This window comes from Anaerosolibacter sp., from assembly GCF_029240175.1.
Lineage (GTDB): Bacteria > Bacillota > Clostridia > Peptostreptococcales > Thermotaleaceae > Anaerosolibacter.
In genome coordinates this window covers 1-57,671 of sequence record NZ_JARBTM010000004.1, presented here as the reverse complement: position 1 = coordinate 57,671, position 57,671 = coordinate 1, and the positions used below count along the sequence as shown (strand labels likewise).

The window sequence follows — 57,671 nt, the reverse complement described above, 5'->3', positions numbered from 1 at the left end:
AAATCTTCTGTGTCCGACTATGCCACAGTGCTTCATTCCATGTAAGAGCCTTCTTTGCTGAGAATGAAGAATGTTTCCTAGAAGGTCACATCCATGCCTTTGAATTCTTCAGCGGTGTACCTAGAAAGATCGTCTTTGATAATGCAAAGGTAGCTGTTAGGGAGGGATTAGGCGCTTATGTTACTAAAGAAAATCCAAGGTACAAAGCACTAAAAGCTCATTATGCCTTTGAAACAGCCTACTGTAATCCTTCAAGTGGTCATGAGAAAGGACTTGTAGAAGGATTGGTCGGCTTTATCCGTAGAAATGCCTTTGTTCCGATGCCTAGAGTTAATTCTCTAGATGAGCTGAACACTCTCCTTACCCATCGCTGCCGCGAGTATTTAAAACACAGGATTCGAGGAGAAAAGGAGTCAGTTGGTGAAAAGTTCTTACTAGACAAGCAGTCTTTACGTCCTCTTCCACCCTACATCTTTGATGTTAGTCAAAGCATTTACACTAGAGTAAATACGATGTGTCAGGTGATCTACCAAACCAATAGATACTCAGTTCCTTGCCACTATGTAGGAAAAGAAGTTACCATTAAAGCAAAGGGTGCTGTAGTTGAGATCTATTACAAAGGAAGCCTCATAGCATGTCATGATAGATGTTATGACTCTCATCAGAAAATCTATGAGCTTGCCCACTACATGCCCTTAATTGAAAAACGTCCTAGATCGGTATTTAATGCTGAGCCAGTAAAAAACCATATTCCTTCGGAAGTGTTAGATGCCTTTATGAAACTTCCCGAAGGGCATAAAAAGGCAGTAGAATTCCTGAAAGAAAGTTTTAGTTCTGTAAATGAATCTACGCATCAGACTGGTGACATAGCATCAGCACCAATACCCCTTAAGGGACCTGCAGTTAAGAAAGTGGATTTATCCATCTATGATCAGCTAATTAGGGAGGTGTCTAGGGCATGAATCCATCTCCGATAAATGCACAGATCCTTCTTTATGCTAAATCCCTACGATTACCTACCCTAAGAGGCTATGAGCAAATACTTAGAGTATCCCAGGATAAGCAGGATACTTATGAAGAATTTCTGCTTAAAATCTTAGATACTGAATACAACAGCCGACAGGCAAACCAACAGCGAAGACGTATTAAATCAGCCAAGTTCCCCTTTGAAAAAACCTTAGATGAATTCGATTCTAGCAGGCTTGAGCATATACCTCCTAATGTGATATGGGAGCTTTCTGCTTGTGATTACATTGATAAAAAGCAAAATATCATTATGATCGGTAATCCCGGTACTGGCAAGACCCACTTGGCGATAGCCCTGGGGATGAAAGCTTGCCATAAAGGTTATGATGTTCTTTTTTCCACAGCTGCCAATCTAGCTATACAACTAGGCGAAGCTGAAACCCAGCATAAGCTTAGCAGGCTTCTTAAGCAACTTAATCGAATTGACCTTCTGATTCTTGATGAATTATCCTATCTTTCCTTTAACAAAGCACAATCAGAGCTTTTGTTTCAGGTGATTTCTGAACGATCAGAACGTGGAAGTATTATCTTAACGACAAACCTAGAGTTTTCAAAATGGGAAGAATTTTTCCCAGATACAATGCTTACGTCAGCACTAATCGATAGGATCACGTACCGTTCAGCCATCTTAAACATGAATGGTGCTTCCTATCGATTGCATAAGAAAACAAAGTAACTGGCTCAGAAATTGGTGAGCATATGGCTCACTTTTTCATGATCAAAATGGCTCAGAATTTCATGAGCGACTGGCTCAAAAATTCATTGACATTCACACTACTACTCCATTGTCACACACTTGAGATATTCTTATACCATGAATCTACTATTTAATTTTTATTTTAGCTAATCAGAATAGGAAATGTTGTCGTATTCTGTCAGAAGAATAAAAAAAGTACATTAAGCCATAATTTTTTAATCTGATATGAAAAACTCCTATCGGATAGTGGTGTCTATACAAATAGGAGTTTTTATCTCACTCACTGCTATAATATTTTATAGTTTCTTTTTCTTTATGAAATAATATTTTCATACAATTTAATTGCATTATCTAAAATATCATTAAATGTAAGTATCTTTATTTTTCCTCTCAGATTTACATTAAGTCTATTTAATTTTCTTATTTGTTGGTTAGTAAGGTTATCACTTCTGCCAATTATAAGCATGCCCTCTGGCGTAATAATATCAGGCATTATCCTATTAGCATATGCAATATTGCTTTCAATCCATTCCTGAAAATCGATTACTTGCCCTAATGCATGTGTGAATTCAGAAGAAAAATCATTGTTCTTATTAAAAATTCTAGTAGATGGCTTTTCAATTTCAACAATTATATATGTGTTATCATATTTTCTTATAACAAAATCAGTAATATATTCTAATCCAAGTTTTTGTTTTGTTAATACTTCCTTAGCTAAAGGTTCTAGCATAACAGGAAACTTACCAAGATAAGTTTGATAGCTCTCTTCTCTTTCATTTTTGTCAAGTAAAGATTTAAAATCTTGGATTACTCTACTATTAATCTGTAATGTTGCTTCTCTAAAACTATTGAATATATCTTTTGAAAATCTCTCATCTACACTATAAATATTATTCATATATATAAAATGAGAAAAATAATTAAAAATATTGTAGTCAGACTTTACTTGTAAAACAATGTCTGTAAATTTTCTTCTTGATAATTCAGCCATCTCATCAGTTATCTCTGGATATTTTAAATCATAAAGCATATTCATTTTGCGTATCTTTTCTTGCACAGGTTGGGGCAAAAAAGGCGTTTCCATAAATGGTATGTATGTATATTCTTTACGTGAAGCATAATATATTGTGTTTAAAACTGCATTGTTATAAATAGGACCTTCTAAATTTCCAAACAATTTTGCGAGAACCTCAATCCCATCACATTTATAGATCAGTAATAGTCTCGAAGCGTAAACAGGGATAATGTGTTTGTCATCTGAATATCGGTCTTCGCGATTAACTAACAATTTAATTAAATCATCAATGCTTTTTGCATTATTATGATCTGCCAGTTCATTCATTCTTTTAATCAAATTTTTCAGGTAATCCATACTACTCTCCTCTTTTATAATATAAATAAAAAAGCTAATGACTTAACATCCTGAATTATAACAGAAATTTATATTGAAATATGTTAAAAGAGTGCAAGAAGCACTCTAAGTAGATTATTTTAGTAGCATTTTTATAATTTTATAAAATCTTCCTCTGAAAATACAGGTTTATGCAACATAGAACTGTTATCCTTTTTCTCAGCTCTAAGAATTCTTTTCATTGGTGCAGTTAAGTATGCACTTGTCTTAATCTCTTCGTCACTTTTAAATGTATATGTATTGAGAACTTTATTAATAATTTCTCTTTCGTCTGATTTAAAAGTGTTATCAACATCTTTACTTTTTAGATAAACTAACTTGCCCTTTTTGGAAACCATACCTTGATGATATAATTGCTCTAATTGTTTATCTAGCCCCACCGGAATAGGCCCATTATATGATCTAATATAATAAGAGTTTGTAACCAACTTTCCTCTTTCTCTTAGTGAATTATAATCAATTAAATATAAGAGCTTAGTTAATTTAAATTCGGTTAACTGATTAGTTTGCCCTAATATTTCTAATACTAGTTTTTGTAGCTTAGTTTGGATACTATCGACCTTTGAAACTCTTTTTTTAAGCTGCACCTCTTTCAATTTCTCCCATGTTTTTGCTTTAATTTTTACATTATTATGTATCCAGTAAAAGTCTGCCAACTGATTATAGAAATTTCTATGCATCATTGCTCTAGGACTTGTATGATACAGAGGAATTAAATTATACCCATTCCAATTTAGCATTTTTCTTACATCACGCTTTAGGCTTATATCAATATCATACAAGGTTCTTAGCGATTCCAATGCTTTCTGTCCTAAAGTAATTATATACTCTGGCTGCATTATACTGATTAAGATTTCAAGGTATATTGAGCAATTCCTTAACAGTTCTTTAGATGGTGTAGCATTATTACCTTTCTCATCTCTTGGATTACAAAGAACAGCATTTGTGATAAAGAAATCTTCTCTTGTCCATCCTATAGTATCGATTAATTTTTGAAAATTAACCCCAGACTGATCGCCAAACAAGGGGATCATAGTTCGGTCTGCACCAAGACGGCCAGGTGCTTCTGCAACAAACAATACATTAGAATAAATATTACCGTTGTTTTCACTTAAGACTTTTGCCCTACATTCCATTTCTGGACAAAGTCTGCAATTTTCAATAGAATCAACTAGCTTTTCAAAAAGCTTTTCTCTATTATCTGTATCAATTTTATATTTCGAATCTAATTTGCTCAACATCTCCATAACCTTTCCCACCTTTTCCTTCTAAACAATCAGGATCTGGAACATCTGTTTTTTCATTTAATCTGATTATTTTTTGTGCAAGGCAACCGCCTTTGCAGAGTGAACAGTTTTTACATTGAGAACACACGGGCCCTAGACCTAAATGAATCATTTTTCTTACATCATTAAGATATTCTGACTCATTCCATATCTCAGATAAAGACCCTTCATATATCGATCCCAACCGTCCCTCGTATGTAACATTCTTAAAAGCATCACATGGATACACTAACCCGTCTGAGCCTATTATTATTTTATCAATACCAGCTAGACAGTCAACATGACTATCTACGGATAATATGTTAAAGGGTGAACCTAGCCTTATCATTACTTCTTTATTCTCCCTTAGCCTTAATATTTCTTTTTTAAGTTCTTTAAGCTCATCTCTATTTAAATTATAGACATCTTTAACTATTTCACCTCGTCCATGGGGAACAAACCTTAATATACTTATCTTCTTAACTCTTAATTCCTCGATTAAAGACACTACTCCTGCTAATTGTCTCCAATTTGGTCTCATTGCAACGAAATGTACACCAATGTTGATATCATTCTCTTTAAGTTTCTTTATCCCAGCAATTGTTTTATCAAAGCTTCCATGTATTCGAGTAATTTTTTCGTGTTCTTTTGCATTCGCACCAAAGAGACTAACAACAACATTCCTAATTCCCGAATTAATAAATTCATAAAATAGGCTTTCATCCAGATAAAAATTAAAACATGTCGTATATACAGAAGTATCTATACCCAAGTTTGAACAAAGTTTTAAACTTCGAATAAGAGGTTCCCATTCTAGAGGTTCTCCTCCAGAAAAGACAACACTATTTACGCCCATTTTACTAGCTTCATTTAATAAACTAGCTACGGATTCTTCAGTTAGTTTTCTTATTTTGCTAATATTCGCTTCGCTTGAACAATGCATGCAATTCAACGGGCATTTCTGTGTAACCTCAATTTTGATTTCATGTAAATTATTAGCGTTTTTAATCATTATTGCCTCCACATAATACTCTTAGTCCACTTCTGTATTGAGAATCAATATAAGCATGAGATGATATACATGCCAACTTCCCTACAGTAAAATTAGTTTCATTGCAAATAAATTCTAGTAGGTGGCCTAACCCAACATAGTTTCCATATGCTTTAACTGCAAAATCATGACTTCTATATACAGCTAACATATCCATAACTCTTTCGTTACTTAACTGCAGTAAAATATATTGTAAACAAGGGCCACCTCTCACATACCCGGAATGTTTATGTGGATCTGTAATTTGAATTGTATATGCAGCCTTATGTATTCTCGTTCGTGAATTTATTCTATTAATTATGTTCTCTATCTGATTTATACTTATTGAATCTCCACTATTCCAGTTTATCATCTGACCAAAATAGCAACCCCATCTTCCCTTAAGAATATCATGTAATCTTCTTTCATATGTTTCATATAGTCTTGGTCTATCTTGTCGAGTTCTTATATATGCATTTCTTGGAAAAATAGTAGCCGCAGGCACGCTAAATCGTTTTATCTCCATACTTTCACAAAATGCGCAATATGCATCTTGAATAGAAGATGTCGCATTGAGCGGATCCTCAATTTCGACTAATAAATTATTACACTCGCTTGCTCTCTCGGCTAAAATATATCTTGTCGCTTCTAACCATGCTGATGAAATATCCCTACTTTGAATTAAGTATGTCATCACCCACTCCCCCTTTATAAGATCAAATGTTTTCCAAACTAGAAGACAAACTTGATTATATTCAGATTTTATAATTTTTTTCTTGAATTTTTTGTAAAATCTTGTCGGTTAAAGTAAATTTTTTACAAAAGAGTAACATAAGTCCAAACTTTAATTTTTACATAGCATTTTCATATAAAGAACTTCTATCTTACTTACCCACAAAATTTTTTACAGTCTCATAACTAAACTGTTTATATTTCTTTGAGGATCTTACCTCATTGCTCCCAATTTTACTTCTTCAATAAATCTATTTTTATCCACTTTCCACATTTTATCAAGTTCTTTGGTATATCCAAAAATAGCATGAGGACATCTTCGTTGTAATTCTCCAAGGATGTTCCACATACGCTGTTTTTTCTCTATACCCGCTAATTCTGCTTCTTTACTGTCATCCATATTACTAAAATGACTTATACTAATTCTAGTGGTTGGACGAATAGGATTCTTAGAATTAATAATTATTGCAAAGGTCTTTCCCATTTCTCCCGCTGGAATAGCTGCACCTGGTATTATAGCACCTTGTTCATGCAATGTAACATCATTGTATACCCAAACCACATCAGCTAGATTTATGATATCTAGGCTGAATGTATTAATCTTCAGAATCCATGAATCAGTTATTATTACATTGCCATATTGTACAGAGTTTTCCTTTAATAATTCATTGTTTATCTTTTGCTCTACCTCATAAAATCTACCATATACGGAAATAGCTTTATTTACAGAGTGCATTTTAAAATTCTTCAGGCTAGTTACAAATCTAACAGGATGCATTATGAACGCAAATAATAAAATGCCTCCTATCATAAAACCCAATCCTCTTTTGAATGTAATAAGGATTGTGAATAGTATTAGTAATGCTAAGAAAATAATAATATTCCGTCTTGTTCTTTTAACCTGTAGATCTATAAATTCTTTCTTCATAAAAGCCCTCTCTCAAGAAATTTTCTTATAGGAATTCTATTTCACGTCTTAACAATTTTTTATGATCTCATCATAAAACTTAGTAGACTTTATTATCGAATTACAAAACTAACATACAGAGCAATATACACTATGATTGACATTCTTATTTCATGCATAAATGAACTCCAAAGACTTTTTGAGATTGGCAGATTTCCCCTATTATGCCTTTTCATATATTGATTGGCTATTATAACACTCAGCACAGGTATAAATGGCCATAGCAGGTATGCAATAACCATTAGCCTAGCTCCAAACAAAAAGCTTATTATCAAATACATAAGCCAAAGACTAAATAGAAGCACAGTTGTATTTTTAAGGGGAATATCCTCCTCCCTTATATGATAGAAAATAACCATGTCATAGCCAATAAGCAAAACTGAATATAAAAATAATTCAATTAAAAACCTGTAGTCGTCAGCGTAAAAATTGGTTATTAATGAGTATATAACTATGTAAAGTACCCAGATTCCCAAAAGTATAGTAGAGTTAAGATGTTTTTTCTTAAACATCTCATCTCGGAAGCTAAATCTGCGCGGCTGCTCATTGACTATCATTGTTTCACATACTGATGCATCAGTATAGTCTATCCCCCTACTATCTAGTTCTTCCTTTACTAGTTTGATAGCATCATCTTCATATTCTTCATAATCAACTTTTATAATTTTTATAAGATATTCATCTTTTAGCTGGGAAAACCTCGTTTTAAGATGTTTTTTCCTCTCGTTCATGTTTTATCGTCTCCCACGATTTTTCTGATTTTACTATTTTCTGTTCCATTTACCTACTCGAAATCTCTTCTATAATAAAATCTACCCGGCCCACCATCAAAATTAATTCTTGTTGCCTTTCCTGTAGTCGGCGAAAAATAAACACCTATTCTATCTTCATTACCTTCGATTGTAACTATCCAATTAACTTTTAATCCCATATCTCTTGAAGGTTCTCCTAAAATGTTCGTTACGTCTGTTCTAGTACTATGTTGAGTAATTTGACTTAAGACTTCATCTAGAAAGACTTTTTCTTCCGCCGGCATTTCCTCACTCATACCCTGGGTAAAAACAATAAACATAACTGCCAGGATGCCAACCCCTGCTATCCATTTGATAATGTTAAATTTCTTTTTTGTTATCATGTCATCCTCCTGGAATTAGTTAACTAATATTTTCGTTATTCCATATAATCATTGATTACATTTTATCTTATTATCGAGAATAGCATTGTCATTTTTTGTAAATAGAATAAAAAATAGTGCCTTACGCACTAAATTTTAATGACGATATACCCTTAAATATTACCTATTATCACCTACTCCGGGACCTGAATATATTCAGATACTCGCGATTTAAGAATCGCAATTAACTCATCGTCCATGAATTGATAATCATCAGAAATATCCAGACATATGACCTTCTTACTAGAAGTCATATCACCGAATTTAGCTTGTAACCTTCTTAAATGCTTTTTCTCCATAACAAAGATCAAGTCTGCCCAACCTATATGACCGTTGCTCACCTTAATACGAGCATTATCCTCTGTTCCTGCGGATCTTACATCATAGTCATTAAATCCATGAAATATTTTTTCAGCAGTTAGGCTGCGCCATTTGTTTCTGCTACATACAAATAATATTTTAATATTCTTCACCATCCACAAATCAAATTTTAGGTGTACTATATCCTATAGATCAAGTTATTACTCAATTACCTTCTCCAAGATTATTCTCTTGTCAAATTTACCTCTTTTTTCATTTTTCTTTTCTCGTACTTGCTGGATTGTATCTTCATCAAGTCGGAAGTAACTACTTATAGCTGCTAGAACTTCTAAAATATCAGCCATTTCCTCTTCTGATGGATTCTCTTTAAATTCATTTAATTCTTCAATTACCTTTTCATATAACTGGCTGATATACTCCTCATCTGTTGCTGTATGTATAGCATGTACTTTATTCTCTTTCTCAATAATCTCAGGAATTCTATCCCTTACTAATTTGTTATAGACAATCTCTTTTTTCATACTATCTCTACATCCCCGATCAACTATCTCAAGTCAGATATTATATCCATAATCTTTAAGTCTACTTTTACATAAATCTTTTTCTTGCTGTGTAAATAGCTCAGAATACTCTTCCCTCAGAACTAGAGCTTCTACAGATAGGTCTAACCTTCTCAATTCCCAAAGCTTTGCAAATCCATCAGTACCGCCACTTTTACTAATAAGGCTTTTAGCAGCTGCTACTCCACCTTTTTCCCCAACCACTTGTAAGAATCTTGTGGCTCTATAACCACATTCCTTGTCCGCTCTATGATAAATTTCAATCATATCTTTGGTAAATTGCTTCTCTATGCTCATTACTATCCCCCTCCTTTGTACTCATCCTTATTTTGCTAGATTTTAATGCTATTAAAAAAGCTATCTCTTTGTCTTTTATGTTTTATAGAAAGACTGATATTTTCACGGTAATATTCTTCTATGCCAGGATTCTTATAGTAATGTTCCTTAAAATACTCCATAGCACTATTTCTCTTTAACGTTTTACAACTTATAGCAGTGTTCATTACAACAAATATTATCGATCTAATATCACTTTTGTCAAAATATGACGAATAAAACTCTAATCTCCCTGATGCACCAAATGGTAATATCTCTCTCCACATATCCGCTAAATCAATTGGCTTTAGAATCCCATCACAGTATAATTTATGAACTCTCCGAAACCAAATCATTGACTCATGTAAGGCTTGTGTTGAGATATATTCTACATAAGGATCTGATTCTGTTTCAGTCCTGATTTGTATATATCTTTGTCCATTTTCGATTAATGCCTCTATTTTTCCATCGTGAACCCACTTTGATTTATCATGCAACACAGTTCTTACAGTTACCTGCTCTAGCTTACCTTCTTTGATACCCCTATTTGACTTCGCTATCTCCTTTGAGAATAATTCATTTATCTGCTGTTCTACGTCATTTATGATATTATGTCTTTCAATTGTAAGTTGCATATTGTGTATAGCTAAATAACCAAAGACAGCACCAGCTACACCTATACCCCATCCAATGATGTCGCTTGTTAATATCTGTTTTATAATTTCAATGCCGAGATTCAATATGTTCCCCCCTTAACTTAACTCTTATTTTTGAACAATTATGTATTAGAATAAAGACCTCATCTTTTTTAAAAATGAATTACTTTGAGACTTTAATTCAATTGATACGAGCTTTTTTAATTCAAATCTAATTATCTGTCTTTGTTTGTTTTCCATGTCATGTCCATTTTCAATCCTAGTCTTAATTAACTCAATTTTGCTGATGAATTGGACATTTCTAATGCTTCTTCTGCCATTTTCCCATCTCCTTCAACATACAGATTTATTAAACACAAAGCTATTATTGCTAGCATTCATAAAAAGTATCTATGTTTAACATCACTACAAATAATTTTATTACTAAAATTCTTTTGCGTTTGTCTAATCTTGTCGTTAAGTGTAAATATTTTACAAAATCAACGCTATAAGTGCTGCTTTGCTATTCCTTTTTATTTAAGTTGTCATAAAAAGACTCCTATCTAGCAGTAATGTTCGCTATGCCAAATAAGAGCTCATTTTTACTCACCCATAGAATTTTTACGTCTTATCAAAATAATTGTCCTGGACTAAAATCCCTTTATTATTAAACTTTATTTCATATTTAATTTCTATATATCCTTGAGGATTTCTAAATACTGTAGAGCTGTTTGCTTACCAATTTCATATCCAATTTCATCAAATATCGAATATCCTTTCGTAATATAATCTTTTGCTAGGTCCATTTTCCTTTGCTCATAGTAAACAATTCCTATATTAACCATTGCATTCCCTTCACTTTGTCTATTTTTATTGTTCTGATGAATCAAAAGTGATTCATTAAAAAAAGTTAAAGCTTCGTCATACTCATTCTTGCACATATGTAGTATTCCAATGTTATTAAGAACATTTCCCTTAATATCGATAAAGTTATACTTCGATGCTATATCCAATGCAGCCTTCGAATAATTTTCAGCCTGATCATAATCGTGATTATCGCGATACATGAGAGACAAATGATTTAGAATACTTGCCTCTAGCCTAGTAGCTTCATCAATTTCAGTATAATTTTCTTTGAGATATTTATACGCTCTTGAGGAGAAATCAATAGCCTGATCTATTTGATTAAAATCTTTATATATCATCCCAATGTTGGTTTTAGTCGTAATAATCCCCTTCTTATTACCAATTTCCTCAAAGATCTCAAGTGCTGAGTTATATGCATTAAGAGCATACTCTAAATTCCCCGCATCTCTATAAATATGTGCTAAATTATTATATGAACCAGCAACATCCTTTTTATTAGCAAATTCTTCGTTTAGTTCTATTGATTTTGATATATTTTCAATGGCCTGGTGAGTATTTCCTAGCTTATAGAATGTTATGCCAAGATTTCCGTATATAGCAGCTTGAGTAATCTTAATAGTATCTTTAAGATTTTCTGGCAAATTATTTCTATTTGAAGTATTGAGCGCAGTTATATAGAATTCCTTTGCATTCATAAAGTCGCCAATACAATAATATATGTTTGCAGAGATATTGAAAAAGTCAATTTTAGTTATTGGATCCATTACAAGAGTTTGACCTTTTTCTATCTCTTGTATAGCCTCAATATATCTGTTTTCAGAATATAAATACAATATTTTATTAAGACTTTCTAACACTTCAATATCATCGGAATGCTGAATCCCATCAATATTCCAGATAACACCCTTGTCATTCTGAAAATTGTTATTTACTTTGCTTTCAATTTGACTTCTTAGTTCTTCTATTCGTGATTCTAGCATACTTATATCGCTTTTTGTAGCTATCGCGTTACTGCTTTTATTATCAGAATACGCTAATACAACCACTAAACTAGTTACAATCAGAAACGTCATGGGTATAAAATATCTTTTCTTTTTTAATTCTTTTAACTTCTCTATTTTCATTAAATCTACATTAAAAATTGTAATAAACGTAGCTATCCAGATGAGAACATATTTAGCCATTATTTAACCCTCTTTCATTAGTTTAAATTTCAACTCGTATACTACAAAATTGACTATAGATCTTATTTTAGGAAATAACTTTCTCACACTATGATTTTAATATTAATGTAATTGTTTTTTTGTCTAACTTTGTCGCAGAGGGTAATAATTTATAAAAAAGTCCACAAGCACTCCTTTTAATATATTTTTTCAATACTCTAACTACGATAAGCTCCTAAATGAAAAAATCAATTTTTGCTCATCCTATTATTTTTTGTTTTGTTTCTAATCCTCTTCTTTTCATTACAATATGGGTAATTTTTGCATCCAAAGAAAGGATCATATGGTCCTGTATTAATATATTTCATTTTTGCCCCGCAAGTCGGACAATTGGGTTCAACAAATCCACTCTCTTGACTATGCTGTAGATCAGAAAACCCATAATCTTTTTCTAATTCTTTAATAAATATTGATTTCTCGTACTTATTTATTAGTAGATAAACACTGTTCTTGGTTCTTGTTAATGCAACATAGAATAGCCTTCTCTCTTCTGCATAAGGGAAACTCTCCTCTTCTTGCCTTAACACATTGTAAACAGAGTCATCTTCGATATTACTTGGGAAACCGAGTTTGCCATTCTTGTTATTTAGAATAATTACATAATCTGCTTCTAATCCCTTAGAAGAATGGGCTGTCATAAATTCAATTGTCAAATCGCTTCTATCATAAAACTTAATACCGTTACGTCCTGTTTCTTTCATTTTACCGCCTGAGAATTCATTGATATCAAATGTATATCTACCCAGCAATAAAACATTAGCTTTATTAGGCATATTCCTTAAAATATCCTGTAGATGATCCTTCAGCTCATATTCATTACTTCCATAAATAAAATGAACTGATTTTTTCACATCTAATACACTTTGTAGTGCCAGTCTTTCTATCTCTTTTTTATTTGCTCCAGCACTACCATGACTATCCATTTCTTTTCCTAACTCTTTCTGGTAACTAATACTTTGCACATCTTTCTTGAACTGAACCTTATTCTTCTGAATGAATTCGCTACTTATTTTGACTATCCTTTGATTGTACCTAAAAGTCTTTTCTATCTTGCTTATTTCAGTATATCCTAGATGCTTTTCAAATTGGGTAAACAAGGAGACTTCGCTGCCAGTAAATTTGAATATACTTTGCCAGTCATCACCAACACAGAATAGTTTCGCACCTGTTTGATTCTTCAATCCTTTAATAAGCCTAAGTCTATTAAGTGAAATATCCTGATATTCGTCTATAATTATATACTTATAAGGAGATATGTATTTACTACTATCTACATACCTGGTAGCAATATTAATCATATCACTGAAATCAATTTCATTTCTTTCTTTCAATTCGTCCTCATATTTTTTAATAATAGGCGTTATTAATTCTAAAAATAAATTCACCCTATTCCTTTGAAAAGCGAATTTAAATTTCTGTACTCTTTCTTGAATACTTGATAGTGTAACATCATTGCCTCTCATATAGCTTATAAATCCTGAAATTAATTTAATAAAGACGGTTAATTCATTCTTATTCTCTTTTTGAATCATAGAAAATACTTCAGTACTTGATTTCGGATTGAGTTCGACCCCATGTCTAGTTAATTTGCTCTTAAGATTATCAAGTAAATCTCCCTCAAACTTTTCATAAGAATAAGTTTCTATTAATGTTGTTTCATTTTCAATATGTATGTTTCTTTTCCATGCAATTCCTTCGTTATACACAGTCTTTGCACTCTTACCATTTTTGCCAGTAAAAAACGGCGGCACATTCCCATCTCTATCAATTCCAAAATGCTCGATATAGATGTCATAATCGCTTAGGTAGAAATCCGGATTATAGTTTTCTTGTATATTAGGATACTTTTTTTCATATTCATATTTAATACCATTCTTGAAAAGAAAATTTCCAATTTCTATTTCTTCTAGACTTCTCAGCCTTTTCCCGTCCAATGTTTGTAACTTTTTATCTGCAAGATAATTAACATACTCTCCTAATGTCCTAAATTCGAATTGACTTTTGTATTCCGCAAGATATTCTATAAAAAACTTATTAAACTTATTTTTGTATTCTTCCTTACTTAACAGCTCATTGATGGTTTCATGAACAAAACGGGAAAAGTCAATCCTTGTTATCGTTGGTTGTTGACCCTCAACCTCTTTGATAATCTCTAGACCTAATTTATGAAATGTCATAGCGTTAATATCATTGCAATTAATGGATTTCTCAATCCGACTCTTCATTTCGTTGGCAGACTTATTGGTAAATGAAATTACAAGTATATCTTTAGGTGAATATCCTAATACATTGATAAGATACTTTACTTTCCCAACAATTGTAGTAGTCTTTCCTGACCCTGCACCAGCAACTACTAGATTATTTATTTCATCTTTAATAATGCATTCTTGTTGTCGTGCATCTAGCTGTCTATTCTCAACATTATTAAATATATAGGAAAACTTTGATTTTTGATATTCAATAAACTCTTTATTGGTAAGCTTTCTCTTTTCGCCTATGTCAATATTTTGTAGGAATCGAATGTTATCTTTCACCGTCTTATTAAGACTACCTTTTACACAGAAAGTATCAAATAGATAGTCTAGAAACCCTAGATCACTTTTAATACTTCTAAATGTATCTAAGGTTTCTTTTATTCTTTCTTTGTGTTCTAGTTCAAAATTATAGTCAAGATACTTGGTTTGACCTCTAAAATATTCTTCTAGCATTCCTGCATGTTGAATGGCCTCATTTATTTTCTCATAAGTAAGCTTATTACTAGATGATAATTTGTTGCCATTTAGACCATCAATTGTGTTTAATATGCGGGTTATCATAGATTCCTCCTAAATCAACATATCTATCTTGCGTAGATAAGAGTATTTCCTTTATCTCTTCAATGCTTAACACCTTATCTTTGTTTCTATGGATCATTCTATGACAGTTTGAGCAAACAGGTATTAAATCAGTTTCCGGATCTATTTTGATTTCTTCTTCTAAAGTACTTAACGGTGTTTTATGATGAATCTCAATATACCCTCTTCCGTGTTCTCCATATATTTTTTCAAAGTCAAAGCCACACGCTTTACAAACAGTCCCATGTATTGCAATAGCTTTTTCCCGATTTTTAGTATCACGTTCATATTTCTTTACGAAATAAGTCTTAACTCCGCCTTCCACTCTTGAAGTAAGCGTGTCATCTTTCTCAGTTTGTATATCTTCATAAATTGCGGTCGGATTTATGAACTGAACAGTAAATGTAATATCGTGCGGATTAACTTTTTCTAACCTCATTTTAGGTCTCTCATCCTCTGCATTTATCTCTTCAGCGTTAGTAAATCTGTAATACCAATCCGGTAGCTCATTCTTTATTAAGTTAGAAAACTCCGATTTCCACATCAATCTTGTTCTAGGATTTTCTTGGTTGTCTATCTCAATAACTGCGGGGTATGTGATATCTTTATGTTTTAAGATAACAGGTTTCCTTTCACCTTTTGTTATTTCCCCAATACTAAAATATTCTCTTATATCTATGGGTATCCCAGTTCCATTATGTAAAAAAGATGATCTGTCCATTTCTTTAATAAATACAAGTTCCGATAATATAGTCCAAGAACTTGACTCAATAGGAAATCTACTTACTGTTCTGTTCTTAGGAACAACTTCAAATCCTAATTTTATAAGAAAGTCGTTTGTTGCGTCTCCTCCAGTAAACTTTTTAGCGATTAATTCATTTCCATTCACATACTTATTTGCTATTGAGATTACATACTTTGGCGGGTATTTTTTACCCATGTACAAAAGATCATATTTTGTTGAGTTTCTCAGCTCGGGAGTTCCAGATACATCTATTTCTTTGATAGCTTTAATTATATGTTCACGACTTATGTTTTTAGGAATCATCATCCCACTCCTTATTAATCAAAGTACTGTTTGGGCAAATAACTGCTTTATTTCTATTTTATTGCTTTTAAAGTGGTTTTTTTGTCTTAATTTGTCATGATTAATATTTTTTATTGTAGTCTAGATTACTTTATACGTACAGAACATACGTTCTATGTTATTTTAAGAAATATCTAGTATTTAACCACTTCAACAAGCTATTTATCTCCTATCGTGTCTAGTGAAGAATTATGAACTTTTAATTTCTAACCTAAAATCAATATACTAAAGCTAACTATTTTTCAATATTTGGGGTGATTATATGCAGCATAATAAACTGATACAAATAACGGATAAAGACCTTATGGTATTTCTTGTAGCCAGTGGCCATGAAATAAAAAAAGTTCAGAAGGATCCTGAACGCAATCGCAGCCTAGTATTCTTTGAGGTTACAAGCCAGCTTAATGATTCTATCTTGGCCTTTACAAATAAATCCAAGATAATTAATATTGGAGACTATCAAGCTGCAGAAAGACGTGTTAAAACACTGCTCTCCATGCAGAAAATCTCCTAGCTCCTTCTCTCAGCTCTCATCTTTCAACTTAAATTCAAAAGTTGAAGGAGTTGATATTCATGTTAAAACCGCCAATCGCTCGCATGGGTGGGAAAAGTCAATTAAGAAAAAAGATTATTGAAATGATACCGGATCACACTTGTTATACGGAACCATTCTTTGGTGCTGGTTGGGTATTCTTTGGTAAGGAACCTAGTAAGGTTGAAGTGATTAATGATATTGATAGTGAGCTGGTTAATCTGTTTAAGATGATCAAATACCATCATGAAGAAATCCAAAGACTCATAAAGTTTGAGATAGCCAGTCGAGATATGTTTAATGAATATAAGGAAGCTGCAGTTGAATCCTTAACTGAAGTTCAGAGGGCAGTTCGATTTATTCATCTTATATCAAGGAGCTTCGCTAGTAAAGGTAAGCACTTTGGTTATGGAACAAACACCAGACCAACCCCTCAGATATTCGATACCTCCAACCTGGAACTGCTTAAGGAAAGGCTTAGAAATACATATATTGAAAATCTAAGCTTTGAAGAGATTTTCAAGAAGTATGATAGGCCTTATACCTTTCATTTCTGTGATCCTCCATACTTTGAAACAGATGGCTATGATGCAGTCTTTGGGGAAAATGAACACTTAAAGCTTAGAGAAATTTTAGGAACCATTCAAGGCAAATTCCTCCTCACTATCAATGACCATCCTAAGGTCCGAGAATGGTACCATGGTTTTAATATCCTTGAAACTGAAGTTAATTATTCTGTATCTAAGGACCATACCGGCAGGGGTAAATATAGAGAGTTGATAATAACCAATTATTCTTTGTAAAATGCAATAGAGCCCCAACGGTAAAATGGGAGCTCTATTGTTTATTCCATATTATTTTATCTTGAACTAATTAATGTCTGGCTAAGTAAATCTCTAAATTCTTTAGTGTTCTTTATGCTATCAAATGCTTCATCGATCATTATTAGATTCTTATATCTTTCATCAACGTCAATTACCTTTCTTAAGTTATTAATAGCTTCAGGAAGGTTATTTAAAAATGCATAGCAACGACTTTTCCCATAGACGCTACTGATAAATTGCGGCTCTATCTCTATGCTTTTGTCATAGTATCTAATCGCCTCATCGTATTTACCTAATTCAGCCAAAACGCATGCTAAATAATAATATGCATCTGGATCTTCAGGATCAAGCTGTATATATTTTTGAAAAGGCTCCTGAGCTTCTTCATATTTTTCTAGTCCAATTAAAGATTTGCCTTTTCCGTAGTAAGAAAATTTAATACTATCATCCAAGCTGATAGCCTTATTATAACTTTGAATAGCATCCTCATATCTTCCTAAACCAAACAATGCATTACCTTTATTAACATAAGGAACCGCATCATTAGGTTCTAGCTCTATTGATTTATTGCAGGCTTCTAACGCTTCTTCGTATCTTTGTAGATCAACTAAAGCCCAGCCTATGTTATTATACGCTGCATCATTATATGGATTAAAAGCAATTGCTTTATTATAGTATTCCAATGCTATTTGATAATTTCCATCTAACTGAGCATTGTATCCCATTTCGTTGTACATAAAAGAACTAATTTGGTTAGAATCGAACTTATTATCTTCAAAAGTGTTTTCCTCTAAATCCATCGTATTCATTCTTTGGATGAAATTAGGTATATCATTATTGTATACGCTCGAGTTCCTTAAAACAATGTTCTCACTATCATCTGTATAGAATAAAAATGATTTTTCATCCTCTTGTGATATGGTTTTATTATCGAAGATACTGGAATTATCAAAAACTATATTTGAGCTCCTTGTCAAATTTATAAATCTCCAATTACCTTCATTCTCGTTAAATCTACTATTTCTAAATGTAATGTTTTTCGAATCATATATCGACATAATAGCTTCAGAGCAATCAGTAATAATTGAATCATTGAATGTTAGTCCATCTACATTAAATAATGTCAGTCCTTGAGTTCCACAACCAAAAAGTCTTGATTTAGAAATATTTATTTTATCTGAGTCTCTAAATAATAGTACACCACCCGAACATTCCCCTTTATCAGGTGTATGACCTGCATTTATATTAGTAATATTAATATTACTGCCGTTTTCAAACGTAAGTACATCAGCATATCTAGATTCCGTTACTATATTTGATAGAGTGTTCTCTATTCCTTCAATCGTTAGGTTACTTACATTTTGAATAATTAACTCTGTTCCATCAGATTCTTTATTCCAGCGTATATGCCTATTCTGTTCATACTCTTTTTTAGGTTTCGATAGGTTGTACTCGCCATTCTTTAGAACTATCTTTCTGTTTGATCCAATGGCCTTAATAAATTCATTCACATCATTTACTTCAATAACCTGATACTCAGTACTCTCTGTTGAAATTGACACAATTCTATTTTTCGCATCCCATTCAACTTTTGCACCTACGCTCTCAGCTATAAATCTTAAAGGAATGAGTGTCCTGCCACCAATTATAGTTGCTGGAGTATCTAGTGAAATATTTCTATTATTCTTTATAGCTGACTTATTGCCTATAGGCAATTTTATCGTCAAATCATCTTTTGTTCCTATAACAGTCTTTGTTGCCTCGTCCCATCCTACGTTTATTCCTAGTGCTTCAAAAACTGCCCTTACCGGTACGACCACCCTGTTATTTACTATAGCGGGCTGAACATCGAGTTCTATTAACTTATCATTAATTTTTATTTGTATACCCTCATTTCCTGCAACCACTAATAGTGAATTTAATGTAAACACTACTATCATGACTAGTGCCAAAGCTAATTTCTTCATGCCACATCCTCCTGTCAATATTTTATTTGGCTATAACTGCATTTTAGTTATTCGATAATTTCCGTATTTTTCCTTCACATTTCAACAATGCATCAATCTTTTGGGTCTTTTTACCTAGTTAATAAAATGGTTTTCAATGATTTATTGATTAAAATAATCGAAAACTTTTCTCCCATTGGAATAATATGCTATAATTAGAACATACGTTCTATTTGGAGGTACTACTATGATTACTACAGAAAAACTAGAAACAATTATAACGAAATGTCATATAATCAAAAGCTTTTATCCCTTACCTGAGTCCACCCTTGGGTATTATTATTATGATGGGAACTATTATTGTATCTTGATCAATGAGAGTATTAAAAGCAATGAGCGACTTTATAGAGTTGTTTTAGCAGAAGAAATAGGTCATTATAGGACTACTATAGGGGATATTACACCAAGAAAGTATATGTGCTATCGTGATCGCCTTGAAGTGGATAAGAAGGAACTACAGGCCCTTAAGTGGGCAACTGACTTTTTAATACCTACTGACATGCTCATAAGAGTAATTAATGATAAGGTAATATCATCCATTCAAGATATAACAGACTACTTTTTAGTTACCTATGATTTTCTTATGCGTAAACTTGAATTCATGGCTAACCAGAAAATCGTATGGGATATTGGTGAAAAACATGTCCTATGCTTACATAGCTTACCATCTATATATGTTCACAAAAAAACTTCTTTCTAAGATATTAAGGGGGAATTACCATGGCAACAGCTGGCATATATGTTAGAAAATCAAAGGCCACCGATAAAGGTGAATCAATTGAGAATCAAACAAAGCGCGGGATATCACTCTGTGAAATGCGGGGATGGGATTATATTGTTTATGAAGATTATGATTTCTCTGGAAAGACTTTGGACAGGCCAGATTTTGAAAGAATGATGAGAGATGCCAAGAATAGAAAGATTGATTATATTATCTGCTATAAGCTTGATAGGATTTCTAGAAGTGTTAATGACTTCTCCTCCCTTGTCGAAGAGTTAGATGGCCTCGGTGTAGGCTTTATTTGTATCAAAGACAACTTTGATACTACTTCACCAATGGGTAGAGCTATGATGTATATTACCGCAGTATTTGCCCAGCTAGAACGAGAAACTATAGCTGAACGTGTACGGGATAATATGATTGACAGGGCTAAGATGGGAAAATGGAATGGTGGTCCTGTTCCCTTTGCTTTTGATGTACATAAAGAAGTTACAGATAACTACGGCCGAAACAAAAAAGTGTCCAAGCTAATAATTAATAATGAAGAATCGGCTATTGTAAGAGAATTCTATGATTGGTTCCTAGAATCAGATGGTTCAATCCGAAATGTTACCTTCAGAGCTAATGATCCTCTTAATAATTATCAAACTAAAAACAATAGTTCTTGGTCCACAAGTCAGATGGCTCGTATTCTACAGAATCCTCTATATTGTATCGCTGACCTGGACGCGTATGAATATTTTAAGAACCATACTAAAGTTCAAATCGTTAATTCCAAGAATGATTTTGATGGTACCCATGGTTTAATGTTTTACAACCGGAGAAAGCCACATAATAAAACGACGCGGGAAAGAAATGAAGATGAGTGGATCCTGGTTATAGGTGATCATGAAGGATTTATTCCTGGAAAGGTATTTACGAAGGTGCAGCATAAACTTTTACAGAACCAATCAACTCCACCTAGACTAGGTAAGAGTGCTATTTCTCCTCTGACCGGTTTAGTAAGATGCGGCCGCTGTAATTCTTCTATGTCTATTTTTACTTCAAAGAAAACAACTGATGATAGTAAAGGAAAGTTTAGATATTATAGATGTCTTACCAAGGAACAGAGATCAAAAGTCCTATGTGATAATACAAACATAAGGGCTGATCTGTTGGAAGAGATGATCGTAAAACATATCTCTGGCCTATGCAGTAACAAAGAGTTTATAACAGAGCTTCTAGAGAGCTCTAACGACGATTTAGATAATAAGCGTGTCCCTCTTATTGCTCAGAGAAGCAAATATCAATCTGAATTAGAAAACATTGATAAGGAAATGAAGAATCTAGTTATTGCTCTAGGTAAAGGTACACTTCCTGAGATAATCATTCAAGGGAGATTTAAAGAATTAGAAGACCAGAAAAAGGCAATAAAAAAACAACTTCTTGAAGTTGCTGCTGAATTGGACGCCAATTATGAAGAGACATATAATATCGATACCTTTATGAAGTACATTGAACAGTTCGATGATACATATGAGTATCTACCATTTGAAGATAAGAAGAGATTACTTAGAAGTATTGTTAAGGAAGTCTTAGTTGATAAGGAGAACATTACGCTTTCCCTCTATTTTCTTCCCACTCAAAATCTTAATTCAGTTGAAGTTTGTTCCCGCATGCACAAGGGTTCATACTAGCCACCAGAATGAATTTAGAAGGATAGGTAAGCGTTCCATTGATTCTAGATATCGTTACAACTTCATCCTCGATTGGCTGTCGCAGTACCTCTAGTACATTCCGTTGAAATTCGGGAAGCTCATCTAGAAACAGAATTCCATAATGAGCAAGTGAAACTTCACCCGGCTTAGGCATTCGTCCGCCACCAATCAAGGCGATGCTTGAAATCGTATGGTGAGGTGATCTAAATGGTCTCGTAGTTACCAAGGAAGAGTAGTTTGTCAACAATCCAGCAACACTATGAATCTTTGTTACTTCGATTGCTTCTTCATAGGTCATATCTGGAAGAATACTTGGAAATCTTCTTGCTAACATTGTTTTCCCTGATCCTGGCGGACCAATCATAAGTATATTATGACCCCCAGCCGCTGCGATTTGAAAAGCGCGCTTTATGCCCTCTTGTCCAACAACTTCACTAAAATCCTCTGCGGAGTCATTTTTTTCGTTGTGTTCAATGATTAACTTTCTTTGTACCGGAGTAGCTGCTATTTCTCCTTTAAAAAATTGGACAATTTCATATAAATTAGAAAATGAATATATCTCAACATCCTTTATAATCGCTCCTTCTGCCGCATTTTCATCTGGTAGGACAATCTTATTAAATCCGTTATTTCTTAATGCGATGACCAGTGGCAGTATGCCTGTAACTCTATTAATCTTTCCATTGAGAGACAACTCACCTATGAAAGCAAACTCCTTAACGCTGTCATTTTTGATAACACCTGCAGCATCTAACAATCCTAAAGCCATAGGCAAATCTAAATGCGTCCCTTCTTTTTTTGTGTTTGCCGGTGCTAAGTTTATGGTAATCCTTTTCATCGGAAATTCAAACCCAGAATTTTTTATGGCAGCACGTATTCTTTCCTTAGATTCTTTTACAGCAGTATCTGGTAACCCCACAATATTTAGAGCAGGCAGTCCATTAGATATATCTACTTCTACATCTGTGGTACTTCCGTCGAGTCCGTTTAAAACACAGCTAAATATTCTTGACAGCATATTTTCCACCTCTGCGCAATTGGAAATCTTTTCATATTCTATAGTTCCATTCCTTTTTCCATTATCCTTCTTTTTTTCTTAATTTTCGATAAATTCTCTTTTCTTTCTTCTAGGCTAAACAAACACTTTTATTAAACAATCTCATGTTTGCACGCGTCAGATGGACCATGGGTTCTTGATATGTAGTATCATGTAGTTTTATGACTATTTCCTTGGAAATAGTCATAAAAAAGCCTTCGGATCTAAGCAAATTCCGAAGGCCTTCCCTATTAAAATAATTATCTACTATTCATTTCTGATTCGTCTTATGTAGATGCAAGCTAGTATCTGGACTCTATTACCTTTTCTTCTAAAATAGTAAGTACATTCTTTTCTTCCTCGTTTAATTTACTTAAGACTTCCTTACGATAAATCATGCCCAAAGCATTCCGACTCTTTTGTTGTTTGTTCTCTCCAATCGCCCGAGGCCATTCTATCTTGTTCCCCCGATAGATCAAATCCAAATCGATAATCCTTGTTCCATCATCTAAATGCTCTAGCCCTATAAGAATTTTCTTAATCTCAATAGGGTCCAGAAGTGTAAATAATCTTACCTGATATACCAACACAGACATTAGGAACCTGGGATGATCCTTACCCCACGACTCACCTAAAATCAATCCCACATCCAAGGCATCCAATATCAGTAATAGTCGTTCATAATGAAGCATATATTGACTGTACCTGTCAAAAATACGAATCTGTAAGTCATACCAATTCTTATCTTGAAAGCCTTCATTAAAAAAGTGTAGCACTTGACTTCTCATTTTCCGTTGCAGTTTATAAACATCCATATCGATTAGAACATGTTTTGTATGTAGGTCTTCTAGACTCAAATTTCTATTCACTGGATGATTTGTGAAACTAATAATAGACTGATTTGCCATTCCTCTATTGAAACATTCATTTAATGGGAGTATACTGCCTTGATAAGTTTCGCTAACACTGTTAATAATCCGATTATGATCTCCCACTGTTCTCATAATCAACAGGCCAGGAGAGATATGAGAATCTTCAATTAAATAGGATATTTTTGTGTTGATGAGGCAAGAAAACAGTTTATCTGAAGGAAGTGGCACAACAATGGTCTCTTTAATATCGGATATTTGGATGCTTTTCTTGCCTGGATCACATAAAAGTACAATCGTGTGATCTTCCTCTGCTGTCTCAAATGCAGCATTAAGCTCTGATACAATTCCACCGAATTGCCCTGATATTGCTTCCACTAGTTTGTCTATATAAAAACTATTAAACACAATTATTTTAGGTCCATTCCTTAATATGGATATCATGTTTTTCCCCCTCTATATACCTATCTTACTTTTTCTAAACCTATAGTCATCAGTGCCTGCAGGATATAGAAGCTTAATGACTTCTAAGTTATCTACCTTGATTATATTTATGCTATCAATACCATCAAGATACCTTGGATCATCGTTGTTTCCTCGACAATGACCATACATAAAAAACGCACTTTCATCATGAAGTTTTTCATAATAATGGGAGATACTAATTTTTATCCCATAAATATCTAGCAGCGTACTCTGTTCATAAATCTCCAGCTTAGCCAGTGGATGCAACGCCTCTCTACAATCGTGATTGCCTAAGGTAACAATGATTCTATCTTGAACATAAGGACTAATGGATTTCAAAAAGTGATTTGCTCGTGCTTTATATTTCTGAACATGGTAAGGAAGCATCTCAAGTTTTACCTCATCCGCAATATCACCTGTATGAATTAGAACATGAGGTTTCACAGTTTTTATCAGTCGGATAAGATCCCTGTAAATCATTGAAGGCGTATCACTGATATGCATAATCTTTATTGACATATCCTTTAGCTCATCAGGTACATATATACCACCAGTTAGATGTCGTAATATCTTCCAAACTTCTTCCATTATATCTCCTCAATCAGTCTTCTAAAAGTCGTATAGATCATTAGATTTATTTATAACCATATTCACATGTTCACTGCAGTCTAATTCATTGACCTAACTACCACTGCCTAGGGCAATATGACAATGTGATTTGCCACAGGTCTTTCTTTTCCATCGGAAGGTCTGTTTAGTACCTTACCATCATAATACATGGCACTTGAGCCACCACCATCTAGATTGTAGGCTTCCTTAACGCCTAGGGTCAGAAGTTTGTCCTGTAAGAGTTCCAGTGTTACACCAACGCTCCAATTTCCCTGTCTGCCATCAATAACAATCATAATCAAGTCATCATTGGCATACTTACCAATAATTGTTCTAGGTTGATTTGTTTTCTTCCACTTTTCTGGTATTTCTACTTTTTTACCTCGCTGCAATAAAACGGGTATAAAGCTCGTTCCCTGATAAGGCTGCAGCTCCATAAGATCGGACTCTGTTTTAGGTACAGTCCCGATAACCTGTCCGCTTTTATTAATCCCAGCAAAGAATAAATCTCCAGGGTAGCCGTTGAAGGGTTCAACTAGCATTCCATCAATGACTGTATTACCAATCATTTGAGCATACGGCGTTCCACTCCTTTTTTCCGTATAAAACCCACCCCCATTGATGGCAAGAATAGCATTCTTACGTTTTGCAGCACTCGAAATAGTTTCCAACTCACCCAATCGGTCCTTCCCTAGGACCACTTTAAAAGCCTTTGGATCAAACAATTTAACCTTTGCAATATATCCTCTATAACCAAGCTCAGCCAATGGAAAAATTTTAATTTCCACTCGATCTGACCTATAATTTTCCGTGGCAGGTCCAAGCATATCCAATATTTTTTTTTCATATATATCGTCAGAAAGTTCTTTATGGGATGAACTAGACTCAGAAAGGTGAGCTATTTGCTCATCTTGCACATTGAAGACCTCTGTCTGCCGATCAATTATCATTCCCAAATCATCAACTTTTCGCTCTAACTTTTCTATCTCACTATCCAATGTATCCATCTGTTCTCCAACAAACTCCATTGGAAGTTCTAGTTTCTTACTATCCTCCTGAAAATCATAGCCTACAAGAAAAAGTGCTATAAATGGTGCAAGCAAGTAGAGCAAAAAAACGTTAATTTTGCCCATTTGGTGCCTCCTTAAGTATTCTTAAGCTTTTCTCTAGATCCTGCAGCTGTAGATCAAGGTTTTCTAATTTTTCATCAATTCTTTCCTGCACCACTGTAGAATTTGAAATTGTAGAATCTGTATTCGCTATATTTTCCCTTAAGCTGGCAATCTCTTGACTTACTTGCTCAATACGCTCCCCAAGTTCCTTTATATTTATTGCATTTTCCTGCTGAATATTTCTGATCGAGGTATCTATATAACCTTTTGCATATGTATACCCATAATATACAATGGTACTCCACAAAGTGATACACATCGTGAATATGATCAGCGTCTTCCATATACTTTTACCATTCTTTTTTCGGCGGGTGGTAATCGCCCTCTCATCTACGCCCTCTATCAAGATCTCCTTTTCCATACGCTTCCCCCTCCCTCAATTCATGTCAAAGTCACTAATATTATATGACTAAATAATGTTCTGTATATGATTGATTTTAGGTTTAGTACCAAAGGAACCAATAACAACCTCAATGGCATCAAATCGACAACCTTGGTTATAAAGGCCCTTCCACTGCATGTATCCCTGAGCAGTATATTGCAAATGCTTTATTTTCTTATAATCAATGGATTCTATAGGCCTTCCATATGCTAAGCTTGACCTAGTCTTCACTTCCACAAATATAATTGTATTATTATGCTTACTGACAATATCTATCTCACCATGTCGTGAACGATAATTTCTTTCTAGTATCACATATCCTTGACTTAATAAATGCTTAACAGCGATATTCTCACCGCGTATACCTATTTCCTTATTATGTGCTCCCATACTATCTTTCCTCTTTCATATCTAAATCAACAATGAAAGCCAACACTTCAGCAACCACTTGATATAGTTCCGGAGGTATCTCTTCCCCCAAAGACAAATGATGAAGCTGTCGAACTAGTTTTTCATCTTTATAGGTTGGAATATCCAGTTCTCTAGCGATATCCATAATTTTATCGGCTATTTCCCCTTGCCCCTTTGCCAGGAGGCGAGGTGCATGATCCTTTTCAGCCTCGTACTTTATGGCAGCAACGAGTGGTTTTTTCTCTTTCATATGATCACACCTTTAAATCAACAGAATGGTGCTTTAGATCAGCATCTTTATCTGTTGTATTTATTAAATATGTCTCCCTCTGGCTTACTGCATAATGAAAATACACATTTACAAATCCATATTTTATCAATACGCTTTCAAGACTTTTTTGATGGGATTGGATCACCGCTCTGGCATGTTCATGCTCAACCCTGAAATTACACGTTATGCTTTTTTCCTTGATTTCGATTAAGGCTTGAACAAATGCCATATTTTTTGTTTCCAATGATACAAGTAATTTGACATCCTTTGGATTAATCTTCTTGCTTTTTCCCCGTTCTTGAACAATAAATAATTCAAGATTTCTATGGATATTTCCAATTTCAATAGGTACCTGTAAAAAGGTTTGCAAGGGATTAAGCTTTCCTAAAAAATCTATATTATTTTTAATGTTTTCCAGCTGATTTACAATATCTTTTTGATGAGCTGATTCTAATGACATCATCTTTAACTTTATTAATTCAGCCTTTGTATATAGCTCCCTAAGTGCCTCTTGAAATTCTGGCTTGCGATGCATTAAAGCATCTTGCATTTTAGATATGGTTTCCTTGAGGCTCATTCCAAGCTTCGTTGTCTTTTCATCATTCATCAAAGTTTGGATAATTTCTTCAAATTGCCGCGACATAGGATATTGCCTAAAAACCAAGTTATTTAGCGCCGTTGCATTCTTCAAATTGACTTTGAGTCCATTTTTTAGCATGAATATTATTTTCTCAAAATCCATACCCTCGACATTTATTCGCCCGCTATTCCCGCTAAACTCATTATTTTTATTGTCAGCAGCTTGCGACAAAAATTCTAGATCTTTACCCTCTTGTAGCTTGCTGGAATATTCAGCACTTAGACTCATCGCTTTCGATGCTCCCAGGGTATCCATTGGAATTATTGTATCGCCATGACTCTGCTGTTCTGGGTTTTTTATCAATTCCTTTAACACTTGCCCTAAATTTTTATCTAGAAGCTGACCCTCAGCAACATCTTTCACGCCGCTTAATAAGTCATTGATTTTATCAAACTGAAGTTTTGTTTGCGTTATCTCTAAAAGCATTTTCTCTGTAACAGGCATCTCGGCCTTTAACAAAAGTTTTACCAGTTGAATTTTATCCTTATCTGGATAGATCCCTGTCTGCTCTAGGAACTTAATAATGCTTAGATCCTCTTGGCGAATTTCCAATCCTTCGCTTGCCAAGAGTTTCATTAAAATCTGTCCCTCTTCCCCAGACTTTACGATAAACTGATATGTGTTGCCTTTTTCCAAATTGTGTCCAGCAACATCTTTATACTTTGCTTCAATAAATTTTCCATTTCCCAATTCAAGCAAGATCATTTCATTCAAAATGCTTTTGATTTTGGCTTTGATGATTTGACCTTCCTGGAAGTTACCATCCTGTCCAGCATTTGCTCCCAATACCTTTTTTTCAATACTGGCTGACTGTAGTCCTTTAAATTGATCATTTAAAATGGTTATTTTCACCTAAATATTCACCTGCGATTCCTTTTAGAAATGTTTTTCTGTGAATGTTTGTAATTCCATATTTTTCAATACCTTCATAATGTTCTTTTGTTCCGTAGCCTTTATGATTGCGAAATCCATACTGGGGATACAGTTTATCATAGTCACAAATTATTCGATCTCTGGTTACTTTTGCAATAATCGAAGCCGCTGCAATGGAAATACTTTTGCTATCACCCTTAATCAATGCTTGCTGGTTAATATGTATATCGGTCAATTTTACAGCATCAATTAACAAATAATCAGGTCTTACGTTAAGGTTTTTGATGGCATGACCCATGGCTAGTTTTGTTGCATTAAAAATATTTATATCATCGATTACTTGATTATCAATAACCCCTATACCAATACCTAAGGCTTTATCCTTAATGACCTCATACAAGAACTCTCTCTTAGCCTCTGACAATTTTTTAGAATCATCAACACCCTCAATAAATATGTTTTGGGGAAGAATCACAGCAGCTGCTACCACAGGGCCTGCAAGGGGACCCCTTCCTGCCTCATCAATTCCTGCAATGATTTTTACACCAGATTTGAATATTTCATTCTCATAATACCATAGAGTTCTTATTCTTTCTTTTTCTTTGATATGCTTGTCCAACTTTTTTGATAAACTCTCTCCAAGTTTTTGAATACCATTTCTTTCATCTTTTAATAAGAAAGGAATAAGTTTAGCAGCTGACTCTAAATCCATCGCTTTTATTTGTTTTTCAACTTCCTTTGTACTCTTTCCTTGAAAATCCATATCTTAACCTCCCCCTTAAATAGTTCTATACCTTATTATAACATACCAAATCATTCGATGTTTTTCTTGTGACATAAGAAAAGACACTATTCAACATTAGTGTCTTTAAAGTCCTCAGGTTTTTCTAAGGTAATATATCCAATTTTACCACTTCTAAATTCATCGAGGATAATATTTGCAACTCGGCTATAATCTATTCTACCTCCTGAAAATATACAACCTCTCTTCATCGCAATGTTGTCTAAGTTCTTTAGTGGTTCTGCATCCAAATCTGCCAGCTTGTATCGTCCCTTTAGCATATCAGGATAAGTATTTCCAAGATATTCTGTAAGTCTCAACGCAACAGTATCGATATCCAATACTTCATCTTTGATTGCCCCAGTGAAAGCCAACTTATAGCCCACTTCCTGATCCTCAAACTTAGGCCAAAGAATACCGGGCGTATCCAGAAGCTCAATGTCTCCTTTGAGCCTTACCCACTGTTTTCCCTTTGTCACACCAGGACGATCACCTGTTTTGGCACTCTTCTTTCCCGTTAATCGATTGATGATAGAAGACTTTCCTACATTTGGGATTCCAACAATCATTGCTCGAACAGGACGGGGTCTCATTCCTTTCTGAACCAACTTATCGATCTTCTCCTTCGCAGCAGCTTGTACAGCTTCTACCAACTTCTCTAAACCTTCTCCATTCAGAGAATTAACAGGAATCGCATCTATTCCTTGTTCTTTAAAAAAACGAATCCATTGATTTGTTAACTTAGAATCCGATAGATCACTTTTATTCATCACAATAACCCGCGGCTTGCCTTCTACAACTTCATCAATTTGTGGATTTCGGCTACTGATTGGGATTCTAGCATCCAGCAGCTCAATCACGACATCAACTAGCTTTAGATGCTCCTTTATCAATTCCTTTGTTTTCTTCATATGCCCGGGATACCAATTTATGTACATATTTATCACTCCGCATTTTATGTAATTTTACCAAAGCGCCTCAAAGGCCAAACTCTCATTATAGCCTTTCCTTTCACCAGCTTTAAAGAAACTGCCCCAATATCTTCGTATCTGCTGTCTTTACTATTATTCCTATTATCTCCAAGAACAAATATGGTATCTTTTGGAACAAACTTTTTCCCAAAGTAATCTATTGTTTTCTCTAAAATGTATGGTTCTTCACATACAGTACCATTTACAATTACTTGGCCATCTTTTATTTCGATGGTGTCCCCTTCTGTAGCAATTACTCGCTTAATAAAAAAGTATGACTTGTCATAAGGATATTGAAATACCACAATATCTCCCTTCGCTGGCTTCTGGATGAAATATTGTAGTTTATTAATGAATAGTCGATCTCTATGATTTAGCGTTGGAACCATGGAGTTTCCATCCACTTGAATAAAGTCAAAAACAAACATCTTTAGAAGAACGGCCAAGAAAATTGCTATACATAATGTTTCAACCCACTCTCGAATTTCCTTGTTCGCATTATCCACAGTTTCACCTCAAAATCATATATCGATAGTTTTCTAAACATTGACAAAGGGACTGTAACCAGTCCCCTTGAATTAGAATTTCTTCTCTTTAACTTTTGTCGCAGCTTTACCAGTTCTTTCACGAAGATAGTTAAGCTTCGCTCTTCTAACCTTACCTCTTCTAATCACTTCGATTTTTTCAATCTTTGGTGAATGTAATGGTAAAGTTCTTTCAACACCAACACCGTAAGAAATTCTTCTTACTGTGAAAGTCTCTCTTAAACCACCATTTTGTTTTTTAAGAACGATACCCTCAAACATCTGGATTCTCTCTCTTGTACCCTCTTTTACTTTTAAGTGAACCTTTACAGTATCACCTACATTGAAAGCTGGTATATCAGATCTTAATTGTTCTTGTTCAAGTATGCTAATAATATCCATGGTTGTCCCTCCTTCCTTCCTAGACGTTCATGTCTCATTTAAACAGAGGACCGTCCGTTTTACCACTAAACAATTATAACACAGACAATATTTCAAGACAACAACTATTTTGAAATATTGTCATTTAATAACTTATCTATAACCTTTTTTTCGTATTTATCTAATTTTTTTTCAAGAATGTACTTTTCAAAAAGGTCCGGACGATTATTAAGTGTAGCTTTTAAAGCTTCTTCTTTGCGCCACTCATTTATTTTTTTATGATTGCCTGACAATAATACATCTGGTACACACAAGCCTTGAAATTCACTGGGTCTTGTATATTGAGGATATTCTAATAATCCTCCATAGAAAGATTCATCCGTAAAGGATTCTTTTTGCCCTAGCACGCCTGGGATCATCCTTGCCACAGCATCTATGACGACCATAGCAGGCAACTCTCCCCCGGTTAGAACGTAGTCACCTATTGAAATTTCATCCGTCACCCAACTGTCTATTACTCTTTGATCTATACCTTCATAATGACCACATATAAAAACCAATCTTTTCTCTTCAGACAATTCTATGGCCATATTTTGGTTAAAAGTTCTCCCCTTTGGTGACATGTAAATCACACGACTATGTTCCGCTTGTATAGCCTCCAGTGCGCTGAAAATTGGCTGCGGCTGCATGACCATACCTGCGCCGCCACCGTATGGATAATCATCCACTTGCTTGTGCTTATTTTCAGCATAATCACGAATATTTATAATTTGGATATCGATAATCTGATTTTCTTGGGCTCTCCCAATCATACTTTCCCCTAATGTCCCACGGAACATATCTGGAAACAATGTTAAAACATCAATTTTCATTCTATCAAACCCTCTATTACCTTCACCGTCATCGTATCATTTTCTAGGTTCACATTTTTGATAAACTCTCCCACTGCCGGTATCAAAATACTCTTTCCAGCAGTATTTGCAGACGATATTTCATAAACGTCATTTCCAGCAGCTTGAATTACATCTTTTACAGTCCCTATAAATTCACCTTCAACAGTATAAACCTTCAATCCTATTAGATCTGTAATTAAATATGTATCTTCCTCAAGTGCTCTCGCATTATCTTTGCTAATCGTAAGATATTTATCCCTAAATCTTTCTGCTACATTGATGTCATCAATACCTTTAAACTTTAATATAACAAGGTTGCTTTTATATTTAACCTTTTCAATATAATACTTTTTTTCAGTATCCGTATCCATATAAACCCATTCTAACTCTTCAAAACGTTCTTTATAGTCTGTAAGGGGATATACCCGAACCTCTCCCTTTATCCCTTGGGTATTCACAATTTGTCCAACCTTTAGCAGTTTGTCCAACCTATTCACCTGCCTAATTGTAAAGTCTTTTTTCTCATCAGCTGTTCCGTGAAATCATTATATATCATTATATCCATAAAACATGGGAGTATACAGTTTTTTATACAATAAGAGGATTAGGAACTCCTAACCCTCTTATTGTATTATTGAATTATTTCAACCACTACTCTCTTATTTTCTTTGGTAGCAGCAGCTTTCACCACTGTTCTAATGGCCTTAGCAATTCTACCTTGTTTACCGATTACTTTCCCCATATCTTCAGGAGAAACCTTCAGTTCGATAATTAGTGATTGTGTTCCTTCAACTTCTGTAACAGAGACTTCATTTGGGTTATCCACTAATGATTTCGCAATTACTTTTACTAGTTCACCCATTTATTACACCCCCTGAAAGCTTTCTACGCTTTCTTAGACTGCTCAAACTTCTCAAGAACACCGTATTTTTTAAACAAGTCTTTCACTGTATCAGTAAACGAGAATCTGCAACTACAAGTCTATAGAAAGGCTTCTTCTTAGCTCCCATTCTTTTCAATCTGATCTTTACTGCCATTGTATTCACCTCCTTTAAATATCATGTACTAATTATTTACCAAGGAAAGGCAATTTCATTTTGCCACCCTTTTTCATACCTTTTTCCATGTCTGAAAATTGTTTCATCATTTTCTTTGTTTGCTCGAATTGCTTTAATAAATTGTTTACTTTCTGTACAGTCATACCGCTTCCAGCTGCAATCCTTTTTCTGCGACTCCCATTAATCATAGAAGGGTTTCTTCTCTCTTCCGTCGTCATGGAATTAATCATCGCCTCGATGTGAGCCAATTCTTTATCATTTATCTCAATGTCTTTTAACTGCTTTGAATTTGCCCCAGGAATCATCTCTAACAATTGACTCAAAGGACCTAACTTTTTCATTTGCTGTAACTGATCAAGGAAGTCTTCAAAAGTGAAATCCTGTGATCTTATTTTCTTTTCTAACTCTTTGGCCTTTTTCTCATCGAAATTGGCTTGGGCTTTCTCAATGAGACTAAGCACATCACCCATTCCTAGAATTCTTGAAGCCATTCGATCTGGATGAAAAGGTTCGATCTCACTTAATTTCTCACCCATCCCGACAAATTTGATAGGTTTCTGAGCAACAGATCTTACAGACAGTGCCGCACCACCTCTAGTGTCACCATCCATTTTTGTTAAAATTACCCCATCTATACCTAGTCTATTATTAAAGTTTTCTGCAACATTTACAGCATCTTGCCCTGTCATTGCATCGACAACCAGTAAAATTTCGTGGGGCATTACTGTCTTCTTTATGTTTTCCAACTCTTCCATAAGGTTTTCATCAATGTGCAGACGCCCAGCAGTATCTATGATAACAACATCATTACCATGTTTGCCTGCATGATCAATACCTTCTTTTGCGATTTGAACAGGACTAACCTTGTCTCCTAAAGAGAATACTGGAATATCTAGCTGTCCACCTACGACTTGAAGCTGCTTGATTGCTGCCGGCCGATAGATGTCACCAGCAACTAGCAAAGGTCTTTTTCCAAGCTTCTTTAGGTAAGCACCTAGTTTTCCTCCGGTTGTCGTCTTTCCTGCTCCTTGCAAACCTACCAGCATAATGACAGTAGGAGGCTTTGACGCAAAGGTAATCTTACTATGGGTTGTCCCCATTAGGGCAGTCAATTCTTCATGAACAATCTTTACAACCTGTTGTCCTGGTGTAAGACTTTCCATGACCTCCTGTCCCACAGCACGATCTTTTACTTTATCAATAAATTCTTTTACAACCTTAAAGTTTACATCCGCCTCTAGCAGCGCAAGCTTTACTTCTCTCATGACTTCTTTTACGTCATTTTCTGTAAGCTTTCCTTTGCTTTTTAGCTTTTGCAACGCACCTTGCAGCTTATCGGCTAAACCTTCAAAAACCATTTTCGTCACCTCCCTAGGAACTATTTCTCTAGGATCTCTTCGGCTATTTCCTTAATTCTTGCTACTTTCTCTAGAATAACCCTAGCTTCCTCTGTCTTGGTTTGATAACTATTCTCTATTTCTTCAATAATATTCAATATTTCTTCAATACTTGTATTGTTCGATGTAAATCTATTAACAAGTCCCAGCTTTTTTTCATATTCAAATAGTATTTTTTCAGTTCGTTTAATTGTATCATAAACTGCTTGGCGGCTTATTCCCAACTGCTCAGATATCTCTCCTAATGATAAATCATCACAATAATAGAATTGCACAATTTCCTGTTGTTTTTCTGTGAGTAATTGTCCGTAAAAATCGTAAAGCATACTAATTTGGAGCATCTTATCAAACATTTCAACACTCCCCTTAAGACCCATCTGTAAAGGTTTTATCCTTTACAGATGTATTCTATACTAGAATACCCCTCTTGTCAACCTTTTTTTAGCTTGTTATTGTGGAACAGCCTTAAGATTCATCACCAAATAAAGCATTTACAAAATCATTAGGGTTAAACTCCTGTAAATCATCCATGGCCTCTCCAACTCCGATAAGCTTTACAGGAATATCCAGTTCTGATGAAATGCCCAACACAACACCGCCTTTAGCGGTTCCATCAAGTTTCGTCAGTACAATTCCGCTTACATCCACGGCTTCCTTAAAGATTTTTGCTTGCTGAATGGCATTTTGTCCAGTGGTAGCATCAAGTACCAAGAGGATTTCTTTTGATGCATCCCCATACTCTCTCTCTACTACTTTTCTAACTTTACCCAGCTCATTCATTAGATTTGTTTTATTGTGTAATCTTCCTGCCGTATCACAAATGAGTACATCTATCTTTCGCGCTTTGGCAGCCTGTATAGCATCAAATACTACAGCCGCAGGATCAGATCCTTCTTGGTGTTTAATCACGTCTACACCTACTCTATTTCCCCATATCTCTAGCTGGTCAATAGCTGCTGCCCGGAAGGTATCTCCAGCAGCCAACAAAACTTTCTTTCCCTGACTTCTTAAACGATGGGCAATCTTTCCAATAGAAGTAGTTTTTCCTACACCATTTACTCCCACAACCAATATAATTGCTGGTAGTGGTTGAATATTTAATTCGTGAGATTTATCCAGATCCAATGTATCTGCTAGGATCTCTTTTAGCAAGCCTCTTAGATGCTCCGCTTCCGTAATCTTTCTCTCTTTGGACTGGCTTCTAAGCTTACCAATGATGTCCATGGTTGTACTTACACCTACATCTGCGGTGATTAAAATTTCTTCAATTTCTTCGAAAAGGTCCTCATCCACTTTCTTATAGGCTTTTAATACCTGATCTACTTTCGCAGTAATTCCTTGTCTTGTTTTTGTAAGTCCTTCTTTTAATTTAGCAAAGAATCCTATCTTTTCTGGCTCTGATTCAATCACTTGTGGCTCTTGCCCATGGGTTATATCCTGCTCAGCTTCATCCTCATTCCAGGGTTCCAAATCAAAAGGTGCTTCTTCACTATCTTCAAATTGTTCTACTTCTGCACAATCTTCTTCCGTATTCTCTTCATCAGTCTCTTCATCTTGTTCTAGCATTTCATCAAGAGGCTCCTCTTGAATATTCACATCTTCTTCCTGTTGATCCTTTTTAAATTTAGAAATCAGCTTTTTAAACATACATTCCCCTCCATATTAACTTGCTTTCTCTGTGAGTTTTACTGAAACCAGTTTAGAAATCCCTTGTTCCTGCATCGTAACACCATAAAGGGCATCCACTGACTCCATGGTTCCCTTCCTATGGGTAACAACGATAAATTGTGTATCGTTTGAAAATTCTCTAAGGAAACTAGCATAACGATATACATTGGCCTCATCTAAGGCAGCTTCAATCTCATCAAGTATGCAAAATGGCGTAGGCTTTACCATTAAGATTGAAAACAATAACGCTATAGCGGTTAGCGCTCTTTCCCCGCCTGATAACAAAGATAAATTCTGGAGTTTTTTCCCTGGAGGCTGAGCAATAATCTCAATACCTGTATTTAGAATGTCGCTCTCATCTTCCAGTCTCAACTCTGCACGACCTCCGCCAAAAAGCTTCTTGAAAACATGGTCGAAATTATCTTTAATCCTATAAAAATACTCGATAAACTGACTCTTCATCGTGCCTTCCATTTCTTTTATTACTTTTAGCAATGAGTCTTTCGCTTGGATTAAATCATCCTTCTGTCCAGATAGAAAATCATATCGCTCTTGTACCTCTTCATATTCTTGGATAGAATTCAAATTAATGCTGCCAAGCTCTCTAATTTTATCTTTTAAAATCTTTATCTGTTTTGATGCCTCCACGAAGTTAATATCCTCTCTTTTTTGCTTTAAGGCTTCTCCGTAGGTTATCTCGTACTCTTCCCACAATCGATTACAGAAAGATTCCTGCTGCATTTCCAGCCTCGTTAGCCGAACTTCTAATTTATGATTGCTGTCTTGCAAGTCAGCGATCGTCTCATTTGCTTTTTCTAACTGATATTCCATATTTTTAAAGGAATTATCCACTTCTAAGCGCTTTGCCCTGAGTTGAGATAAATTGAATTCATATTGCTTCTTCAATACATCTATATCTTTAATCTCTAGTTCCAGAAGCTTTTGCTGTTCACTATATCTGCTTTTGTTTTCTCTTAGGCCCTCTTTTTCAGCATCCTTTACTTGTCTATTCTTTTCTAATTCCTTAATCGTACTATACAGTCCTTGAAGATTTAGTACCAGGTTCTGCTTTCTTTGCTCTAGGGAAGCCAATCTAACTTTTAGATTTGTAACTTCGTTATTTAATGAATCTTTTAACACTCGTTCTTCTTCATAGGAATTTTTATTGCTGGAAACTGATTTTTCAATTTCTAGCTGCTTATTTCCCAAAATTTCAATTTCTAGCCTTTGATTCTCAATTGCTTTTTCTGTCTCTATACGGTCCTTATTGAGCTGGTCCAGTTCATTGTTCATACGGTGAATATTTTCTTCAACACCTTGGATTTCCCGCTTATATTGGTTCAAGATATTGTTATAGTTTATTTGATCAATCTCACTCTTCTTAACCTCTTGGTCTTTTCCATCTATTGCAGCCAAGAGTAACTGCATCTCCTCTTCCGCATTCATAATTTCTTTTTCATGAATGTCACATTGTTTTTGCAAAACCATTAGATCTTGGTTTAATTCGTCAATTTCCCTTTTTCTACTCAATAGATTCAAGGTTTTTGAGCTGTAGCTACCTCCGGTGATGGCACCTCCAGGATTGATTACATCCCCACTTAAAGAAACAATTCTATATTTTTGCTCACATTTTTTTGAGAAATCAATTCCGTTTTCAATGGTATCTACAATAACTACTCTTCCCAACAGATAATGAAATATATCTTTATATTTTTCAGAGAAATCCGCAAGATCAACGGCATAGCCCTTCACACCGAGGAATTGTGTGATTTCATTTTTCTTCTTTGAGAAATAATCATTGTTCTTTACCGTATCAATGGGCAAAAATGTTACCCTTCCGAGGTTATGCTTCTTCAAATAGTTAATTACACGGTTTGCATCTTCTGGCCGTTGACAAATAATATTTTGCATCGCGCTGCCTAACGCTACCTCTATAGCAATTTCATATTCTTTTTCAACATTCACCAATTCTGCAACTACACCATAGATACCTACACCTAATGCACTATTCTTCTTGGTCTCCTGCAAAGTGTTTTTTACACTTTTGTGAAATCCCTCATACTCGTTTTGCATCTCTTGCAGAAGATTTTTCCTAGTGAAGCACTGCTGTACTTTTTGTTTTATATGATCATGTTCTTTTTTAAGTCGATCAGATTCTTTCTTTAATTCCTGACCCTGAATCTGAAAATCATGTTTTTCCTGTACTAATTTCTTATGTTTATCAACGACAGCTGTCAGCAGTTCTTCTTTTTCCTTCAACTCAGCGAGGAGGATTTCTTTTTTTATTATTAAACTTTCTTTTTCTGGCTGAACTTGATTTTCTCGTTTAATGATATTATGATTGAGTGTTAAGGAACTATTGAGATCACTTTTTTTCGATGCAATTTCATTTAGAATCTCAATCACATTGCCTTTGGACTTTTCCATTTCCTCTTCCTGCTTTTCTATGGCAGCAGTAATATTTTGGAACGCTAAAAGTTTTGTTGAAAGTGTCTCTCGATCCTGCTCTAGAACATTCTCTAACTCTTTCAAACTGTCCTCACTGTCGCTTATCTGCTGAAGAAGGGATTCATGGTTGTTTTCTATTTCATGTATTTCTCGATCTATTCTTGATGCATCGCTTTCTCCATGAATAATCTTTTCTTTACAAAGCTCTAATTCTCCATTTTTTCGATCCATCGTATGCATCGTTTCAAAAATATTATTTTGCAACATCTGAATCGACTGATCCAGTTCTTCTAACTGGCTCTTGAGCCCCTTATATTTTGTGTCAATATCCTTCTTATCATTAAGATACCCTGTCAATTGATTCGTTATTATTTGTCCCTGTTCCTTCATTGTCTCAATCTTTGATCGAATATCTTCTAGTTCCTTTACAAGCATATTAATTTCCAATACTGAAAGCTCATCTTTATAAGCTTTATACTTTTTGGCTTTTTCACTTTGTATTCTTAAAGGCTCTATTCTAGATTCTAATTCGCAGATAATATCATCCAACCTTGTAAGATTTTGTTTGGTATTTTCAAGTTTTTTCTCCGCTTCTTCTTTCCGCGTCTTATATTTTACAATCCCTGCTGCTTCTTCAAAGAGGAGCCTTCTATTTTCTGATTTATTGCTTAGAATATCATCAATTTTTCCTTGTCCAATAATTGAGTATCCATCTATCCCTACACCCGTATCCATAAATACTTCTTTTATATCCTTTAATCGGCAAAGAGATTTATTCAAATAGTATTCACTTTCTCCTGATCGATAAACTCTTCTTGTTACGGTTACCTCTGTATAGTCAATCGGCAGCTTTTTTTCTGAATTGTCAAGGGTTAAAGAAACTTCCGCCATTCCCAAGGGTTTCCTGTTGGTAGTGCCTGCGAAAATGATATCTTCCATCTTGCTCCCCCGTAAGGTTTTTGCACTCTGTTCTCCCAGCACCCATCGAATCGCATCATTGATATTGCTTTTTCCGCTCCCATTTGGTCCAACAATGCCTGTTACACCTTTCTCGAACTCTATTTCAATTCTATCAGCAAAGGACTTAAATCCATGGATTTCTAATTTTTTTAGGTACAAGCATAACACCTCTTTATTAAATAATTACTGCTAATAATTTTACCATATATCGTGACATATTAAAATAAGAACAACATCCTGCTTTCTAATCCCTTAAATCACTTCTGCTTGCATTACATTTATTCTGACACCTAGAATTGTGATATAATATATAGCCTGTCCATTAGGGACAGGCTATATATTATATCACATGGACAAAATTGTTCTGATCATAGAATCATCTTATTTCTTGATGATCTTAATCTCTCCAAAGCCTAAAGAATCATTAGGAAAAATACGCGTATAACCAATGTTATATTTGTTCCGAACATATTCTATATTACTTTTTTTCTGTCCAACAAGACTTGAAATATAGCGTGAATGTACTTGTATCTCAATTGTCTTTCTATCGTGTATTTCCTCATTTATACAAGTTCTATCTAATACATCTTTGTATACCGCTGATTCTACCAGCTGTCTAAAAGCAGGATGAAATGGACCTGCAACAACTTCTTTTCCAATAGCAACAGTTTCAGTAACCTGCAATCCTAACCTAATAATAGGAATATGGGCGTCATTAAATCTCAGCAACAGATTTTTACAGATATGTACAGCTTCATCTAAGTCAAAGGGAAGATAGCTTCCTGATAAATACATCTGCTCTAAGCTTGTATCACGAATGACGACAGTAGGATATATTCTTACAAAGTCTGGCTTTAATGCGATGATGTGATCAGCCGTATAATCTATTTTCTCCCTTGTATCTCCAGGCAATCCAATCATCATCTGTAATCCCAATTGAATATCATAGGTTCTTATTAAACTTACAGCATGTACTACGTCATTTGCACGATGACCTCTACAACTCTTTATTAAAATCTCATCATCCATGGATTGGACACCCAATTCGATGATTGAAACGCTGTATTTAATTAACAGATTCATAATTTCTTCATCAATATAATCTGGTCTTGTAGATATTCTTATATCCCGAATATAGCCTTTTTCCTTCCACTTTGCTGCAGTAGATAACAACTTTCTCTGATGCCCTATTTCTATTCCTGTAAAACTACCACCAAAGAAGGCAATTTCTATATGCTGTGATAAGGGTTCTGGAATTGTTGAAATGAATTGATTGATACGTTCATCAACTTCTGCTGCAGATAGACCATTATTTTGACCAGTAATTTTTTTTTGGTTACAGAATATGCAATCAAAGGGACAGCCATGATGTGGAACAAAAATAGGAATAATATAATGCTTTTTTTTCATGATTCTAAACCTCTTTCAACGCTTCCTTTGCTGCATTTTGCTCAGCCTCTTTTTTACTCTTTCCTGACCCTATACCTACAACTCTGTCACCAATTTTCACATGAACATGAAAGATTTTATCATGGTCTGGCCCTTCCTCAGCAATAACTTCATAGACAATTTTTTCCGTATGCTCACTTTGAATCAATTCTTGTAAATGGGTTTTGTAATCTTGATGTATTCTACCATGAATCGCATCATCAATTGTTTCTTTTAGATTATTTAAGATGAATACTTTTGCCTTTTCTATGCCTCCATCAAGATATATGGCCCCAATAATGGCTTCAAACGCATCTGCAAGTATGGAGACCCGCTCTCTACCCCCAGTTACGTCTTCACCCTTTCCAAGGAGGATAAATCTTCCGATATTCAGCTTCTTAGAACATGCAGCTAGAGATGGTTCGCACACGATACTCGCTCTAATTTTCGTTAATTCACCTTCTTGTAGTGTAGATAAATTATTATATAAATAATCACTTATTACTATACTCAAAACTGCATCACCTAAGAATTCTAGTCTTTCGTTATATTTATAATTCTTCCGTTTGTTCTCATTGGCATAAGAACTATGGGTGAGGGATTCATTTAAAAGATTTACGCTATGAAATCTATAACCTAATTTTAGTTCTAATTCTTTTAATAATGACGTATCACTATGACTCCTAGTATGCATTTCTACCTCCTAAAAACGAATGTTTTATACACTATTACTTATTGTACACTTTTTCTTATCATTTTAAAAGGTGATTAAAAAAGGTTACGTAAAAAAAAGAGAGATTCTATGATCTCTCTATTCATACTTCTTTATAATAATTGAAGCGTTATGTCCACCGAATCCTAAAGAATTTGATAATGTATATTTAACATTTCTTTCCCTGCCATGGTTTGGTACATAATCTAAGTCACATTCTGGATCTGGTGTCGTATAATTTATCGTAGGAGGAACAAAACTCTCATTGATTGCCATGATACAAGCAATAGCTTCTATTCCACCAGCAGCACCTAAAAGATGGCCTGTCATTGATTTTGTCGAGCTTACTGCCAGTTTATATGCATGCTCTCCAAACAAAGACTTGATCGCCATGGTTTCAAATTTATCATTGTAAGGCGTAGATGTACCATGGGCGTTAATATAGTCAATGTCTTCTGGAGAAATCTCAGCATCATTCAATGCATTTTTCATAGATCTTGCAGCCCCTTCGCCCTCAGGAGCAGGTGCTGTTATATGGTATGCGTCGGCACTCATGCCATATCCGGCAACCTCACCATAAATAGTAGCACCTCTTTTTATCGCATGGTCTAGCTCTTCTAAAATAAGTATACCAGCTCCCTCACCCATAACAAATCCATCACGGTCTTTATCAAAAGGTCTGCTCGCCTTCGTTGGATCATCATTACGGGTAGACATGGCCTTCATAGAACAAAAACCAGCCATAGACAATGGTGTAATGGAAGCCTCTGCACCACCTGTAATCATGATATCGGCATCCCCTCTTTGAATAATCCTAAATGCTTCACCTATAGAGTTCGTCGAAGAAGCACAGGCAGTAACCACCGTCGTGTTTGGTCCTTTTGCCCCGAATGCCATGGATACCTGGCCCGCGCCGATATTAGAAATCATCATTGGGATAAAGAAAGGACTTACCCTGCCTGGACCTTTCGCCATTAATTTTTCATGTTCTTTCTCTAAGGTTTCAATCCCCCCAATGCCCGACCCAAGAACAACACCGAATCGGTGGGAATCTACTTCTTCAATGTTTAAGGCAGCATCTTCCAATGCCAATTTTGAAGCGGCTACAGCAAATTGCGTAAATCTATCCATTCTTTTGGCTTCTTTTTTATCTATATACGCATTAGGATCAAAGTCCTTAACCTCCGCAGCAATCTGAGTATCATAGCTTGATGCATCAAACTTGGTAATCTTATCAATACCACTTTTTCCTGACTTTAAAGCTGACCAGAATGTATCTTTACCAGTTCCTATGGGAGTAATGGCCCCAATGCCAGTTACTACAACTCTTTTTTTCAATGTTAAAACCTCCCCTTAAAGTTTAGCAACGCTGTATCTATATAAAATTGAATAAATGCATTCAACAATTTTAGGAATTTAGGCCCTGACCTAGTGTCAGGACCTATAAGTATTATTTATGTTCTTCGATGTATTTTGCAATATCACCGATGTTTTTGAACTTTTCAGCATCTTCATCTGGGATTTCCACACTGAATTCATCTTCAAGAGCCATGATTATTTCAACAGCATCAAGAGAATCTGCTTCAAGATCCTTCATCAGTGAAGTTTCTGTTGTGATATCCTCAGTACTATCAAGACCTAATTGTTCAGCAATAATTTCAACTACCTTATCAAATACCATTTATTTTCACCTCCTCCCACATGCATATCCATCTCTACATCACCATTCCACCATCTACATGGAGCACTTGACCCGTAATATATTTAGCATCATCTGAGCATAGGAATGCAATAACATTTGCCACATCCTCCGGCGTACCCAATTGTTTCATTGGAATATTAGCCATCATCGCTTCTTTCACTTCGTCTGATAGTATGTCTGTCATTTCCGTTTGAATAAATCCAGGAGCCACAGCATTTACATTGATACCCCTTGTTGCTAATTCTTTTGCAACAGATTTCGTAAAACCAATGATTCCTGCTTTAGAAGCCGCATAATTAGCCTGACCTGCATTCCCCATAACGCCTACTACCGATGCAAGGTTAACAATCTTTCCGCTTCTTTGCTTCATCATCTTTCTTGTTACAGCCTTCGTACAATTAAATGTGCCCTTTAGATTGATATCCATTACTTGATCCCAATCTTCATCTTTCATTTTCATCAATAAAGTATCCTTTGTTATTCCCGCATTATTGATCAAAATATCAATGGTTGAAAATTTTTCTTCAACCTCTTGCATCATTTTTTGAATCGCATCACTATCAGAAACATTGGCTTGAATAGCTATAGCTTCTCTACCCATTTCCTTTACCAAAGCCACTACTTCTTCTGCTTTTTGCGGTGAACTTGTATAGTTAACCACAATATTTGCACCCATTTCAGCTAACTTCAAAACAATAGCCCGTCCGATTCCCCTCGAACCACCTGTGACCACAGCTGTTTTTCCTAATAAGGTCATCTCTTTCCCTCCTATTTCGTTAACAAGCTTTCAATTGCATTTTCTAACGATTCTTTGTCTTCTATATTAAATATTTTTATGGAGTTTTTGGATTTCTTTGTAATCTTCTTAATAAATTGACTTAAAGATTTTCCTGGGCCAATTTCTACAAAAGTATCTACACCGTCTGCAAGCATTTTCTCCACTGTATCTTCCCAAAGGACAGACTTGCTTACCTGTTCAACCAAAAGATCCTTCACTGCTAAAGGTCCATTATAGTAAGCAGCGTTGGCATTGGCAATTACCGGAACTTGAAATTCACCTATCTTGATCTGATCCAGTTCCTTCGCTAGCTTCTCCCCTGCTGGCACCAGCATAGAACAGTGAAACGGTGCGCTTACAGGAAGAATTACTGCTTTTAAGGCGCCCAATTCTTTAGCATATTCACAGGCTTTTTCTACAGCTTCTACCTCTCCTGAAATAACAATCTGTCCAGGACTATTAAAGTTTGCGGCTTCCACAATACCGTAGGACTTTGCTTTTTCAAGGGCATTTTCCAAGGCTTCTCGTTCCATTCCTAATATGGCAGCCATTGTTCCTTTGCCTATAGGTACAGCCTCCTGCATATACTTACCTCTTTTTTTGACCAACGCAACAGCATCCTCGAACCCTAAAACCCCAGCGATGACTAAGGAAGCATATTCTCCCAAGCTTAATCCAGCCGTCACCTCGGCCTGTAGTCCTCTTTCTTCTAACAGTTTTGCCATTGCTATGCAAGTGGTTAAAATAGCTGGCTGCGTATTTTCTGTCTTTTTCAGCTCTTCCTCTGGTCCTTCAAAACATAATTTTTTCATATCATAGCCTACTGCTTTGCTGGCCAAGTCAAATATTTTACTAGCTACATCATAATTCTCTACAATATCTTTTCCCATACCAACGTATTGTGCCCCTTGACCTGGAAAAACAAAAGCAATTTTACCCATTCTTTTCACTCCCTATTTCATTATCGACGCCATGGCAGCATATTGTTTTCTGGCTTCTTCTACCATCTCTTCAACAATTTCTTTACAACTCTTAATTTCCTTTACGAGGCCTGCAATTTGTCCAGCCATCACTGAGCCTTGATCTACATCGCCCTCTACCACAGACAACCTCAACCTGCCTGCCCCTAGGTTCTCCAATAGTTCGGGATTAGCCCCTGATTTCTCTAATTTTTCAAATTCCTTCGATAATTTATTTTTTACGATTCTCACTGGATGCCCTGTGCTTCTCCCCGTAACAACGGTATCACGATCCTTAGCCTTTAAAACCGCATCCTTATAACGATCATGGGCAATACATTCTTCTGCACATATGAATCTTGTTCCTACCTGGATACCCTCTGCGCCTAAGGCTAGTCCTGCCAGCAGCCCTCTGCCATCAGCGATGCCGCCGGCAGCAATTACTGGGATAGATACTGCATCAGCGACTTGAGGTACTAGCACCATGGTAGTTAGTTCCCCTATATGGCCTCCCGCTTCTGTGCCCTCGGCAATGACAGCATCGGCACCGATTCTTTCCATTCGCTGGGCCAATGCTACTGAAGGTACTACGGGAATGACTTTTGTTCCTATGGCTTTTAAGGTAGGCATATATTTTCCTGGGTTTCCAGCACCGGTGGTAATAACAGGCACACGTTCCTCCACGATCAACGCCATAATCTCATCTACAAACGGAGACAACAACATTACATTTACACCATAAGGTTTTGTGGTCAATTTCTTAACCTTTTCGATTTCATTTTTGATAATAGCAGCAGGCGCATTACCAGCAGCGATGATCCCAAGTCCACCTGCATTTGATACAGCGGCAGCCAACTCTGCAGTAGCCACCCATGCCATTCCCCCTTGAATGATGGGGTATTGTATATCTAATAAACTACATATCCTTGATTGAATCATATTCCCACTCCTTAAACTTTACTTATTCCATTTGATCACACTTGAGCCCCAAGTCAGTCCTGCACCAAACCCTACCATTACCACCAAATCACCTTTTTTAATTTTCCCCTGACGTACTGCTTCATCTAGAGCTACAGGGATAGATGCTGCTGACATATTTCCAAATCGATTCAAATTTACATGAACTTTATCCATAGGTAGTTTCAGCTTTTTGGCTGCTGCCTCTATGATTCTAATATTGGCCTGATGAGGCACTAAATAATTAATATCTTCTAATGAGTAACCACTTCGATCAATGGCTTCCTGGGAAGCTCGATTCATAATACGAACTGCAAACTTAAATACTTCACTTCCATCCATTTTTATAGTGTGTAGCTTATTTTTCACGGATTCTAATGTGGCTGGTATTCTTGACCCACCTCCTGGTATTGTCAAAAATTTTCCGCCTTCTCCGTCAGCACCCATATATGTCGATAAAATACCCATTCCTTCATCTGTCGGGCCCACAACAGCTGCACCTGCACCATCTCCAAAAAGGACACATGTATTTCGATCTGTCCAATCTAGAACTTTTGAAAGAGCTTCCGCACCAATAACCAATATTTTTTTATACATACCAGTCTCTATAAATTGTTTTGCTACAGTTAGTCCATAAATGAATCCAGAACATCCAGCCCCTAGATCAAAGGCAGCCGCATTCTTAGCCCCAATGTTCATTTGTACAATACAAGCTGTTGACGGAAAATGCATATCCGGCGTTACTGTCGCAACAATGATTAAATCAATCTCTTCTGGAAGCGTATTCGCATCCTTTAAAGCTTTCTTTGCAGCCTCCGTTGCCAAATCCGATGCAGCCATATTTTCATCAGCAATATGTCTTGCACCAATACCTGTCCTCGTAACAATCCATTCATTCGTAGTATCTACTATTTTTTCAATTTCTTGATTGGTTAATATCTTTTCTGGTAAATAACTGCCAATCCCTAAAATTCCCACTGCATTGAGCTTATTTGACATTTTCTCCATCTCCTATTTTTTCAATTTCATTGGAAATCATTCCTACAACCTCTTGTTCAGCAAAAATTTTTGCTTGCTTAATAGCATTTTTAATGGCCTTTGCATTAGAGCTTCCATGGGCTTTAATGACAGCTCCATTAACACCAAGCAACGGTGCACCACCATACTCTGTATAATCCAAAGTTTTCTTAAATTCTCTCAAAGATGGTTTTAAAATTGCTGCACCCAATTTGTTAAATATATTTTCTGTGAACTTTTCCTTTAGCATTGAGAACATTGTCATGGCAACGCCTTCCGTAAGTTTTAAGATAACATTCCCAATAAATCCATCACAGACTATGACATCCACAATTCCTTTTGGAAGATCTCTAGCTTCTGCGTTTCCTACATAGTTGAGATTTAGTTTCTGATATAGACTATGGGCATCTCGAATTAAGTCTGTACCTTTTCCTTCTTCAGACCCAATGTTTACCAGTCCAATGGAGGGCTTTGGTTTTCCGAATACCCTTTCTGCGTAAATAGATCCCATCACACCAAATTCCAGCAAATTTCTTGCCTTGCATTCTGCATTTGCTCCAGCATCTACAAGAAGAGAAATTCCTTTATGGGTTGGATAAACGGCAGCTATCGCAGGTCGATCAATCCCTTTAATCCGGCCTACTCTAAATATACTTCCCGCCAATATAGCTCCAGTATTCCCAGCAGATACAAATGCATCCGCAGTCCCTTCCTTCACCATATTTAATCCTACAACCAAGGATGAGTCTTTTTTACTTCTTATGGCTTGGACAGGTTTATCATCATTAGTAATAATTTCCGAAGTATGTTGAATATGTAATCTTGCTAAATCGAATGTATATTTTTTCAGTTCTTCTTCTAATTGATCTTGATTGCCAACCAGAATGATTTCAACTTCTGAATCATTTAAGGCCTCTACACAGCCTTTCACAATCTCTCTTGGGGCATGATCTCCGCCCATACCATCCACAGCAATCCGCATATCTATTCCTCCTCTTCCTCCCAGATTGAAACCAGAATGAATTTCCCCCTGAAAACCTGTTCTTGATTCACAGATATTTTTACATGCACAAAATATTTGTTCCCTCGAATACGAGCTACTTCTGCCTTAGCCACCAGCTTATCCCCAGCAAAAACTGGTACACGGTACTTCATATTTGCTACACCACTTAATGCTACGTCCGCATCAATAACTGCCATTGCCAAAGACTCTGCCATTGCAAAAATATGATGTCCCCGAACAATTTTCGTTTTTCTAAATGCCATATCTTCTGTTGTTTCAAGTATTGATATTCCATCTTCATTTAAATTTATATCAATCAGTTCCCCAACGATTTCTGCTTTCCCTAGGGTCTTAACCTTTCGATAGTTTTTAGCTGCAACCTGCTTGATTCTCTCCCTAAGCTCTGGTATTCCTAATTCTAATCGATCTAATCGTATGGTTTGAATACTTACCCCAAAGGTATCACAAAGCTCTTCATCTGTAACAAATGGCTCTATTTCTATCTTTTCAAGCAATTTTGTCTGTCTTATTTGCTTTCTTCCTTTTTTGTCTGACAACATACTCACCTCTTTAGTACTAGTATTTAGTACCTGATACTAATATTAAGTATATATTATTTATATCCCATAATCAACATTTTTATGAATGAAATTCCTTAGACATTTCTAATATTTTTGCCCAAATAAAAAATAGTAATGATGAAATCATCATTACTATTCTAAATTACTGAACCTTTACTACTTCTTTGTCATGATAGAATCCACACGCTTTACATACTCTATGTGGTAACTTTGGTTCATGACACTGTGGACACTCTATGATATTAGGGGCTGTCATTTTAATATTTGCTGCTCTTCTACTATCTCTTCTAGCCTTAGATATCTTACGCTTAGGTACTGCCATTATTTCCACCTCCTTAATCTTGTTGTAACAAATCCTTTAATTTAGCAAGTCTAGGATCAATCTCTTCTATATTACAGTTGCATTCGTCAACACTGAGATCTTTGCCACAGACTGAACATAAACCTTTACAATTATCATCACAGAGAATTTTCATTGGAAATGATGTAACCAAAACATCATGCATGATTTCGGACGTATCAATCGTGTCTTCTTCGATCTGATAAAACTCATCCATTTCCTCTTCTTCATCCTCATCCATAATTAATTGGCCATAAACTTTTTCCTTAATTTCCTTCTGAAATCTCTTCAGACATCTAGCACAAGTAAATTCGGCGATTCCCTCAACGCTGCCGTTAATGAAAAGTTTATGATCAATCTTTATAACTTCTGCTTTCAATGTAATGGGTGTAATAAGTGTAACCTCATCCCCAAAACTATGGGTATCAGTTACTTGTTCAATGGTTTCAAAATTTATACTGCTTTTTTGTCCTGAGATTACTTCTTTAATATTGATCTTCAATTATTTCACCTCATTATATCGACAGATTTTATTATACAAATGGCGCATGTATTTGTCAAGCTAAATTACTTGATACCTGCGAATTTATTATCTATAAACCCTTGTCCTTATATTTCTTAAACTATCTATAAAAGGTAGGACCCCCATCCTACCTCCTATATCTACTTCACTAATTCCAATGTATCTCTTGCGATTACTAACTCTTCATTGGTTGGAACCACTAGGATCTTAACCTTTGAATCATCAGTACTTACAATCACTTCTTTACCTCTTACATTATTCTTTACCGGATCGATATTAATCCCAATAAATTCGAGGCCTGTACAAATATCTTCTCTATTGGATGCAGAATTTTCTCCTAATCCTGCTGTAAATACAACTGCATCAACGCCACCCATTACAGCTGCATAAGCTGCGATGTATTTTTTTACTCTGATATTGAACTTGTCGAGGGCCAATTGTGCTCTTTCATTTCCTTCTTTAGCTGCATTTTCAATATCTCTAAAGTCACTGCTTACTCCTGAGATACCTAATACACCTGACTTTTTATTCAAGAGGTTGTTAATGCCTTCAATATCTAACTTTTCTTTTTCCATTATAAATGTTACGATGGCAGGGTCAAGGTCACCAGAACGTGTACCCATGGCAAGACCCTCTAATGGTGTAAAGCCCATACTTGTATCAACTGATTTTCCACCATCAATTGCAGCCAAACTTGCTCCATTTCCAAGATGACAGGTAACAATTTTTAAATCCTTGATATCTTTGCCTAACATATCAGCTGCTCTTTCAGATACGTATCTATGGCTTGTACCATGGAAGCCATATCTTCTGATGCCATATTTTTCATATAATTCATATGGAAGTGGGTAAATATAAGAAGATTTTGGCATTGTTTGGTGGAAAGCAGTATCGAATACACCTACCATCGGAACACTTGGCATTAATTCTCTGCATGCAGCGATACCCATTAGGTTTGGCGGATTATGTAATGGTGCTAATTCAATACATTCTTCAAGGGCATTGATTACTTCATCGTTTATTACTACAGATCCACTGAATTTTTCGCCGCCATGAACAACACGATGGCCTACTGCAGAAATTTCGCTCATATCGTTGATGGCACCATGATCCTTATCCACAAGAGCGCCGAGAACTAAAGTTAACGCTACTTTATGATTTTCCATAGGCTGTTCAATAACAACTTTGTCTTTTCCCTCAATCTCATGTTTAAGAATAGACCCTTCGATGCCAATTCTTTCAACCAAGCCTTTTGCTAATACACTTTCATCAGCCATGTTGATTAACTGATACTTTAAAGATGAGCTGCCACAATTAATTACTAATACATTCATTTCTGTTAACCTCCTAAATAATTTAATATCAAATAGTTTCTATAAAAAAAGCTGATTACCTTTTATTTCCCCTTTATATTATAAAAGAATTTCGGATTTTTGCAAGTTTTATCGAGATGAAGTAATAAATATTTCTTTGATATTATTGTCAAAATTCTATAATATTATAAATAGCTTGTACTTTTAATCCACACCAATCGTTTGTAGGAGGAAATATCCATGAAAATACTTGGTTTAATTACAGAATATAATCCTTTCCATAATGGTCATAAATATCATCTCGAAGAAGCAAAAAAAGTAAGCGGTGCGACCCATACCATCGCTGTTATGAGCGGTAATTTTCTTCAACGGGGTGAGCCTGCCATAACAGACAAATGGCATAGAGCTGAAATGGCTGTAAAAGAGGGTGTGGACTTGGTCCTAGAGCTTCCTTTTGTCTACGCATGTAATACGGCTGAACTGTTTGCCTATGGTGCTGTATCGATGCTTCACCAATTAAAAGTGGTTGATTCTCTCTGCTTTGGAAGTGAGGATGGCGCTTTAGAAAACCTGATTAAAATTTCAAAAACCCTTCTCCAAGAACCAGAATCTTATCGAACGATGCTTAAATCCTATTTAGCCGAAGGATTGCCTTATCCTCTCGCTAGGTCAAAGGCCCTTATCCAATACTTTGATGACCATGAACTTGTCTATTTACTTCAATCCCCTAATAATATTCTCGGTATTGAATATGTTAAGGCGCTATTAAAGCTAGGCAGCACGATTCGTCCCCTCACCATTAAACGTATCAAAGCGGACTATCACTCTACAGAAATAGAAGGAAATATTTGTAGTGCTACAGCGATTCGAGAGCATCTTTACAAATCCCAAAGGGATGTTGATAGTTTATCTAAAGTAATACCTTCTGCTAGTCTGGAAACCCTTATGAGCAGTTTTGATTTAGGTTACGGTCCCATTTTCAATTCTGATTTTAATCAGTTAATACTTTACTATTTACGAACGGCTTCTTTAGATGCACTCGCCAATATTCTCGATGTGAATGAAGGATTAGAGAACAGGCTAAAAGAAATGAGTATGAAAGCTATTTCTCATACAGAACTTCTAAATGCAGTAAAAACAAAACGATATACAATGACTAGACTACAAAGAATATTCATTCATGGGTTAGTTGGTCTTAATAAATGTCATCTATCTTCTTTCAATGAAAGCGGCGGGGCTCAATACGCTAGGGTGTTGGCGTTTTCGAAAAATGGTTCTTCACTGCTAAAGCACTTAAAGAAACATTCTGCTATACCCATACTTACCAATATAAATAGAGAATCTTTATCATCAGAAACAGCTAAGCAAATGCTGTCCTTTGATATTCAAGCAACCAATATTTATAGTCTCGCCTACGGCAATCCCTCAAATCGTATAGGTGGATGGGACTATTATAAAAAACCATTCATTTTAAAATAATACTAGAAGCCCGATAGACTTCCCTCCTTTTCTGTCTTTTTTGTGGAAATAAAACCTGGTTTACAAATATACAAACTGGATATTTTTGCAAAAACCATTTGAATGTGATATGATATTAGATGCATGATAAATAAAAAAACATAAGGAGTGTGGTTTGGTGCATTTAGAAGAAATTAAAAATTTACCTCAAAAAGTTGTTAGAGATCTTGAAGGTGTCGATCATCTCAAAGTGTATTTAGTTCAGGATTACAATCTAAGCCTATTAAAGCGAATGGTTGATTTTGGATTAAATATATTTGGAGAGTTGGGTATGGATGAATGGGGTCTTGTACCGCAGATTAGACATGGCAATGTTTTCATTCTTAAGGAGGAAGATAAGAAACGCATTATTGGATTAGCGATTCTGATGCGTGATTGGGAAGATCCTGATAAAGCCTATCTTTTTGATTATGCCATTGCAGAAGAGTATCAAGGCAATGGATTAGGTCATCACTTTTTAACTGCGATTTGTGAAAACTTACTGGAGCAGGGATTCAAAAGAATGAGCCTCACAGTTGATGTAGAAAATATGCCTGCTATTCATCTTTATAAAGATAAAATTGGCTTTGATATCGTAAAAGAAAGCAAAGATGAATATGGAAAAGGTCATGATCGCTATATTATGCAGTTTGATTTAGATGATGCTCAATAAATAGATTCATCTTAAAGACCCAGGCGTCTATTCCTGGGTCTTTATTCTTTTATCTATCTCTTAGGCACAATTTCAATCCAATAACCATCTGGATCCTCTATAAAATAGATGCCCATCTGCTGATTTTCATAGCATATGCATCCCATTTCTTTATGTAATTTATGGGCTTCATCAAATTCATTCGTCATAAATGCAATATGAATCTCGTTATCACCAAGAGCATAGGGTTCATGCCGGTCACGAAGCCATGTAAGCTCTAGCTTATGGGGCGTAACTTCATCTCCTAAAAATACAAGAATAAAGCTTCCATCAGAGGCTTCTTTTCTTCTCGTCTCCACTAAACCAAGGGCATCCTTATAAAAGGATATGCTCTTTTCTAGGTCAAGCACATTAAGATTGTTGTGGGCAAAAGTAAACTTCATTTTCCATACCTCCTAAAGTTTTATTATATATTCCGTTCTAATCATATCATACCAAATTATTATCGTATTTAAAATCTATTGCTTCCCTATCATGAAAATACTCATTTCTTTAGCATCTGAAAAATATACTTAAATAAATCAACTTTACCAGAGGAGGTTCTATTATGTATGAATACACCTTACTGAATAATCGTGCTAAAACATCCCAAAATCTGATGGGTACGCTATTGCCATAATTACAACGCTATACTTAGTAATAAATAGAGTTAACTCCCATATATATATCATATATGTAACAATGCTTTGGAGGGTGCCATGACGATTATACTATTGCTTATCTGTACAGTTTTGTTTTTTAAATATATATTCAGCAGCTATTCTTCATTTATTTCAAGATTATTGCTGATCTTATTTACTATTTTTTTTGTTATCTGCCTCATAGCCTATCCCAAAGAGGCTGTTCAAGCAGCCCAAAATGGTGTAGACATGTGGTTTAACATTGTCTTACCCTCCCTGCTTCCCTTTTTTATCGGAGCAGAACTTCTAATTCGCTTAGGCGTTGTACGCTTTATTGGTACAATTTTGCAGCCTCTTATCCGCTCCGTATTTAACGTTCCGGGGGAAGGGTCTTTCGTCTTTGCTATGAGTCTTACATCTGGATATCCAGTGGGCGTAAAGCTTGTTTCAAAGCTAAGAAAGGATGGCGTTTTTACTAGAGAGGAAGGACAACGAGTTATGTCATTTTCCAGCACTTCTGGTCCTCTCTTCATGATAGGAGCAGTTGCTATTGGAATGTTTCAAAGCATGCACCTGGGTACGATCATCGCCTTTTCCCATTATCTCGGTGCAATCGCCACAGGAATAATTTTTAGATTCTATAAAAGAAAACCGACAGATAAGGTTTATCCTGTCCATAAAAAACAACCTGGTGTTCTTTCTGCCCTTAAGGATCTTCTTGATAGTAAGAGCTATTCAAAGCAACCTTTCGGTAAGGTTCTAGGCGAATCTGTAAAAGAGTCCATTGAAACAATTCTTCTAGTGGGTGGATTTATCATATTGTTTTCTGTAATTATCAAGATTCTCATCCTATCAAAAATTATTTTCTTTTTATCTGGCTTATTATTGCCTCTTTGGAAATGGCTGGGATTAAATCAAGAAATACAAAATGGCATCGTTAGCGGGATATTTGAAATTACTGTAGGATGCAAGTTAATTTCTGAAGTACAAAGTATTTCTTTTATACAACAAGCAATCATTGCAACGATGATTATCTCCTGGAGTGGTCTTTCCATCATCGCGCAAGCCGCAAGCATGATACAAGATACAGACCTAAATATATCAGTATACATTGGTTCTAAGCTGCTACATTCTATTTTCGCAGGGATCTTTGCACTTTTTTTGGTTCCTGTATATAAGCTTGCATCAAGTAATATAGCGACACCCGTCATCAATTCAACGCAATCATATGGTCTCGCAGAAACTTGGTTTAACAAAGCTTTTTTCTCCGTTCAGATGTTTACTGTTATTAGTATTACATTCTTAGTAGCATCTATTGTTTTCTCAAGTATTTTTAACAAGTTCATTTGTATCTTTCCTAGCAAAAATCGCGTCTAGCAATACCTTCCTCAGCAATAGCTGGTTCATTTCGACAGCTGCAGAGCAGCCAGAGTTCCCTCTTGCCGGAGCATGGAATACGCCCTCTGTACTCCTGTTTTTCATAATACAAAAAATGAAGGGTTACCCCTTCATTCCTTTCAATTCTTTTCGATTTTGTTTAACGGTATTTCCTAGTTGATCAAGTCTTTCCTCAATGCCTGCCAACAGATCATCAGCATACTGTCTAGCACCAATTCTGATTTCCTTTGCATGGGCTTGTCCTTGCTCGATGATTTCTTCAGCTCTTTTTTGAGCCAACCTTGTAATCTCGTCTTTTTCTACCATTTCTTCAATATGGGTTCGTGCATCTTTCATAATTGACTCTGCTTCCTGTTGAGCATCAACAAGAATTCTTTGTCTTTCTTCTTTAATCCACTGGGCTTGCTTCACTTCATCAGGAAGTTGAATTCTGATTTCTTTGATGATATCCAATATTTCTCCTCGATCTACTAAAGCCTTTCCAGCAAAGGGTATTGTAGAGCTGTTCTCGACAATATCCTCTAATTCATCCAGTAATCTCAATACATTCATAGATGTCCCCCCTTTATTAAGTTATAGCGATACCTTTTTCTTCATCGCATCAATTACCTCATCTGGCACTAAACCTTTTATACAACCATTAAACTTAAATACTTCCTTCACAATACTAGAGCTCAAATAAGAATACTCCCCACTGGTCATCATAAATATCGTTTCAACATCCGGGTTTAGTTTTCTGTTCATCAAAGCCATTTGTAATTCATATTCAAAATCTGAAACAGCTCTAAGTCCCTTTACAATGCTGCTGATTTTATTTTCCATGACATAATCAGCTAGCAGACCAGAAAAACTATCTATCTCAACGTTAGGTATGTCGCTCGTAACCTGAGAAAGCAAGTCCATCTTTTCTTCAACGGTAAAAAGCGGTGTTTTGCTTGCATTATGTAGTACTGCAACAATAACTTTATCAAAAAGCCTAGAGGATCTCTTAATAATATCGAGATGTCCGTTTGTTACTGGGTCAAAGCTGCCTGGGTATACTGCTATTCTCATCATAATACCTCCCTTGAATAGATGGAAATATTGGTATCTCCATATCTTCTATCCTTTATCTTTATTAAGTCACCTACTTCAGCTGGCAAAACATCCTCAACATTATGCTCGATGACAATGATCCCATCGATATTCAGTAGTCCATTCTCTTTGATTGTCTCTATACATGGAATGATAAAGCCTTTCATGTATGGTGGATCTAAAAATATTATATCAAATATTTGGTCCTTTAACGAAATATCTTTTAAAGCTTTCATTGCTTCAGCTAATAAAACGATACTTTGATCCAAAAGTCCTAAATTTATTAAATTCTCTTTTACAATACTTAGGCTTTGCTTGTTATTATCTACAAAGTAGGCTTTTTCTGCCCCTCTGCTCAGGGCCTCAATACCTAGGCTCCCTGATCCAGCAAATAAATCTAATACTGTGCTATCTATAATGTAAGGATATATCATACTAAAAATCGACTCTTTTACACGATCTGTCGTAGGTCTTGTATGCATACCATCAGGAGCTTTTATTTTTCTACCTCTTAATTTACCAGCAATTACTCTCAAGAATATTCCTCTCCCTTCAATAAATATTTTAGCATATATGTAAAATATAAACAAAAGAATATTACACGTTTCGACGGTTTTATTGTATAAAAATTGACTATATGCACATATTATATACAAGCACATTAAATATAATTCCCCTTATAGCTCTTCCTTCATTTCTCCTCTCCCAATACTGGTGATGTTTCACCAGTATTTTATTTTGTCCTTTTGATCATCATCTTTTTAAAACTCGACTTAAATTATCTATCCAAATAAAAAAGGCACATAAATTGTGCCTTTTTTATTTGGATAGATAGAATTATTATCTACCTGCCATTGATCTTTCAGCCATCTCAACTAATCTCTTAGTCATGTATCCACCTACATAACCATTTTGTCTAGCTGTTAAATTTCCCTTATCCACTGATTGTTGCTTAATCCTAGTTCACCAGCGATTTCAAGTTTCATAGAATCTAATGCAGCTTTAGCTTCTGGAACTACCTTTTGATTTGTGTTTCTTGACATCTCGTCTTCACCTCCTGTTGTTTGTACTATTAATTTAACCCATATGAAGGTTTTTACTCTAGCAATTTTTTCATGTTCTGCTAACAAATTCAACGAAAAATGTACACTCTTTCGCAACATATAAAAAAGAAAGACCTCAGAGATCTTTCTTTTTTATATGATTCTTATTTTCCTGACATTTGTCTTTCAGCCATCTCAACTAATCTCTTAGTCATGTATCCACCTACATAACCATTTTGTCTAGCTGTTAAATTTCCCTTATCCACTGATTGATAGTTGCT

At 35.3% G+C, this 57,671-nt stretch carries 61 protein-coding genes and 2 pseudogenes (1 of these 63 running past the window's edge); 9 read left to right on the top strand and 54 right to left on the bottom strand.

The features are described 5' to 3' along the window. Both istA and istB read left to right on the top strand, forming a co-directional pair. Nucleotides 1-962 carry the 3' portion of an IS21 family transposase gene (gene istA / locus K0R93_RS03395; RefSeq protein WP_300297573.1) on the top strand. 454 nt of this gene lie to the left of the window's left edge, so the window shows 962 of its 1,416 coding nt (coding positions 455-1,416); its start codon lies beyond the left edge, outside the window; it ends in the stop codon at nucleotides 960-962. After that, complete coding sequence (gene istB, locus K0R93_RS03390) at nucleotides 959-1,702, top strand: IS21-like element helper ATPase IstB (protein WP_300297571.1); 744 nt, start codon at nucleotides 959-961, stop codon at nucleotides 1,700-1,702. The genes istA and istB overlap by 4 nt, the downstream gene beginning before the upstream one ends. A 334-nt stretch (nucleotides 1,703-2,036) precedes the next feature. Here istB and K0R93_RS03385 read toward each other — a convergent pair whose 3' ends face one another. From K0R93_RS03385 to K0R93_RS03320, 14 genes are all read right to left on the bottom strand, one after another. Continuing rightward, nucleotides 2,037-3,095 (bottom strand): Shedu anti-phage system protein SduA domain-containing protein, encoded by a 1,059-nt coding sequence (locus K0R93_RS03385; RefSeq protein ID WP_300297566.1) that lies wholly within the window; start codon nucleotides 3,093-3,095, stop codon nucleotides 2,037-2,039. Nucleotides 3,096-3,226: 131 nt separating this feature from the next. After that, the gene (locus tag K0R93_RS03380) at nucleotides 3,227-4,381 is read right to left on the bottom strand and encodes a uracil-DNA glycosylase family protein (RefSeq protein ID WP_300297564.1); all 1,155 of its coding nucleotides are present in this window, start codon (nucleotides 4,379-4,381) and stop codon (nucleotides 3,227-3,229) included. After that, nucleotides 4,347-5,411 carry a radical SAM/SPASM domain-containing protein gene (locus K0R93_RS03375; protein ID WP_300297562.1) on the bottom strand — a complete coding sequence of 355 codons (1,065 nt, stop codon included), beginning with the start codon at nucleotides 5,409-5,411 and terminating at the stop codon, nucleotides 4,347-4,349. Before K0R93_RS03375 ends, K0R93_RS03380 begins: the two co-directional genes overlap by 35 nt. Then, nucleotides 5,404-6,123: a hypothetical protein gene (locus tag K0R93_RS03370; protein WP_300297559.1), complete on the bottom strand. Its 720-nt coding sequence runs from the start codon at nucleotides 6,121-6,123 to the stop codon at nucleotides 5,404-5,406. Before K0R93_RS03370 ends, K0R93_RS03375 begins: the two co-directional genes overlap by 8 nt. Nucleotides 6,124-6,375: 252 nt before the next feature. Beyond that, nucleotides 6,376-7,089 (bottom strand): DUF6709 family protein, encoded by a 714-nt coding sequence (locus tag K0R93_RS03365; protein ID WP_300297556.1) that lies wholly within the window; start codon nucleotides 7,087-7,089, stop codon nucleotides 6,376-6,378. A 92-nt stretch (nucleotides 7,090-7,181) separates the two neighbouring features. Then, nucleotides 7,182-7,859, bottom strand: coding sequence for a hypothetical protein (locus K0R93_RS03360; protein WP_300297554.1), 678 nt, complete (start codon nucleotides 7,857-7,859; stop codon nucleotides 7,182-7,184). Between the two features lie 53 nt (nucleotides 7,860-7,912). Then, complete coding sequence (locus K0R93_RS03355) at nucleotides 7,913-8,263, bottom strand: hypothetical protein (protein WP_300297551.1); 351 nt, start codon at nucleotides 8,261-8,263, stop codon at nucleotides 7,913-7,915. Between the two features lie 173 nt (nucleotides 8,264-8,436). Next, nucleotides 8,437-8,775, bottom strand: a complete 339-nt coding sequence (locus K0R93_RS03350) for a low molecular weight protein tyrosine phosphatase family protein (RefSeq protein WP_330684999.1) — start codon at nucleotides 8,773-8,775, stop codon at nucleotides 8,437-8,439. A gap of 48 nt (nucleotides 8,776-8,823) precedes the next feature. Further along, a complete protein-coding gene (locus K0R93_RS03345; protein ID WP_300297546.1) occupies nucleotides 8,824-9,144 on the bottom strand; it encodes a nucleoside triphosphate pyrophosphohydrolase in 321 nt (106 codons plus the stop codon). Between the two features lie 33 nt (nucleotides 9,145-9,177). Continuing rightward, the gene (locus K0R93_RS03340; protein ID WP_300297543.1) at nucleotides 9,178-9,480 is read right to left on the bottom strand and encodes a hypothetical protein; all 303 of its coding nucleotides are present in this window, start codon (nucleotides 9,478-9,480) and stop codon (nucleotides 9,178-9,180) included. 35 nt (nucleotides 9,481-9,515) lie between these two features. After that, entirely contained in the window at nucleotides 9,516-10,238 is a 723-nt protein-coding gene (locus K0R93_RS03335) for a hypothetical protein (RefSeq protein WP_300297541.1), read from the bottom strand. Between the two features lie 587 nt (nucleotides 10,239-10,825). Further along, the gene (locus tag K0R93_RS03330) at nucleotides 10,826-12,184 is read right to left on the bottom strand and encodes a tetratricopeptide repeat protein (protein WP_300297539.1); all 1,359 of its coding nucleotides are present in this window, start codon (nucleotides 12,182-12,184) and stop codon (nucleotides 10,826-10,828) included. A gap of 227 nt (nucleotides 12,185-12,411) precedes the next feature. Then, the gene (locus K0R93_RS03325; protein WP_300297536.1) at nucleotides 12,412-15,039 is read right to left on the bottom strand and encodes a UvrD-helicase domain-containing protein; all 2,628 of its coding nucleotides are present in this window, start codon (nucleotides 15,037-15,039) and stop codon (nucleotides 12,412-12,414) included. Next, a complete protein-coding gene (locus tag K0R93_RS03320) occupies nucleotides 15,011-16,105 on the bottom strand; it encodes an HNH endonuclease (RefSeq protein ID WP_300297533.1) in 1,095 nt (364 codons plus the stop codon). The genes K0R93_RS03325 and K0R93_RS03320 overlap by 29 nt, the downstream gene beginning before the upstream one ends. Before the next feature lie 301 nt (nucleotides 16,106-16,406). On the opposite strand from K0R93_RS03320, the gene K0R93_RS03315 reads away from it, so the two are divergent. Both K0R93_RS03315 and K0R93_RS03310 read left to right on the top strand, forming a co-directional pair. Beyond that, nucleotides 16,407-16,658, top strand: a complete 252-nt coding sequence (locus tag K0R93_RS03315) for a DUF5659 domain-containing protein (protein WP_300297530.1) — start codon at nucleotides 16,407-16,409, stop codon at nucleotides 16,656-16,658. Nucleotides 16,659-16,717: 59 nt separating this feature from the next. Continuing rightward, nucleotides 16,718-17,479, top strand: coding sequence for a DNA adenine methylase (locus K0R93_RS03310; RefSeq protein ID WP_300297527.1), 762 nt, complete (start codon nucleotides 16,718-16,720; stop codon nucleotides 17,477-17,479). A gap of 56 nt (nucleotides 17,480-17,535) precedes the next feature. On the opposite strand, the gene K0R93_RS03305 is transcribed toward K0R93_RS03310, so the two are convergent. Further along, nucleotides 17,536-19,467 (bottom strand): stalk domain-containing protein, encoded by a 1,932-nt coding sequence (locus K0R93_RS03305; protein WP_300297524.1) that lies wholly within the window; start codon nucleotides 19,465-19,467, stop codon nucleotides 17,536-17,538. Between the two features lie 226 nt (nucleotides 19,468-19,693). On the opposite strand from K0R93_RS03305, the gene K0R93_RS03300 reads away from it, so the two are divergent. Both K0R93_RS03300 and K0R93_RS03295 read left to right on the top strand, forming a co-directional pair. Then, a complete protein-coding gene (locus K0R93_RS03300) occupies nucleotides 19,694-20,206 on the top strand; it encodes an ImmA/IrrE family metallo-endopeptidase (RefSeq protein WP_300297521.1) in 513 nt (170 codons plus the stop codon). Nucleotides 20,207-20,226: 20 nt separating this feature from the next. After that, nucleotides 20,227-21,903, top strand: coding sequence for a recombinase family protein (locus tag K0R93_RS03295; protein ID WP_300297518.1), 1,677 nt, complete (start codon nucleotides 20,227-20,229; stop codon nucleotides 21,901-21,903). Here K0R93_RS03295 and K0R93_RS03290 read toward each other — a convergent pair. The 33 genes and pseudogenes from K0R93_RS03290 to K0R93_RS03130 all read right to left on the bottom strand — a co-directional run bounded on the left by K0R93_RS03290 (nucleotide 21,857) and on the right by K0R93_RS03130 (nucleotide 51,067). Beyond that, on the bottom strand, nucleotides 21,857-22,942 hold the full coding sequence (locus tag K0R93_RS03290; RefSeq protein ID WP_300297515.1) for a YifB family Mg chelatase-like AAA ATPase: 1,086 nt from the start codon (nucleotides 22,940-22,942) through the stop codon (nucleotides 21,857-21,859). The genes K0R93_RS03295 and K0R93_RS03290 overlap by 47 nt on opposite strands. 320 nt (nucleotides 22,943-23,262) lie before the next feature. Continuing rightward, complete coding sequence (locus K0R93_RS03285) at nucleotides 23,263-24,273, bottom strand: hypothetical protein (RefSeq protein ID WP_300297512.1); 1,011 nt, start codon at nucleotides 24,271-24,273, stop codon at nucleotides 23,263-23,265. Nucleotides 24,274-24,285: 12 nt separating this feature from the next. Next, nucleotides 24,286-24,882 (bottom strand): metallophosphoesterase, encoded by a 597-nt coding sequence (locus K0R93_RS03280; RefSeq protein WP_300297509.1) that lies wholly within the window; start codon nucleotides 24,880-24,882, stop codon nucleotides 24,286-24,288. Nucleotides 24,883-24,989: 107 nt separating this feature from the next. After that, on the bottom strand, nucleotides 24,990-26,036 hold the full coding sequence (locus K0R93_RS03275; RefSeq protein ID WP_300297506.1) for a phosphodiester glycosidase family protein: 1,047 nt from the start codon (nucleotides 26,034-26,036) through the stop codon (nucleotides 24,990-24,992). Further along, nucleotides 26,023-26,436 carry a hypothetical protein gene (locus K0R93_RS03270; protein ID WP_300297504.1) on the bottom strand — a complete coding sequence of 138 codons (414 nt, stop codon included), beginning with the start codon at nucleotides 26,434-26,436 and terminating at the stop codon, nucleotides 26,023-26,025. Before K0R93_RS03270 ends, K0R93_RS03275 begins: the two co-directional genes overlap by 14 nt. A gap of 48 nt (nucleotides 26,437-26,484) precedes the next feature. Then, a complete protein-coding gene (locus tag K0R93_RS03265; RefSeq protein ID WP_300297501.1) occupies nucleotides 26,485-26,847 on the bottom strand; it encodes a YraN family protein in 363 nt (120 codons plus the stop codon). 1 nt (nucleotide 26,848) lies between these two features. Then, nucleotides 26,849-27,118 carry an EscU/YscU/HrcU family type III secretion system export apparatus switch protein gene (locus K0R93_RS03260; RefSeq protein ID WP_300297498.1) on the bottom strand — a complete coding sequence of 90 codons (270 nt, stop codon included), beginning with the start codon at nucleotides 27,116-27,118 and terminating at the stop codon, nucleotides 26,849-26,851. Nucleotides 27,119-27,122: 4 nt separating this feature from the next. Continuing rightward, complete coding sequence (locus K0R93_RS03255) at nucleotides 27,123-28,631, bottom strand: hypothetical protein (RefSeq protein ID WP_300297495.1); 1,509 nt, start codon at nucleotides 28,629-28,631, stop codon at nucleotides 27,123-27,125. Then, complete coding sequence (locus K0R93_RS03250; RefSeq protein WP_300297494.1) at nucleotides 28,609-29,415, bottom strand: ribonuclease HII; 807 nt, start codon at nucleotides 29,413-29,415, stop codon at nucleotides 28,609-28,611. The genes K0R93_RS03255 and K0R93_RS03250 overlap by 23 nt, the downstream gene beginning before the upstream one ends. 86 nt (nucleotides 29,416-29,501) lie before the next feature. Then, nucleotides 29,502-30,371, bottom strand: a complete 870-nt coding sequence (ylqF, locus tag K0R93_RS03245; protein ID WP_300297491.1) for a ribosome biogenesis GTPase YlqF — start codon at nucleotides 30,369-30,371, stop codon at nucleotides 29,502-29,504. A 17-nt stretch (nucleotides 30,372-30,388) separates the two neighbouring features. Then, a complete protein-coding gene (gene lepB / locus K0R93_RS03240) occupies nucleotides 30,389-30,910 on the bottom strand; it encodes a signal peptidase I (RefSeq protein WP_300297488.1) in 522 nt (173 codons plus the stop codon). A 72-nt stretch (nucleotides 30,911-30,982) separates the two neighbouring features. Continuing rightward, on the bottom strand, nucleotides 30,983-31,330 hold the full coding sequence (gene rplS / locus K0R93_RS03235; RefSeq protein WP_300297485.1) for a 50S ribosomal protein L19: 348 nt from the start codon (nucleotides 31,328-31,330) through the stop codon (nucleotides 30,983-30,985). 104 nt (nucleotides 31,331-31,434) lie between these two features. Beyond that, nucleotides 31,435-32,181, bottom strand: coding sequence for a tRNA (guanosine(37)-N1)-methyltransferase TrmD (trmD, locus tag K0R93_RS03230; RefSeq protein ID WP_300297481.1), 747 nt, complete (start codon nucleotides 32,179-32,181; stop codon nucleotides 31,435-31,437). Continuing rightward, nucleotides 32,178-32,699 (bottom strand): ribosome maturation factor RimM, encoded by a 522-nt coding sequence (gene rimM, locus K0R93_RS03225; protein ID WP_300297478.1) that lies wholly within the window; start codon nucleotides 32,697-32,699, stop codon nucleotides 32,178-32,180. The genes trmD and rimM overlap by 4 nt, the downstream gene beginning before the upstream one ends. Before the next feature lie 134 nt (nucleotides 32,700-32,833). Next, nucleotides 32,834-33,064 carry a KH domain-containing protein gene (locus K0R93_RS03220; RefSeq protein WP_300297476.1) on the bottom strand — a complete coding sequence of 77 codons (231 nt, stop codon included), beginning with the start codon at nucleotides 33,062-33,064 and terminating at the stop codon, nucleotides 32,834-32,836. 97 nt (nucleotides 33,065-33,161) lie between these two features. Continuing rightward, nucleotides 33,162-33,239, bottom strand: a pseudogene (locus tag K0R93_RS03215) (30S ribosomal protein S16); the annotation flags it as partial. 32 nt (nucleotides 33,240-33,271) lie between these two features. Further along, a complete protein-coding gene (ffh, locus tag K0R93_RS03210) occupies nucleotides 33,272-34,618 on the bottom strand; it encodes a signal recognition particle protein (RefSeq protein WP_300297473.1) in 1,347 nt (448 codons plus the stop codon). A gap of 20 nt (nucleotides 34,619-34,638) precedes the next feature. Then, nucleotides 34,639-35,010: a YlxM family DNA-binding protein gene (ylxM, locus tag K0R93_RS03205; RefSeq protein WP_300297471.1), complete on the bottom strand. Its 372-nt coding sequence runs from the start codon at nucleotides 35,008-35,010 to the stop codon at nucleotides 34,639-34,641. Nucleotides 35,011-35,122: 112 nt separating this feature from the next. Beyond that, nucleotides 35,123-36,304, bottom strand: coding sequence for a signal recognition particle-docking protein FtsY (gene ftsY / locus K0R93_RS03200; protein WP_300297469.1), 1,182 nt, complete (start codon nucleotides 36,302-36,304; stop codon nucleotides 35,123-35,125). 15 nt (nucleotides 36,305-36,319) lie between these two features. After that, entirely contained in the window at nucleotides 36,320-39,892 is a 3,573-nt protein-coding gene (gene smc / locus K0R93_RS03195) for a chromosome segregation protein SMC (RefSeq protein WP_300297467.1), read from the bottom strand. Nucleotides 39,893-40,114: 222 nt separating this feature from the next. Further along, entirely contained in the window at nucleotides 40,115-41,143 is a 1,029-nt protein-coding gene (locus K0R93_RS03190) for an elongator complex protein 3 (RefSeq protein ID WP_300297465.1), read from the bottom strand. A 4-nt stretch (nucleotides 41,144-41,147) separates the two neighbouring features. Next, nucleotides 41,148-41,855 (bottom strand): ribonuclease III, encoded by a 708-nt coding sequence (gene rnc, locus K0R93_RS03185; RefSeq protein ID WP_300297463.1) that lies wholly within the window; start codon nucleotides 41,853-41,855, stop codon nucleotides 41,148-41,150. Nucleotides 41,856-41,972: 117 nt separating this feature from the next. Then, complete coding sequence (gene fabF / locus K0R93_RS03180) at nucleotides 41,973-43,211, bottom strand: beta-ketoacyl-ACP synthase II (protein ID WP_300297461.1); 1,239 nt, start codon at nucleotides 43,209-43,211, stop codon at nucleotides 41,973-41,975. A 112-nt stretch (nucleotides 43,212-43,323) separates the two neighbouring features. Further along, complete coding sequence (gene acpP / locus K0R93_RS03175; protein WP_300297459.1) at nucleotides 43,324-43,554, bottom strand: acyl carrier protein; 231 nt, start codon at nucleotides 43,552-43,554, stop codon at nucleotides 43,324-43,326. Nucleotides 43,555-43,588: 34 nt separating this feature from the next. Further along, nucleotides 43,589-44,332 carry a 3-oxoacyl-[acyl-carrier-protein] reductase gene (gene fabG, locus K0R93_RS03170; protein ID WP_300297457.1) on the bottom strand — a complete coding sequence of 248 codons (744 nt, stop codon included), beginning with the start codon at nucleotides 44,330-44,332 and terminating at the stop codon, nucleotides 43,589-43,591. A gap of 11 nt (nucleotides 44,333-44,343) precedes the next feature. After that, on the bottom strand, nucleotides 44,344-45,294 hold the full coding sequence (fabD, locus tag K0R93_RS03165) for an ACP S-malonyltransferase (RefSeq protein ID WP_300297455.1): 951 nt from the start codon (nucleotides 45,292-45,294) through the stop codon (nucleotides 44,344-44,346). 12 nt (nucleotides 45,295-45,306) lie between these two features. After that, nucleotides 45,307-46,251, bottom strand: a complete 945-nt coding sequence (gene fabK, locus K0R93_RS03160; protein WP_300297453.1) for an enoyl-[acyl-carrier-protein] reductase FabK — start codon at nucleotides 46,249-46,251, stop codon at nucleotides 45,307-45,309. Nucleotides 46,252-46,269: 18 nt separating this feature from the next. Then, complete coding sequence (locus K0R93_RS03155) at nucleotides 46,270-47,268, bottom strand: beta-ketoacyl-ACP synthase III (RefSeq protein WP_300297451.1); 999 nt, start codon at nucleotides 47,266-47,268, stop codon at nucleotides 46,270-46,272. Beyond that, entirely contained in the window at nucleotides 47,258-48,268 is a 1,011-nt protein-coding gene (plsX, locus tag K0R93_RS03150) for a phosphate acyltransferase PlsX (RefSeq protein WP_300297449.1), read from the bottom strand. Before plsX ends, K0R93_RS03155 begins: the two co-directional genes overlap by 11 nt. 2 nt (nucleotides 48,269-48,270) lie before the next feature. Beyond that, nucleotides 48,271-48,846, bottom strand: coding sequence for a transcription factor FapR (gene fapR, locus K0R93_RS03145; protein WP_300297447.1), 576 nt, complete (start codon nucleotides 48,844-48,846; stop codon nucleotides 48,271-48,273). A gap of 166 nt (nucleotides 48,847-49,012) precedes the next feature. Further along, nucleotides 49,013-49,192: a 50S ribosomal protein L32 gene (gene rpmF, locus K0R93_RS03140; RefSeq protein WP_184312325.1), complete on the bottom strand. Its 180-nt coding sequence runs from the start codon at nucleotides 49,190-49,192 to the stop codon at nucleotides 49,013-49,015. A gap of 13 nt (nucleotides 49,193-49,205) precedes the next feature. Next, entirely contained in the window at nucleotides 49,206-49,712 is a 507-nt protein-coding gene (locus tag K0R93_RS03135; protein ID WP_300297430.1) for a YceD family protein, read from the bottom strand. A gap of 161 nt (nucleotides 49,713-49,873) precedes the next feature. Then, a complete protein-coding gene (locus K0R93_RS03130) occupies nucleotides 49,874-51,067 on the bottom strand; it encodes an acetate/propionate family kinase (RefSeq protein WP_300297427.1) in 1,194 nt (397 codons plus the stop codon). A 219-nt stretch (nucleotides 51,068-51,286) separates the two neighbouring features. On the opposite strand from K0R93_RS03130, the gene K0R93_RS03125 reads away from it, so the two are divergent. Continuing rightward, nucleotides 51,287-52,525 carry a nucleotidyltransferase gene (locus K0R93_RS03125; RefSeq protein WP_300297425.1) on the top strand — a complete coding sequence of 413 codons (1,239 nt, stop codon included), beginning with the start codon at nucleotides 51,287-51,289 and terminating at the stop codon, nucleotides 52,523-52,525. A gap of 157 nt (nucleotides 52,526-52,682) precedes the next feature. After that, nucleotides 52,683-53,216 carry a GNAT family N-acetyltransferase gene (locus tag K0R93_RS03120; RefSeq protein ID WP_300297422.1) on the top strand — a complete coding sequence of 178 codons (534 nt, stop codon included), beginning with the start codon at nucleotides 52,683-52,685 and terminating at the stop codon, nucleotides 53,214-53,216. A 53-nt stretch (nucleotides 53,217-53,269) separates the two neighbouring features. Here the strand turns inward: K0R93_RS03120 and K0R93_RS03115 are convergent, their stop codons facing one another. Continuing rightward, nucleotides 53,270-53,638 carry a VOC family protein gene (locus K0R93_RS03115; RefSeq protein WP_300297419.1) on the bottom strand — a complete coding sequence of 123 codons (369 nt, stop codon included), beginning with the start codon at nucleotides 53,636-53,638 and terminating at the stop codon, nucleotides 53,270-53,272. A gap of 315 nt (nucleotides 53,639-53,953) precedes the next feature. Here K0R93_RS03115 and ylbJ point away from each other — a divergent pair, with 315 nt between their 5' ends. Next, the gene (gene ylbJ, locus K0R93_RS03110; protein WP_300297416.1) at nucleotides 53,954-55,252 is read left to right on the top strand and encodes a sporulation integral membrane protein YlbJ; all 1,299 of its coding nucleotides are present in this window, start codon (nucleotides 53,954-53,956) and stop codon (nucleotides 55,250-55,252) included. Nucleotides 55,253-55,375: 123 nt separating this feature from the next. Here the strand turns inward: ylbJ and K0R93_RS03105 are convergent, their stop codons facing one another. From K0R93_RS03105 to K0R93_RS19180, 5 genes and pseudogenes are all read right to left on the bottom strand, one after another. After that, nucleotides 55,376-55,825 carry an ATPase gene (locus tag K0R93_RS03105; protein WP_300297414.1) on the bottom strand — a complete coding sequence of 150 codons (450 nt, stop codon included), beginning with the start codon at nucleotides 55,823-55,825 and terminating at the stop codon, nucleotides 55,376-55,378. Between the two features lie 21 nt (nucleotides 55,826-55,846). Beyond that, nucleotides 55,847-56,326 (bottom strand): pantetheine-phosphate adenylyltransferase, encoded by a 480-nt coding sequence (gene coaD / locus K0R93_RS03100; protein ID WP_300297411.1) that lies wholly within the window; start codon nucleotides 56,324-56,326, stop codon nucleotides 55,847-55,849. After that, nucleotides 56,326-56,883, bottom strand: coding sequence for a 16S rRNA (guanine(966)-N(2))-methyltransferase RsmD (rsmD, locus tag K0R93_RS03095; protein ID WP_300297407.1), 558 nt, complete (start codon nucleotides 56,881-56,883; stop codon nucleotides 56,326-56,328). Before rsmD ends, coaD begins: the two co-directional genes overlap by 1 nt. Before the next feature lie 304 nt (nucleotides 56,884-57,187). After that, a pseudogene (locus K0R93_RS19185) lies at nucleotides 57,188-57,390 on the bottom strand (small, acid-soluble spore protein, alpha/beta type). A 164-nt stretch (nucleotides 57,391-57,554) separates the two neighbouring features. Then, on the bottom strand, nucleotides 57,555-57,671 hold a 117-nt coding region (locus tag K0R93_RS19180), incomplete at its 5' end, for an alpha/beta-type small acid-soluble spore protein (RefSeq protein ID WP_300297884.1).

Coding starts and splice junctions, on each gene's coding strand:
- K0R93_RS03115 (WP_300297419.1), bottom strand. CDS start 53,638: ATGAAGTTTACTTTTGCCCACAACAATCTTAATGTGCTTGACCTAGAA.
- K0R93_RS03105 (WP_300297414.1), bottom strand. CDS start 55,825: ATGAATGTATTGAGATTACTGGATGAATTAGAGGATATTGTCGAGAAC.
- K0R93_RS03315 (WP_300297530.1), top strand. CDS start 16,407: ATGCAGCATAATAAACTGATACAAATAACGGATAAAGACCTTATGGTA.
- K0R93_RS03220 (WP_300297476.1), bottom strand. CDS start 33,064: ATGGGTGAACTAGTAAAAGTAATTGCGAAATCATTAGTGGATAACCCA.
- K0R93_RS03380 (WP_300297564.1), bottom strand. CDS start 4,381: ATGGAGATGTTGAGCAAATTAGATTCGAAATATAAAATTGATACAGAT.
- K0R93_RS03325 (WP_300297536.1), bottom strand. CDS start 15,039: ATGATAACCCGCATATTAAACACAATTGATGGTCTAAATGGCAACAAA.
- K0R93_RS03290 (WP_300297515.1), bottom strand. CDS start 22,942: ATGCTGTCAAGAATATTTAGCTGTGTTTTAAACGGACTCGACGGAAGT.
- istB (WP_300297571.1), top strand. CDS start 959: ATGAATCCATCTCCGATAAATGCACAGATCCTTCTTTATGCTAAATCC.
- K0R93_RS03360 (WP_300297554.1), bottom strand. CDS start 7,859: ATGAACGAGAGGAAAAAACATCTTAAAACGAGGTTTTCCCAGCTAAAA.
- K0R93_RS03320 (WP_300297533.1), bottom strand. CDS start 16,105: ATGATTCCTAAAAACATAAGTCGTGAACATATAATTAAAGCTATCAAA.
- K0R93_RS03300 (WP_300297521.1), top strand. CDS start 19,694: ATGATTACTACAGAAAAACTAGAAACAATTATAACGAAATGTCATATA.
- K0R93_RS03355 (WP_300297551.1), bottom strand. CDS start 8,263: ATGATAACAAAAAAGAAATTTAACATTATCAAATGGATAGCAGGGGTT.
- coaD (WP_300297411.1), bottom strand. CDS start 56,326: ATGAGAATAGCAGTATACCCAGGCAGCTTTGACCCAGTAACAAACGGA.
- K0R93_RS03260 (WP_300297498.1), bottom strand. CDS start 27,118: ATGAAAGAGAAAAAACCACTCGTTGCTGCCATAAAGTACGAGGCTGAA.
- trmD (WP_300297481.1), bottom strand. CDS start 32,181: ATGAAAATTGATGTTTTAACATTGTTTCCAGATATGTTCCGTGGGACA.
- fabD (WP_300297455.1), bottom strand. CDS start 45,294: ATGGGTAAAATTGCTTTTGTTTTTCCAGGTCAAGGGGCACAATACGTT.
- fabK (WP_300297453.1), bottom strand. CDS start 46,251: ATGATTCAATCAAGGATATGTAGTTTATTAGATATACAATACCCCATC.
- ylqF (WP_300297491.1), bottom strand. CDS start 30,371: ATGTACATAAATTGGTATCCCGGGCATATGAAGAAAACAAAGGAATTG.
- K0R93_RS03365 (WP_300297556.1), bottom strand. CDS start 7,089: ATGAAGAAAGAATTTATAGATCTACAGGTTAAAAGAACAAGACGGAAT.
- ylbJ (WP_300297416.1), top strand. CDS start 53,954: ATGACGATTATACTATTGCTTATCTGTACAGTTTTGTTTTTTAAATAT.
- K0R93_RS03305 (WP_300297524.1), bottom strand. CDS start 19,467: ATGAAGAAATTAGCTTTGGCACTAGTCATGATAGTAGTGTTTACATTA.
- K0R93_RS03130 (WP_300297427.1), bottom strand. CDS start 51,067: ATGAATGTATTAGTAATTAATTGTGGCAGCTCATCTTTAAAGTATCAG.
- K0R93_RS03385 (WP_300297566.1), bottom strand. CDS start 3,095: ATGGATTACCTGAAAAATTTGATTAAAAGAATGAATGAACTGGCAGAT.
- acpP (WP_300297459.1), bottom strand. CDS start 43,554: ATGGTATTTGATAAGGTAGTTGAAATTATTGCTGAACAATTAGGTCTT.
- K0R93_RS03275 (WP_300297506.1), bottom strand. CDS start 26,036: ATGGGCAAAATTAACGTTTTTTTGCTCTACTTGCTTGCACCATTTATA.
- K0R93_RS03295 (WP_300297518.1), top strand. CDS start 20,227: ATGGCAACAGCTGGCATATATGTTAGAAAATCAAAGGCCACCGATAAA.
- K0R93_RS03155 (WP_300297451.1), bottom strand. CDS start 47,268: ATGTCAAATAAGCTCAATGCAGTGGGAATTTTAGGGATTGGCAGTTAT.
- ylxM (WP_300297471.1), bottom strand. CDS start 35,010: ATGTTTGATAAGATGCTCCAAATTAGTATGCTTTACGATTTTTACGGA.
- plsX (WP_300297449.1), bottom strand. CDS start 48,268: ATGCGGATTGCTGTGGATGGTATGGGCGGAGATCATGCCCCAAGAGAG.
- rpmF (WP_184312325.1), bottom strand. CDS start 49,192: ATGGCAGTACCTAAGCGTAAGATATCTAAGGCTAGAAGAGATAGTAGA.
- K0R93_RS03270 (WP_300297504.1), bottom strand. CDS start 26,436: ATGGAAAAGGAGATCTTGATAGAGGGCGTAGATGAGAGGGCGATTACC.
- K0R93_RS03250 (WP_300297494.1), bottom strand. CDS start 29,415: ATGGATTTTCAAGGAAAGAGTACAAAGGAAGTTGAAAAACAAATAAAA.
- ffh (WP_300297473.1), bottom strand. CDS start 34,618: ATGGTTTTTGAAGGTTTAGCCGATAAGCTGCAAGGTGCGTTGCAAAAG.
- K0R93_RS03370 (WP_300297559.1), bottom strand. CDS start 6,123: ATGACATACTTAATTCAAAGTAGGGATATTTCATCAGCATGGTTAGAA.
- K0R93_RS03375 (WP_300297562.1), bottom strand. CDS start 5,411: ATGATTAAAAACGCTAATAATTTACATGAAATCAAAATTGAGGTTACA.
- K0R93_RS03340 (WP_300297543.1), bottom strand. CDS start 9,480: ATGAGCATAGAGAAGCAATTTACCAAAGATATGATTGAAATTTATCAT.
- K0R93_RS03345 (WP_300297546.1), bottom strand. CDS start 9,144: ATGAAAAAAGAGATTGTCTATAACAAATTAGTAAGGGATAGAATTCCT.
- K0R93_RS03330 (WP_300297539.1), bottom strand. CDS start 12,184: ATGGCTAAATATGTTCTCATCTGGATAGCTACGTTTATTACAATTTTT.
- K0R93_RS03280 (WP_300297509.1), bottom strand. CDS start 24,882: ATGGAAGAAGTTTGGAAGATATTACGACATCTAACTGGTGGTATATAT.
- rnc (WP_300297463.1), bottom strand. CDS start 41,855: ATGCATACTAGGAGTCATAGTGATACGTCATTATTAAAAGAATTAGAA.
- K0R93_RS03265 (WP_300297501.1), bottom strand. CDS start 26,847: ATGGGAGCACATAATAAGGAAATAGGTATACGCGGTGAGAATATCGCT.
- K0R93_RS03285 (WP_300297512.1), bottom strand. CDS start 24,273: ATGATATCCATATTAAGGAATGGACCTAAAATAATTGTGTTTAATAGT.
- ftsY (WP_300297469.1), bottom strand. CDS start 36,304: ATGTTTAAAAAGCTGATTTCTAAATTTAAAAAGGATCAACAGGAAGAA.
- K0R93_RS03125 (WP_300297425.1), top strand. CDS start 51,287: ATGAAAATACTTGGTTTAATTACAGAATATAATCCTTTCCATAATGGT.
- K0R93_RS03190 (WP_300297465.1), bottom strand. CDS start 41,143: ATGAAAAAAAAGCATTATATTATTCCTATTTTTGTTCCACATCATGGC.
- rplS (WP_300297485.1), bottom strand. CDS start 31,330: ATGGATATTATTAGCATACTTGAACAAGAACAATTAAGATCTGATATA.
- K0R93_RS03310 (WP_300297527.1), top strand. CDS start 16,718: ATGTTAAAACCGCCAATCGCTCGCATGGGTGGGAAAAGTCAATTAAGA.
- fabG (WP_300297457.1), bottom strand. CDS start 44,332: ATGACCTTATTAGGAAAAACAGCTGTGGTCACAGGTGGTTCGAGGGGA.